The sequence below is a fragment of the Shewanella sp. BJSY2023SW007 genome, from assembly GCF_047314525.1.
Classification (GTDB): domain Bacteria; phylum Pseudomonadota; class Gammaproteobacteria; order Enterobacterales; family Shewanellaceae; genus Shewanella; species Shewanella chilikensis.
Window position 1 is genome coordinate 115221 of sequence record NZ_JBKORL010000074.1, and the last position, 56451, is coordinate 171671.

At 52.6% G+C, this 56451-nt stretch carries 40 protein-coding genes, 2 tRNA genes and 1 pseudogene; 19 read left to right on the forward strand and 24 right to left on the reverse strand.

Translation table 11 applies throughout. The features are described from left to right. Nucleotides 1–116 precede the first annotated feature (116 nt). A complete protein-coding gene (hemB, locus tag ACMHXE_RS12355; RefSeq protein ID WP_101056902.1) occupies nucleotides 117–1127 on the forward strand; it encodes a porphobilinogen synthase in 1011 nt (336 codons plus the stop codon). A gap of 118 nt (nucleotides 1128–1245) precedes the next feature. Here hemB and ACMHXE_RS12360 read toward each other — a convergent pair whose 3' ends face one another. Further along, nucleotides 1246–3186, reverse strand: coding sequence for an ATP-dependent DNA helicase (locus tag ACMHXE_RS12360; RefSeq protein WP_335921657.1), 1941 nt, complete (start codon nucleotides 3184–3186; stop codon nucleotides 1246–1248). A 528-nt stretch (nucleotides 3187–3714) separates the two neighbouring features. Between ACMHXE_RS12360 and hisG the strand changes: the two genes are divergently transcribed. The 8 genes from hisG (at nucleotide 3715) to hisIE (ending at nucleotide 11132) form a co-directional block, all read left to right on the forward strand. Beyond that, nucleotides 3715–4611, forward strand: coding sequence for an ATP phosphoribosyltransferase (gene hisG / locus ACMHXE_RS12365; protein ID WP_025011635.1), 897 nt, complete (start codon nucleotides 3715–3717; stop codon nucleotides 4609–4611). 3 nt (nucleotides 4612–4614) lie between these two features. Continuing rightward, nucleotides 4615–5973, forward strand: a complete 1359-nt coding sequence (gene hisD, locus ACMHXE_RS12370; RefSeq protein WP_224866307.1) for a histidinol dehydrogenase — start codon at nucleotides 4615–4617, stop codon at nucleotides 5971–5973. A gap of 5 nt (nucleotides 5974–5978) precedes the next feature. Further along, the gene (gene hisC, locus ACMHXE_RS12375; RefSeq protein ID WP_413732374.1) at nucleotides 5979–7082 is read left to right on the forward strand and encodes a histidinol-phosphate transaminase; all 1104 of its coding nucleotides are present in this window, start codon (nucleotides 5979–5981) and stop codon (nucleotides 7080–7082) included. A gap of 43 nt (nucleotides 7083–7125) precedes the next feature. Beyond that, a complete protein-coding gene (hisB, locus tag ACMHXE_RS12380; protein ID WP_413732376.1) occupies nucleotides 7126–8193 on the forward strand; it encodes a bifunctional histidinol-phosphatase/imidazoleglycerol-phosphate dehydratase HisB in 1068 nt (355 codons plus the stop codon). Continuing rightward, on the forward strand, nucleotides 8193–8855 hold the full coding sequence (gene hisH, locus ACMHXE_RS12385; protein WP_287590719.1) for an imidazole glycerol phosphate synthase subunit HisH: 663 nt from the start codon (nucleotides 8193–8195) through the stop codon (nucleotides 8853–8855). The genes hisB and hisH overlap by 1 nt, the downstream gene beginning before the upstream one ends. Further along, nucleotides 8852–9589: a 1-(5-phosphoribosyl)-5-[(5-phosphoribosylamino)methylideneamino]imidazole-4-carboxamide isomerase gene (gene hisA, locus ACMHXE_RS12390; protein ID WP_101056908.1), complete on the forward strand. Its 738-nt coding sequence runs from the start codon at nucleotides 8852–8854 to the stop codon at nucleotides 9587–9589. The genes hisH and hisA overlap by 4 nt, the downstream gene beginning before the upstream one ends. Continuing rightward, the gene (gene hisF / locus ACMHXE_RS12395; RefSeq protein ID WP_287590721.1) at nucleotides 9571–10344 is read left to right on the forward strand and encodes an imidazole glycerol phosphate synthase subunit HisF; all 774 of its coding nucleotides are present in this window, start codon (nucleotides 9571–9573) and stop codon (nucleotides 10342–10344) included. Before hisA ends, hisF begins: the two co-directional genes overlap by 19 nt. A 137-nt stretch (nucleotides 10345–10481) precedes the next feature. Next, a complete protein-coding gene (hisIE, locus tag ACMHXE_RS12400; protein ID WP_165565131.1) occupies nucleotides 10482–11132 on the forward strand; it encodes a bifunctional phosphoribosyl-AMP cyclohydrolase/phosphoribosyl-ATP diphosphatase HisIE in 651 nt (216 codons plus the stop codon). A 193-nt stretch (nucleotides 11133–11325) separates the two neighbouring features. On the opposite strand, the gene ACMHXE_RS12405 is transcribed toward hisIE, so the two are convergent. Then, complete coding sequence (locus ACMHXE_RS12405) at nucleotides 11326–12072, reverse strand: DsbA family protein (RefSeq protein WP_413732379.1); 747 nt, start codon at nucleotides 12070–12072, stop codon at nucleotides 11326–11328. Beyond that, nucleotides 12066–12929, reverse strand: a complete 864-nt coding sequence (locus ACMHXE_RS12410; RefSeq protein ID WP_413732381.1) for an MBL fold metallo-hydrolase — start codon at nucleotides 12927–12929, stop codon at nucleotides 12066–12068. Before ACMHXE_RS12410 ends, ACMHXE_RS12405 begins: the two co-directional genes overlap by 7 nt. Nucleotides 12930–13038: 109 nt before the next feature. Here ACMHXE_RS12410 and ACMHXE_RS12415 point away from each other — a divergent pair, with 109 nt between their 5' ends. Continuing rightward, nucleotides 13039–13917 carry a LysR family transcriptional regulator gene (locus tag ACMHXE_RS12415; protein WP_071237460.1) on the forward strand — a complete coding sequence of 293 codons (879 nt, stop codon included), beginning with the start codon at nucleotides 13039–13041 and terminating at the stop codon, nucleotides 13915–13917. 51 nt (nucleotides 13918–13968) lie between these two features. Here the strand turns inward: ACMHXE_RS12415 and ACMHXE_RS12420 are convergent, their stop codons facing one another. From ACMHXE_RS12420 to ACMHXE_RS12480, 13 genes are all read right to left on the reverse strand, one after another. Further along, complete coding sequence (locus tag ACMHXE_RS12420) at nucleotides 13969–14502, reverse strand: cell division protein ZapC (protein ID WP_039033231.1); 534 nt, start codon at nucleotides 14500–14502, stop codon at nucleotides 13969–13971. 186 nt (nucleotides 14503–14688) lie between these two features. Then, on the reverse strand, nucleotides 14689–15708 hold the full coding sequence (gene pyrD, locus ACMHXE_RS12425; protein ID WP_165565133.1) for a quinone-dependent dihydroorotate dehydrogenase: 1020 nt from the start codon (nucleotides 15706–15708) through the stop codon (nucleotides 14689–14691). Nucleotides 15709–15769: 61 nt separating this feature from the next. Next, complete coding sequence (locus ACMHXE_RS12430) at nucleotides 15770–20617, reverse strand: NAD-glutamate dehydrogenase (RefSeq protein WP_413732383.1); 4848 nt, start codon at nucleotides 20615–20617, stop codon at nucleotides 15770–15772. Nucleotides 20618–20882: 265 nt separating this feature from the next. After that, nucleotides 20883–23192, reverse strand: a complete 2310-nt coding sequence (locus tag ACMHXE_RS12435; RefSeq protein ID WP_101055757.1) for an efflux RND transporter permease subunit — start codon at nucleotides 23190–23192, stop codon at nucleotides 20883–20885. Between the two features lie 12 nt (nucleotides 23193–23204). Beyond that, complete coding sequence (locus ACMHXE_RS12440) at nucleotides 23205–24245, reverse strand: WD40/YVTN/BNR-like repeat-containing protein (RefSeq protein ID WP_226563861.1); 1041 nt, start codon at nucleotides 24243–24245, stop codon at nucleotides 23205–23207. An 89-nt stretch (nucleotides 24246–24334) separates the two neighbouring features. Continuing rightward, on the reverse strand, nucleotides 24335–25702 hold the full coding sequence (locus ACMHXE_RS12445; RefSeq protein WP_101055761.1) for a DUF1329 domain-containing protein: 1368 nt from the start codon (nucleotides 25700–25702) through the stop codon (nucleotides 24335–24337). Nucleotides 25703–25715: 13 nt separating this feature from the next. Next, nucleotides 25716–27770, reverse strand: coding sequence for a DUF1302 domain-containing protein (locus ACMHXE_RS12450; RefSeq protein WP_413732386.1), 2055 nt, complete (start codon nucleotides 27768–27770; stop codon nucleotides 25716–25718). A gap of 315 nt (nucleotides 27771–28085) precedes the next feature. After that, entirely contained in the window at nucleotides 28086–28301 is a 216-nt protein-coding gene (locus tag ACMHXE_RS12455; RefSeq protein ID WP_101055765.1) for a DUF2835 domain-containing protein, read from the reverse strand. A gap of 8 nt (nucleotides 28302–28309) precedes the next feature. Next, entirely contained in the window at nucleotides 28310–30895 is a 2586-nt protein-coding gene (gene pepN / locus ACMHXE_RS12460) for an aminopeptidase N (protein ID WP_226563858.1), read from the reverse strand. 125 nt (nucleotides 30896–31020) lie between these two features. Further along, the gene (gene prc / locus ACMHXE_RS12465; RefSeq protein WP_224866317.1) at nucleotides 31021–33084 is read right to left on the reverse strand and encodes a carboxy terminal-processing peptidase; all 2064 of its coding nucleotides are present in this window, start codon (nucleotides 33082–33084) and stop codon (nucleotides 31021–31023) included. Nucleotides 33085–33114: 30 nt separating this feature from the next. Beyond that, entirely contained in the window at nucleotides 33115–33774 is a 660-nt protein-coding gene (proQ, locus tag ACMHXE_RS12470) for an RNA chaperone ProQ (RefSeq protein WP_101055769.1), read from the reverse strand. A 263-nt stretch (nucleotides 33775–34037) separates the two neighbouring features. Then, complete coding sequence (locus tag ACMHXE_RS12475; protein ID WP_101055770.1) at nucleotides 34038–34496, reverse strand: GAF domain-containing protein; 459 nt, start codon at nucleotides 34494–34496, stop codon at nucleotides 34038–34040. Nucleotides 34497–34509: 13 nt separating this feature from the next. Further along, complete coding sequence (locus ACMHXE_RS12480; protein WP_165565139.1) at nucleotides 34510–34797, reverse strand: YebG family protein; 288 nt, start codon at nucleotides 34795–34797, stop codon at nucleotides 34510–34512. Nucleotides 34798–34993: 196 nt separating this feature from the next. On the opposite strand from ACMHXE_RS12480, the gene ACMHXE_RS12485 reads away from it, so the two are divergent. The 3 genes from ACMHXE_RS12485 to ACMHXE_RS12495 are packed head-to-tail and all read left to right on the forward strand — an operon-like array spanning nucleotide 34994 to nucleotide 38868. After that, nucleotides 34994–35641 carry a paraquat-inducible protein A gene (locus ACMHXE_RS12485; RefSeq protein ID WP_224866318.1) on the forward strand — a complete coding sequence of 216 codons (648 nt, stop codon included), beginning with the start codon at nucleotides 34994–34996 and terminating at the stop codon, nucleotides 35639–35641. Beyond that, nucleotides 35631–36269: a paraquat-inducible protein A gene (locus ACMHXE_RS12490; RefSeq protein WP_165565141.1), complete on the forward strand. Its 639-nt coding sequence runs from the start codon at nucleotides 35631–35633 to the stop codon at nucleotides 36267–36269. Before ACMHXE_RS12485 ends, ACMHXE_RS12490 begins: the two co-directional genes overlap by 11 nt. Then, nucleotides 36247–38868, forward strand: a complete 2622-nt coding sequence (locus ACMHXE_RS12495) for a PqiB family protein (protein WP_165565142.1) — start codon at nucleotides 36247–36249, stop codon at nucleotides 38866–38868. Before ACMHXE_RS12490 ends, ACMHXE_RS12495 begins: the two co-directional genes overlap by 23 nt. Nucleotides 38869–38930: 62 nt before the next feature. Here ACMHXE_RS12495 and ACMHXE_RS12500 read toward each other — a convergent pair whose 3' ends face one another. Continuing rightward, the gene (locus ACMHXE_RS12500) at nucleotides 38931–40157 is read right to left on the reverse strand and encodes a nucleoside recognition domain-containing protein (protein ID WP_413732390.1); all 1227 of its coding nucleotides are present in this window, start codon (nucleotides 40155–40157) and stop codon (nucleotides 38931–38933) included. Nucleotides 40158–40228: 71 nt separating this feature from the next. Here ACMHXE_RS12500 and rsmF point away from each other — a divergent pair, with 71 nt between their 5' ends. Together rsmF and ACMHXE_RS12510 are read left to right on the forward strand one after the other, a co-directional pair. Beyond that, nucleotides 40229–41632: a 16S rRNA (cytosine(1407)-C(5))-methyltransferase RsmF gene (gene rsmF / locus ACMHXE_RS12505; protein WP_413732392.1), complete on the forward strand. Its 1404-nt coding sequence runs from the start codon at nucleotides 40229–40231 to the stop codon at nucleotides 41630–41632. Nucleotides 41633–42128: 496 nt separating this feature from the next. Continuing rightward, on the forward strand, nucleotides 42129–42548 hold the full coding sequence (locus ACMHXE_RS12510) for a secondary thiamine-phosphate synthase enzyme YjbQ (RefSeq protein WP_101055778.1): 420 nt from the start codon (nucleotides 42129–42131) through the stop codon (nucleotides 42546–42548). A 116-nt stretch (nucleotides 42549–42664) separates the two neighbouring features. Here ACMHXE_RS12510 and ACMHXE_RS12515 read toward each other — a convergent pair whose 3' ends face one another. The 3 genes from ACMHXE_RS12515 to ACMHXE_RS12525 form a co-directional block, all read right to left on the reverse strand. Continuing rightward, nucleotides 42665–43879 carry an RsmB/NOP family class I SAM-dependent RNA methyltransferase gene (locus tag ACMHXE_RS12515; RefSeq protein WP_101055779.1) on the reverse strand — a complete coding sequence of 405 codons (1215 nt, stop codon included), beginning with the start codon at nucleotides 43877–43879 and terminating at the stop codon, nucleotides 42665–42667. Between the two features lie 218 nt (nucleotides 43880–44097). Continuing rightward, the gene (locus ACMHXE_RS12520; protein ID WP_101055780.1) at nucleotides 44098–45015 is read right to left on the reverse strand and encodes a pseudouridine-5'-phosphate glycosidase; all 918 of its coding nucleotides are present in this window, start codon (nucleotides 45013–45015) and stop codon (nucleotides 44098–44100) included. After that, nucleotides 45009–46100, reverse strand: a complete 1092-nt coding sequence (locus tag ACMHXE_RS12525; protein WP_101055781.1) for a PfkB family carbohydrate kinase — start codon at nucleotides 46098–46100, stop codon at nucleotides 45009–45011. Before ACMHXE_RS12525 ends, ACMHXE_RS12520 begins: the two co-directional genes overlap by 7 nt. Before the next feature lie 695 nt (nucleotides 46101–46795). Here ACMHXE_RS12525 and ACMHXE_RS12530 point away from each other — a divergent pair. Continuing rightward, on the forward strand, nucleotides 46796–49387 hold the full coding sequence (locus ACMHXE_RS12530) for a cache domain-containing protein (protein WP_224866323.1): 2592 nt from the start codon (nucleotides 46796–46798) through the stop codon (nucleotides 49385–49387). Nucleotides 49388–49568: 181 nt separating this feature from the next. After that, nucleotides 49569–49771, forward strand: a pseudogene (locus ACMHXE_RS12535) (hypothetical protein); the annotation flags it as partial. On the opposite strand, the gene ACMHXE_RS12540 reads toward ACMHXE_RS12535, so the two are convergent. Genes ACMHXE_RS12540 through rlmKL form a run of 4 tightly spaced genes read right to left on the reverse strand, consistent with a single transcriptional unit; the run spans nucleotide 49727 to nucleotide 55864 of the window. Then, on the reverse strand, nucleotides 49727–51568 hold the full coding sequence (locus ACMHXE_RS12540) for a DUF3466 family protein (RefSeq protein WP_101055783.1): 1842 nt from the start codon (nucleotides 51566–51568) through the stop codon (nucleotides 49727–49729). The pseudogene ACMHXE_RS12535 and the gene ACMHXE_RS12540 sit on opposite strands and share 45 nt — an antisense overlap. A gap of 28 nt (nucleotides 51569–51596) precedes the next feature. Then, nucleotides 51597–53510 carry an ABC transporter ATP-binding protein gene (locus ACMHXE_RS12545; RefSeq protein WP_101055784.1) on the reverse strand — a complete coding sequence of 638 codons (1914 nt, stop codon included), beginning with the start codon at nucleotides 53508–53510 and terminating at the stop codon, nucleotides 51597–51599. A 1-nt stretch (nucleotide 53511) separates the two neighbouring features. Next, entirely contained in the window at nucleotides 53512–53742 is a 231-nt protein-coding gene (locus tag ACMHXE_RS12550; RefSeq protein ID WP_045283761.1) for a glutaredoxin family protein, read from the reverse strand. Further along, nucleotides 53735–55864, reverse strand: a complete 2130-nt coding sequence (rlmKL, locus tag ACMHXE_RS12555; protein WP_413732396.1) for a bifunctional 23S rRNA (guanine(2069)-N(7))-methyltransferase RlmK/23S rRNA (guanine(2445)-N(2))-methyltransferase RlmL — start codon at nucleotides 55862–55864, stop codon at nucleotides 53735–53737. The genes ACMHXE_RS12550 and rlmKL overlap by 8 nt, the downstream gene beginning before the upstream one ends. Before the next feature lie 371 nt (nucleotides 55865–56235). Between rlmKL and ACMHXE_RS12560 the strand changes: the two genes are divergently transcribed. Together ACMHXE_RS12560 and ACMHXE_RS12565 are read left to right on the forward strand one after the other, a co-directional pair. Beyond that, nucleotides 56236–56312 (forward strand) — tRNA-Met (locus tag ACMHXE_RS12560). A gap of 48 nt (nucleotides 56313–56360) precedes the next feature. After that, nucleotides 56361–56437 (forward strand) — tRNA-Met (locus tag ACMHXE_RS12565). The last annotated feature ends 14 nt before the right edge of the window (nucleotides 56438–56451 follow it).

Here is a 56451-nt window from a genome sequence, read left to right on the forward strand (position 1 = left end):
TCCTAGGCGCACTTGGGCGCTTGCGCCCCTTTAACCTCAATAGCTTAGTGCTCTTTACCGAGTCTTGAGACAATATTCGGCAAACAGGCACCCGCCATAGCAGTAAAGGAACTCTCATGTCAGACAGTCATTGCCGTCACGGCAGCTTCACCAAACCTCTTCGTCGTCTTCGCCGTCTTCGCAGTTCAGAAGCCATGCGGGATCTGGTTCGCGAGCAGCAAGTTTCCCTGACAGATCTGGTACACCCACTGTTCATCGAAGAAGGCATTACTGAGCCTGTGGCCATCAGCACCCTTCCCGGGATCAGCAGATTGCCCGAGAGCATGCTGGCAGCTGAGATCCGTGAGCTGAAGGCCCTCGGAGTCCGCTATGTAATGCCCTTTGGTATTTCACACCATAAAGATGCCATCGGCAGCGATACCTGGAACGATGACGGCCTGCTGGCACGGATGATCCGCACCATCAAGCAGGAAGCGCCCGAGATGCTGGTGATCCCGGATATCTGTTTCTGCGAGTACACAGATCACGGCCACTGCGGTGTGGTCGAGCACAATGAAGTTTGTAATGACGCGACTGTGGAAAACCTGGTCAAGCAGTCTGTCTGCGCTGCCCGCGCCGGTGCCGACATGCTCGCCCCTTCGGCCATGATGGATGGCCAAATTCGGGCGATACGCGAAGGCCTGGATGCAGCCGGTTTTGAAAATGTCGCCATTTTGGCCCACTCGGCCAAGTTTGCCTCCTCTTTCTACGGCCCATTCCGGGCGGCGGTAGATTGTGAACTCAGCGGCAATCGTAAAGGTTATCAACTGGATAGCGCCAATGGCCGGCAAGCACTGTTGGAAGCTCTGCTCGATGAAGAGGAAGGCGCCGATATTCTGATGGTGAAACCAGGTACGCCTTATCTGGATGTGTTGTCACAATTGAGAGAGCGTACCGAGTTGCCTTTGGCGGCTTATCATGTGGGCGGTGAATATGCCGGGATCAAGTTCGCGGCTCTGGCCGGCGCTCTGGACGAAAGGGCCGTGGTTACCGAAAGCTTTGTCGGCTTCAAACGCGCCGGTGCCAGCTTGATTGTCAGTTACTACACCAAGCAATTTGCTTCCTGGCTGGCCGCAGATCGCGGCTAATAGCTAGTACAGAGACAGAGGGCAAAAGGCGCCTAGTTTTAGGCGCCTTTTTACTATCAATTTATTTGTTCCAAAAATTGAATTAATACTCTCAAATACAGTATCCAACTGTTTTTAATCAATCTATTCTTTCAAGAAAAGACAAGGCAGATTGCAAATTGCGGGTCCTGTACATGGGCGGCAAGGAGTTGAGAAATGCCTGACCATAACTGCGATTGACGATGCGATTATCACAGAGAATTAGCACACCGCGGTCGCTCTCGTCACGAATTAGCCGTCCAACACCCTGTTTGAGTGCTATCACAGCCTGGGGCAAGGCCAACTCCACAAAGGGGTCACCCTGTCGCTTACTGATCTCTGCGGCTCTGGCGCGATAGAGATTATCGTCCGGAGACACAAAGGGCAGTTTGTCGATTATCACGCAAGAGAGTAACTTGCCGCGCACATCCACGCCTTCCCAAAAACTGCCGGTGCCCAGCAGCACGGCATTACCCAGCTGACGAAACTTTTTCAGCAGAGTCTGCTTACCGGCGCTGCCTTGCACCAGGAGTGGATAGCGGCTGCGACCATGAAGCGCCTGCGCCACCCGTTGGAGCATCCTGTGACTGGTAAACAAAATAAAGGTTCGGCCCTTGGCCGCATTAATCGCCTGCTCACACACCTCAAGCAGGCGCCGAAACTGATAATCCCCTTCAGAGCGCACATCCCCAAGCTCCCTGGGGACACACAAAATTGCCTGGCGTCGGTAGTCAAAAGGGCTGTCCAGAATAAGCTCCCTGGCCCCCTTAAGCCCCAATGTCCGGCAAAAATGGTTCAGGCTGCGATTCACCTGTAGCGTTGCCGAGGTAAATAGCCAACGGGTTTGCACCTCAAACAGCGCCTGACACGCCTTGGCAACATCAATAGGCGCCATTCTCAGCGTCGGCAACCGACTGCCCTGCTCTATGCTGTAAGCCGCACTTTGGTCTTCACAGTTGAAAAACTGCTCCAGCTGCACACAGTAATCTAGCCATTTTTCCAGGCAATCATCCAGTTCATCACTGCGACCGATATTGGCCAGCATCACCCGCTCCAGCGCCCGAAACTCTTCGAGCAGCTGCCAGCATTGCCTCGCAAGTTCTTTATCGGCCAACAGGGGCCGCCAGTCGCTTTGCCCGGAAGCCTGGGTCATCTGCGCCCAATCCGCCAGGCGGGAGCCGCAGCGCCTGGCGAGATCGCTCAGTTGTGAAGTATCCCTGAGTTCCTGTTGATATACCGCTTCCACCCGCTCCAGCACTCGCTGCATGGCCGCGAGCGACAATTGGCGACCAAAGTAGGTTACGGCAATATCGGCAAGCAGGTGAGCCTCATCGAAAATCACCGCATCGGCATCGGGCAACAACTCGGCAAAGCCGGTATCCTTGAGGATCCTGTCGGCAAAAAACAGATGATGGTTAACCACGATAATCCTGGCTTCCAGGCTCTTCTGTCTGGCCTTGCGGGTAAAGCAGCTGTCATAGAAGGCGCAGCGCTTGCCGGTGCAGCGCTCTTTCGAAGAAGCCACCAGCGCCAGTGCCGGCGACTGTTCGGAAACCGTGGCCAGAGTACCGAGATCGCCATCTGTGCTGGCCGCGGCCCATTGATTTATCCTGAGCAGATCATCGAGCACTTCCGGGCTGCGGCTCTGGGCGCCATCCAACTGCTGCTCCAGCAACAACTGACACAGATAATTGTTGCGCCCTTTGAGCAGCGCCACCCGAACTTGCAGATCCAGCATCTGCAGCAAGGCCGGCAGATCTTTATAAAACAGCTGTTCTTGCAGGTTCTTTGAGCCGGTGGAGACAATCACCTGCTTGCCTGAAAGCAGCGCCGGGATCAGATAACCGAAGGTCTTGCCAACCCCGGTGCCGGCTTCGAGCACCAAAGGCACTGCAGCGCCGCTTGAGCCATGGAGTAACTGGGCCACTTCGCGGGCCATCTCCAGTTGCGGTTCTCTGGGCTTGAAGCCCCTGATATTGGAGGCCAAAGGGCCGCCCGGGGCGAAGGCCAGTGCCGTTTCGCTGACGAGTCGATTACGCATTGTGCTCCATTTTGCCCTGGGGTATGGCGTGCATTATCGCTATTTGAGTGACGGATACAAGGGACAAACCTTATCGCCAAGCCGCTCTACCCAACAGAGTTGGCATTGATATAGTTAACATAACCACTTAAACCAAACTCTTCAGGCTAACGATTCGCAAACTTATGCCCAAGCGGGCCGCTTGATGAATCCTTTTCAAGCAGCAGACATTTTTTGATTTTGGGTGTTGCAAATTCCAGCCAAAGGGATTAGCTTAAAAACACGCCAGCCGAATTGGCTCAGAATTGAATGCTTATGCGCTGCCAAATTACAGCGTGAAATCACAGGATTTATTACATGACACAGCTTCGCAACGCTATCCATCATCACCACCACGAGCGGTAGCCTTCGGAGCTGACTGCCGAAGGTTCATTCCTTCTGGCGGTTGATTCATAAGATCTGAAAACCCCTGGAAGGAATTCCGGGGGTTTTTCGTTTCCGGATTTGAGTTTTTAACCAAGATTGAATTGACCAACAGGAATGACCACTATGACTTCAAATCGACTGCGCATCGCCATCCAGAAATCGGGCCGGCTTTCGAAAGAATCACAACAACTGCTGAAAAACTGCGGCGTAAAATTCACCGTCAACGAACAACGTCTGATAGCCCACGCCGACAATATGCCGCTGGATCTGCTGCGGGTGCGTGATGACGACATTCCCGGCCTGGTCATGGATGGCGTGGTCGATTTGGGGATCATTGGCGAGAATGTGCTGGAAGAGGAGCAGATAGAACGGCAGACACTGGGCAAACCTTCGGCCTGCAACAAACTCAGACAACTGGACTTCGGCGCCTGCCGTTTATCGCTGGCGGTACCCAGTGAGTTCCCTTATCAGGACGCCGCCTCACTGGAAGGCTTGCGAATTGCCACCTCCTACCCCAACCTGTTGCGCCGTTTTATGCAAAATAAGGGCATAAGTTATCGCGATTGTATGCTCAAGGGCTCGGTAGAAGTGGCCCCCCGTGCCGGACTCGCCGACGGGATCTGCGATCTGGTTTCCACCGGCGCCACTTTGGAAGCCAATGGCTTGTACGAGACCGAAGTTATCTTCCGCTCTATGGCCTGTGTCATCCAATCACAGCAAACCCAAACCCCGGCCAAACAGGCCTTGATCGACAAGCTGATGAGCCGGGTCAACGGCGTCATCCGTGCCCGGGAAAGCAAATATATCCTGCTGCACGCTCCCACTGAAACCCTGGAGCAGATTGTTGCCCTGCTGCCCGGCGCCGAGAACCCCACAGTGTTGCCGCTCAACGATGACAGCAACCGGGTCGCCATCCACGCGGTCAGCACAGAAGATCTGTTTTGGGACACAATGGAAGAGCTGACCAAGCTCGGTGCCAGCTCGATTCTGGTAATGCCAATTGAAAAGATGATGGGGTGAAGCATGCAGTATCTGGTATGGGACAAACTGAGCGAAAGCGAGCAGGCCGCCGCGCTCCAGCGCTCCTCCCTGGTAAGCAGCAAAGCGCTCGAGCAGAGCGTCGGCGAGATCATCGAGGCCGTCGCCGCCAAGGGAGACCAAGCCCTCAGGGAGTACAGTGAGCGCTTTGATAATATCCCCCTTGAGAATATCGCCCTCAGTCAGGCGCAGATAAAGGCCGCTGCCCAGGACGTTAGCCCTGAGCTCAAAGACGCCATCAAGACCGCCATGGCCAACATAGATGTGTTCCACAGCGCGCAACAGCCTCAGGCTTTGGATATCAATACCCAGGCCGGAGTGCGCTGTGAGCTCAGAAGCGAAGCCATAGACAGCGTCGGCCTCTACATACCGGGCGGCAGCGCGCCGCTGATCTCCACTGTGTTGATGCTGGCGCTGCCGGCCCGAATCGCCGGTTGTCGCCGCCGGGTCTTGATAAGCCCGGCTCCGATAGACAGCGCCATCATCTACGCCGCCAGCGAATGCGGCATCGAAGAGATTTACCAATCCGGTGGCGCCCAGGCCATTGCCGCGCTGGCATTGGGCACGGAGACCATAGCCCCGGTGGACAAGATATTTGGCCCGGGCAACCGTTATGTCACCGAAGCCAAGCGCCAGTTGTCCCAGGATCCCAGGGCGCGAGTCAGTATCGACATGCCGGCAGGGCCATCCGAAGTGCTGGTCATCGCCGATGAGACTGCCAATCCAGCCTTTGTGGCGGCTGACCTCCTGTCACAGGCCGAGCACGGTCCCGACTCTCAGGTGATATTGCTCTCTAACTGTGAATCGCTGGCAAAAGCCGTCATCCAAGAGCTGGACAAGCAGCTTGCGGCTCTGCCCCGCGCCGATATTGCCCGCCAGGCATTGGCCGAAAGCCGTATTTTACTGCTCGATTCACTGGATAAGGCTGCAGCCGTTTCCAACCGCTATGGCCCCGAGCACCTGATCATCCAGACCCGCAGCCCAAGAGCAGTGCTGGCACAAATTCGCGCTGCCGGCTCTGTGTTTCTCGGCCCCTACACCCCGGAATCTGTGGGTGATTACGCCAGCGGCACCAACCATGTGCTGCCCACTTACGGCTACAGCCGCTCGGTATCCAGCCTGTCACTGGCAGATTTCTGCCGCCGCTTTACCGTGCAGGAGCTGAGTGCCGAAGGTCTGTGCGCCTTGGGGCCCTCGGTAATGACCCTGGCCCAGGCAGAGCAGCTTGACGCTCACAGCAATGCCGTTGCCCTGCGTCTGGCCTCTCTTGGGGTATCCGGCTCCGAAGGTTCAACCGAGAGTGTTTCATCATCGCGCGCGCCGTCCGCGAGAATGGAGGAATAAACACCATGCCTGCAGCCATTAATACCGCCACTGCGGATGCCAAGAAAGGAACAATAGCCGTTACCCACCAAAGCCGCGAGCTTGCCGCTACTCTGGCCCGCCCCGAGCTATTGGCACTCGAGCCCTATCAAAGCGCCAGGCGCCTTGGCGGCCAGGGGGAAGTCTGGATTAACGCCAACGAATCCCCCTTCAACCACACGGATATCGACCGGGTCAACCGCTACCCCGAGTGCCAGCCGCCAGAGGTGATAGCCGCCTATGCCGCCTATGCCGGAGTCTCAGATTTGCAGCTCATCTGCAGCCGCGGCGCCGATGAAGCAATAGAGTTGCTGATCCGCACCTTTTGCACCCCGGGGGCAGACAGCATCGCCCTCTTTGGCCCCACCTACGGCATGTACGCCATCAGTGCCGCGACCTTCAATGTCGAGGTCAAGGCGCTGTCGTTGGATGACAATTTTCAGTTGCCCAAAGCGTTAACCCAGGCCCAAGGCGCCAAACTGCTGTTTATCTGCAACCCCAACAACCCCACAGGCACCTGGGTAAGCCAGGGTGAAATTCTGCGGATACTCGAGGCCATGCCAAACACGCTAGTGGTAGTGGATGAAGCCTATATTGAATTCAGCCCCGAGCTGAGCGCCGCCTCTTTGCTCAAGGAGTATCCCAACCTGGTCGTGCTGCGCACTCTCTCCAAGGCGTTTGCCCTGGCCGGAGCCCGCTGCGGCTTTATGCTGGCCAATGAAGGCATTATCGAGATGGTAAAACAGGTGCTGGCTCCCTACCCGGTACCTGTCCCTGTGGCACGCTTGGCGGCTTTGGCGTTAAGCCCTGAGGGCATAGCCAGAATGCAGGCCGATGTGGCGCTGCTCAAGACCCAGGGGCAAAGAGTGGCCGCGGCGCTGGAAAGACTCGGTGCCCGGGTGCTGCCAAGTGGCGGCAACTATCTGCTGGCGTATTTCGCCGATGCGCCCAAGGTGCGTGAGCAGTTGCAGCGCTTTGGCATAGTCGCCCGCAGCTACCGGGATCCGCGTCTTGTTGACGCCATACGTTTCAGTTTCAGCGATGACTCAGATACCGAGCGGCTGCTCGCCGCCCTGAGCCAGGTGCAATAACGATAATAATCAGCCCGGCAGCGGCCGGCACAAGGAAACATCAATGAGCCAGAAAATACTCTTTATCGACCGCGACGGCACCCTTATTGAAGAGCCGCAAACCGACAAACAGGTGGACAGACTGGATAAGCTGGTGTTTGAACCCGGCGTTATTCCGGCGCTGCTCAAACTGCAAAGCGCCGGTTACCGCTTGGTGATGGTCTCCAATCAGGATGGCCTGGGCACCCCCTCCTTCCCGAAAGAAGACTTCGATGCGCCCCACAATCTGATGATGCAGATTTTTTCAAGCCAGGGGGTCAACTTCAGCGAGGTGTTGATTTGCCCTCACTTCAACGATGAAAACTGCAGTTGCCGCAAACCCAAACTCGGGTTGGTAAAAGAGTTTCTGACCCAGGGCCTGGTGGATTTCACCCGCTCGGCAGTTATTGGTGATCGGAAAACCGATATTGCCCTGGCCGAGGCCATGGGCTTGACCGGCTATCGCTATGACAGGGAAAAGCTCAACTGGGGCGATATCTGTGATGCCCTCTTGAGCCGGGGTCGCCAGGCAACTGTGGTGCGCACCACCAAAGAGACCGACATTCGGGTCGAGGTGGATCTCGACCGCGCCGGCAACAGCGACATCAATACCGGCATAGGCTTTTTCGATCACATGCTGGATCAGATTGCCACCCACGGCAATTTCAAACTGGCAGTCAAGGTTGACGGCGATCTTGAGATAGACGATCACCACAGTGTGGAAGATACCGCGCTGGCGCTGGGCGATGCTTTGCGTCAGGCGCTGGGCGATAAACGCGGCATTGCCCGTTTCGGCTTTTCCCTGCCAATGGATGAAGCCCGCGGCGACTGCCTGCTGGATCTCTCCGGCCGTCCCTTCCTCAAGTTCAGCGCCGTATTTGAGCGGGAAAAGGTCGGTGAGCTGGCCACAGAGATGGTAGCGCACTTCTTTCGCTCCTTTGCCGACGGCCTGCGCTGCACCCTGCACCTTGGCTGCGAGGGCGACAACGACCACCACAAGGTAGAGGCGCTGTTCAAGGTGCTGGGGCGCACTCTGCGCCAGGCCATCAAGGTTGAAGGTGATGCCTTGCCTTCCAGTAAGGGAGTGTTGTAATGACCCAAGCCATTGCCAAGACAGTGATTATAGATACCGGCTGCGCCAACTTGAGCTCGGTGAAATACGCCTTTGAGCGCCTCGGCGCCGAAGTCTGTATCAGTGATGATGCCGAGGTTATCCGCAGCGCCGAAAGAGTGGTGCTTCCCGGTGTGGGCACAGCCAGAGCCGCCATGGCGGCGCTCACCGAAAAGCAGTTAATTCCTGTTATCAAGGCGCTGAAACAGCCGGTGCTGGGAGTGTGTCTCGGTATGCAGCTCATGTGTGACAGCTCGCAGGAAAGTGGCGAGAATGCCGATGAATGCCAGTGTCTTGGGCTGATCCCGGGCACTATACGCCAGCTCGACTGCAAGGGGTTGCCCAGTCCACATATGGGCTGGGATCAACTGAGCCCCGTACTTGATGCCAACGGCCAGGCACACCCGCTGTTTGCCGGTATCGATGAAGGCAGCTACTGCTATTTCGTCCATTCCTTTTGCGCCGCGCCTTCCGCGGCCACCATAGCCGAATGCTGTTACGGCGAGCGTTTCAGCGCCGCCATTGCCAAAGACAACTTTATGGGAGTGCAGTTTCACCCGGAAAAGAGCGCCGTTATCGGTAGCCTTATCCTGGCTAACTTTCTCACTCTGACCCAGGATGATTTTAACGGAGCTGCAGCATGATTATACCGGCAATCGATCTTATAGAAGGTCAGGTAGTGCGCCTGTTTCAGGGCGATTACCAACAGGAGACCCGCTTCAATCTGCAACCTGAGGCTCAACTGCTCGCTTATCAGGCCCAGGGGGCTTCACTCTTGCATCTGGTGGACTTGACCGGCGCCAAGGACCCTGAGCGCTGCCAGAGCAGCCTGATAGCGTCGCTCGCAGCCGCCCTGGATACACCACTGCAAGTGGGCGGCGGCGTGCGCAGTCAGTGTCAGCTCGATGAACTGTTCAAGGCCGGGGTTTCCCGGGTAGTGATAGGTTCATTGGCGGTGCGTGAGCCCAAACTGGTTGGCGCCTGGCTCGAACAATACGGCCCGGACGCCATCTGTCTGGCGCTGGATGTCAATATCAATGCCGCGGGCGAGAAAATAGTGGCGGTTCACGGCTGGCAGAGTGGCGGTGGCAAAACCCTGGAATCTCTGGTGGCCCAGTTTGCCCCTTTGGGCCTTAAACATGCCCTGGTCACCGACATCAGTCGTGATGGCACCATGACGGGCGCCAACACAGCCCTGTACCGCGAGTTGGCGCAGACCTTTCCCGATATCGCCTGGCAGGCCTCCGGCGGTATCGCCAGTCTGGATGATGTCGCTGCAGTCAGGGATTCCGGTGCCAGCGGCCTGATTATCGGCAAGGCCTTGCTCACCGGCGAATTCAGCGTAGAGGAGGCGATCGCATGCTGGCAAAACGTATAGTCCCTTGTCTCGATGTACGCGACGGTAAGGTGGTCAAAGGCGTGCAGTTTCGTAACCACGAAACCATAGGCGATATCGTGCCGCTGGCGGCCAGATATGCCGCCGAAGGCGCCGATGAACTGGTGTTCTATGATATCACCGCCAGCGCCCACTCGCGGGTGGTGGATAAGTCCTGGGTCAGCCGGGTGGCGCAACAGATAGACATACCCTTCTGCGTGGCCGGTGGCATCAAGACCCTGGCCCAGGCACGCGAGCTGCTGGCATTCGGTGCCGACAAGATCTCCATCAATTCACCGGCACTGTCAGATCCCAGCCTTATTCGCAGGCTGCAGGACGAATTCGGCCGCCAGTGCATAGTGGTGGGTATCGACTCTTTCTTCGATGCCAATGACAACAGCTATAAGGTGAAACAGTTTACCGGCGATGAAGCTGCGACCCGCGACACCCAATGGCACACCTTGGATTGGGTCGAAGAGGTGCAGCGCCAGGGCTGCGGCGAAATCGTCCTCAATGTGATGAACCAAGATGGGGTGCGCCAGGGTTATGATATCGAGCAACTTGCCAAAGTGAGAGCCGTCTGCGATGTGCCGCTTATCGCCTCCGGCGGCGCCGGCACCATGGCGCACTTTCTCGAGGTCTTCGACAAGGCCAAAGTCGATGCCGCTTTGGCCGCCAGCGTATTTCACAAGGGGATCATAGAGATCCAGGCGCTGAAAGCCTTTCTCAAGCAAAGCGGCGTCACCATTCGCAGCTAAGGAAGGCTTCTTGCAAAGGACTAGGGCCATTGGCTGCGAACCACGCCTTGCATCCAGGCCCGTAAGCCGGCGCAGAGCACACATGGGACTTGTTCGCACCTTCCTTAATGCCCCACAACCCAATACAGGTATTTGATATGACAACCGAGACAAACAATGCCGACTGGCTCAAACAGTTGGACTGGGATAAACAACAGGGATTACTGCCGGCCGTAGTACAGGACTTTCACAGTGGCAAGGTGTTGATGCTGGGTTATATGAACCGCGAAGCCCTGGATGTCACCCTAAGCAAAGGCCTGGTGACCTTTTACAGCCGCAGCAAACAGCGGCTCTGGACCAAGGGTGAAAGCTCAGGCAATCTGCTGCAATTGGTCAGCATAGGAGTGGACTGTGACAACGACAGCCTGTTGCTGCAGGCCGCCCCCTTAGGCCCCACCTGCCACAAGGGGACTGACAGCTGCTGGGATAATCCGGCCTGCGGCGAAGTGCACCCCTTTATCAATCGCCTGCAAAGCCTTATCGCCTCACGAAAGGAGGAAGACCCCAACGAGAGCTATACAGCTTCGCTGTTTCAGCGCGGTACCAAGCGCATTGCCCAGAAGGTGGGCGAAGAGGGATTGGAAACCGCGCTGGCGGCGGCCACTCATGATCGCGAAGAGTTGGTGAATGAAGCCTCGGATCTCCTCTACCACCTCTTGGTACTGCTGGAAGATCAGCAACTGTCCCTCGATGATATCCATGCCAACCTGGCCAAACGTCACACCCAGGCCAAAGCGGCACAGGATTAAAGCAAAGCCTACATAAGGCAGTGGCACAGCACCAACGAACAAAGGCAAAAAGAGAAAGGGATGAATGCAACCAATAGGTATTCATCCCCTTCTGCTGTCAGCGCAAGCTTAGGATGCTCATTTTACTCAAGCCAAGAGTAAGATTGCAGCCTCTTTCAACGCCTTTAAGCCCGCTCTAATCCTTGCGGAAAGCTTAATCGCAGCCGCCTCCCAGGATACAAGCCGCCGGAGCGCTTGGCGCGGCTTTCGGATTATCTCTCTTGGCGTCAATCCCAGAGAGCTGTCTGGCAAAACTTGAGTCAAACCAACCCAGCATTGCCTCTGTCTGGCCGTAGAAGCGGTTCAAAGGCACAGGGTGCCACTCACCGATTTCGCTTTCCAGAACCAGCGACGGAAAGCCTGCCAATCCAAGCTTTGCCATCATGGCTCGGCTTTGGGCGATATGGCTCGCCAGCGGCGAAATCTGTCCGGCTGAGTTTGCTTCCATAACCGCCGTCAGATCGCTAGCCAATTTCTCGCGCCCCAGTGCCTGGAGACTCGGCAGCTCCTTCAGCAGTTGCAGTAACACTTCAGGCTCGGCAAGCCTTAAACCCTGAACATAATGACCACGCTGCAATATCTCCAGCAGCGCCAATCCCTGCCCCACCGCCTTTTCGGCGAGCAGGATGGCGGCAATGGCCGGTCCCGAGTCCAACACGGCGTCAGGACATTGAAGCAAACCCTGAGTGTAATCGTCGCCAAAGGGTTGCCCGGTCAGCTTGGCAATTTTGCTGTCGTGGCTGAGGATATGTTGCCTGAGCCCGGGCGTTATTCTTGTTGCCGCCATCAGACCGCCGGCGTGCAAAACTATCGGGAGTCTGGCACTCAGGGCATGAATGAGGGGCGCCGCACCATGGCACCAGCCGCACAAGGGGTCAAAAAAGTAGTGCAGCCTCACCATTTCATCTCACCCTTACTGACCTTGGCAGCTATCTCCAATGCCATAGCAAGCCCGGCATTCGGGTACAGACGCTGCATGGTGTCAATAAGCTCAGCGCTGGTTTGCGTGTCGGCTTCGGCTTGTTCGAAATCCTGCAGGTACTTGAGTGTCGCGGCAATATTGTCCTGCTCGAGAAAAGATTCAGACAACATGTGCCCGGGGATCACCTTGGCAGGGTTAAGCGCCGCCATTTCCGCAAGCTGCGCCTTCCAGGCCGCTCGCTCACTCTGGCTCTGGCTATCAGCCATCCACAGGTGCAAGCCTCCGGAGACGGCCACATTGCCGAGAATGGTTTTACTCGAAGGTACCCAGAGGTATGGCCTGTCAGCCAGCCGTCCCAGGTCACCTTTTATCTCAATCGCCTTGCCTTCAAGCATTAATTGACTGCCTTTAAATATCTCTGGCAGCTGCGCCTTGAGGGGGGCATTGCTACCCATTCTGGGGATCCAAAAGCTCAGCTTGTCTTCCAGCTTGGCCGCAATTTGTGCATGCACTGCCGGGGTCGTCAGGTATTTTGCTTTAGGGAAAAACTGCTTGAGTGTGGCAACCCCGAAGTAATAGTCAGGATCCGCCTGGCTGACGAATACAGTGGTCAAGTGCTTGCCACTGTCCAGAACCTCGGCGGCCAGTCGCAAGGCATCGGCGCGGGTGAAGCCTGTGTCGACCAAAATGGCTTCCTTGTCACCGCTTATCAGGGTGGCGTTGACATGAAAGCTGTTACCGTCAGCGTTATAGACTTTGAAGTCGAGGGCGTCCGATTCGGCGTGTAAAGAAAATGGCAACACTAAACTGGCAGCCAATACGAGTGATTTAAGCATGGTTTTACTCCGGTGAATTTCAACGTTGGCCAGTTTATGATTTCAATTAATGCAGATATACGGCTAAAATTGCGCAATATTGTTGCATAATCCGGACAAGTAATCGCAGATGGACAGATTAACCGCCGCCGAAGTTTTTGTGGATCTGGCCGCCAGTGGCAGCTTTACCGCTACCGCCGAGCGGCTTGAGATGTCGCGCGCCATGGTAACCCGCCATATCAAGACGCTTGAGGATTGGTTGGGCGCCAGATTACTCAATCGCACCACCCGCAGTGTAACCCTTACAGATGCCGGGAATCAGTGCCTGACATATTGTCGCCAGTTACTCTCGACCCGTGAGGCATTGGAAATCAGCCTAAGCGAGAGACGCAGACAATTGACCGGCAAACTGAGAATAAGCAGTAGCATGTCATTCGCACACGCACGACTGGCAGCGAGCCTCGCGCAATTCATCAGGCTTAATCCCGGGGTGGAAATCGAGTTGGATGTGAGCGATCGCGCTGTGGATCTGGTGGTGGAAAGGGTCGATTTGGTGATCCGTATTGCTTCAAGCCCGGATCCCTTGTTGATTGGCAAGCCGCTTATCAAGGTGAATTCGCAGCTGGTGGCTTCTCCTGAATACCTCAAACAGTATTCGGCGCCGCAGCACCCCAGGGATCTTCGCCAACACCTGTGCCTTGGCTACCGCCATTTCAATCGCAATCTTTGGCATCTTTCCAAGGGAGGGCAGAACGAATCTGTGGCGGTCAACTGCCAACTGGTGGCCAATGAAGCGACAGTGTTACTCAAGGCGGCTCAGGCAGGCAGCGGTATCGCCCAACTGCCCGATTATCTGCTGGCTGAGGCACTCAAAGATGGCAGCTTGCAACGCTTGCTACCGGATTGGACACCGAGAGTCATGACGGCCTACGCTCTCTATAGCTCAAGAGAGCATATGCCGGTGGCGCTAAGGGCCTTGATTGACCACTTGAGTCAGTCATTCAGCTGAAAAACCCAAAACGGGGCCATAAGCCCCGTTGATACTCGCTGACAAGCTTTGTCAGGCGGCAACTATCTGTTGCTGCGCCCTGAGCGGATGCAGACGATCGTGCATTACCTTGATGGTTTCAAAGCGGGTCAGGGTTTTGACATCGCTGAGTCGACATTCGTTGGCCAACATCATTACCAAAGAAGCCTGCAGCCCGGTCTCAACCACCATCACCAGCACACGCTCTCCGCGACATTTGAGGTCAAATACCTTCCCTGGCTCACTGTAAACACAGACAGCACTGGTGTCGAAGAACCATGACTTGGGCATCTGCGGTTTTTGCATAAAGTGAGCGGCTGTGGCATTCAATGCCAACTGAACCACTTGTGCATCCGTCAATGACAGTGACTTGGTTAGACGATCAAGCAGGTCAATATAGAACTTGGCGTGCTCGACGCTAAATTCAGCTTCTTTCATTGCATCCGGTATCAAAGTCTTGGCTTTATAAGGAGTCAGAAATTCCATTTCCGAACCTAACGATACGCTAAGGACACCGTACGAATCGTTATATCTCCATTGCCAATCTCTGTTTGGCATTAATAACATAACGCAATCCAATAAGACCTGTGATTTATTACAAACCGAATAATAGATGATATTTTACCCAATATCAAAAAAAGTTTTAAATATTAGACTGAGATAACAATATCTTAGATAGATCCTTTAGATCAAAAAACGATCGATTTAAATAAAAAAGGATCGCAATCGCGATCCCTTTGAGTATTTTTTAACTTATTTGGATCTATAGGCGTCAACAATATCTTTAATTAATTTCGGCCCTTGATAGATAAAGCCGGAATAGATCTGCACCATGCTTGCTCCTGCATCCAATTTATCCAGAGCATCCTCGGCGCTATTAATACCACCCACTCCCAGGATCGGGATCTCACCTTTCAAACACTGCGCCAAATACTTGATCACCTTGGTCGACAACTGGTTCAGCGGCTTGCCACTCAGGCCACCTGTCTCGTTGGAGTTGGCCAAGCCACTGACCCCATCACGGGTCAAAGTGGTATTAGTCGCTATAGCACCATCAAACTTATGTTTCAATAATGACTCGGCTATCTTTTCGATCTCTTCTTCGGTTAGATCCGGCGCTATTTTTAATGCTATGGGTACATACTTGCCATGCTTTTCTGCCAGTTCTGTTTGTTTATTTTTTAAACTTGACAGCAAGTCGTCCAGTAATTCGCCATATTGCATGGTACGCAGGCCGGGGGTATTGGGAGAAGAAATATTAACCGCGATGTAATCGGCATAGGCATAAACCTTATCCATACAGATCAGATAATCATCTTTCCCTTGCTCTACCGGGGTATCTTTATTTTTACCTATATTGACACCGACCATGGCGTTGGATTTTTTAGCCTTGAGATTGGCCACCAGATTATCCACGCCGAGATTATTAAAGCCCATGCGATTAATAATCGCCTTGGCCGGCTTAATCCGGAAAAGCCGAGGTTTGTCATTACCAGGTTGCGGCCTTGGGGTTACAGTTCCCACTTCAATATGGCCAAATCCCATGGCATGAAAGGCGTCGATACATTCACCGTCCTTATCCATACCGGCAGCCAAACCGACAGGATTAGGGAATGTCAGCCCCATGAATTCGACCGGGGCCGGGGCAAGATGCTGCGCATAAAAACAGTTCAGCGGTGAATTACCTGTGGTTCTGAGACTACTGATGGCAAGATTATGGGCGCGCTCAGGATCCATCTGAAACATGACTTTTTGTGCGAGTTTGTAAAACATGGCTTCTCCTAGACCTAAAAAAAGCCCCGGCGTTTGCCAGGGCTCTTATTGTTATAATAGCTTACTTCTGCCCTTCGCAGTGCAGGATCAGCAGATTCAGTTCACGTAGCGCTACTGAGAACTTCGCAAATTCATGGGTTTGCGATGTCTTGAAGTCAGCCAGCATGTGGAACCAGCGCTCCAGCAAGCCCTGATTAAGTTCGACCCACTCTTCGATAATGGCATCGGACTCGCAGCTGTCGGTACAGCTGCGCAGTACCGCCGATGTCAGCGCTCTTTGCTGCCAATCCAGCTCCTCGCGGAACGCCGCCCTGGCCAGTGCCTGCCAGTGGTTGGCCACCGGCTGGCCACCGATCTGTTCCAGGAACCAGTGCAGATCGATTCTGGCACCCAACTTAAAGTAAGTTTCTGCCACCAGTGAAACCGGCTTGGACTCCAACTGAGCTATCTGAGCGATATCCAGTGCCGAGAACAGCGTACTCATGTTGGCAACCAGATTGGCGACCTCATGAGGAACAGCTTCTTTTTCCAGCGCAGCGATATCCTCTTCAATACCCGCCAACTCGTCGGCTACCAGATAAGAGCGAATATTGGCTTTCAGCTCGTCGAACACCGGCTTATAGAAGGCAACAACCTGCTCTATGCTCATGGCGCGGCTACGGTTACGCAGGAACCAGCGACAGGCACGGCGCATGTTACGGCGCAGCTGGTGCAGCATCTCGCCCTGAACAACCGCAGGTACTATACCGTTCAAATCAGTAATGGCTTTGGTTAAATCTGCCAAACCAAACACTTCGCGAGCCATAGTGTAACAAATGGCGGCATCGGCAACTGAGGCGCCTGTCTCATCCTGCATACGCTGGACAAAATTGAGCCCCATATCGTTAACCAGTTCATTGGCCAGCGAGGTAGCAATGATCTCACCGCGCAGCGGATGCTGAGTCATCTTGTCGGCATACTTCTGCTGCAGCTTGCCAGGGAAGTAATCCACCAGCAGTTGGCTCAACCAGGCATCATCTGTAATAACAGGTGTCAGCAGTTGCTCCTTGAGCACCATCTTGGCATAGGCCACCAATACCGACAGCTCAGGACGGGTCAAACCTCGGCCGTTGGCCAAGCGCTCGGACAGCTCCTCTTCTGTAGGCAAGAACTCCAGTGCTCGGTCCAACTTACCCTCTTTTTCCAGATAGTTGATAAAGCGGATCTGCTCTTTAAGCTGTTCGGCGCCGCGCACCTGAGTCACAGAGATGGTGCGGGTCTGATCTTTACAGTCCTGCAGTACTATCTGAGCAACTTCATCTGTCATCTCTTCCAGCAGGCGGTTACGCTGCTTGAGGGTCATCTCACCTTCGGCCACCAGGGCGTTGAGCAAAATTTTGATGTTAACTTCGTTGTCCGAACAGTCCACGCCACCCACGTTATCGACAAAGTCGGTGTTGATACGACCGCCATTGGCGGCGTATTCGATACGACCAAGCTGAGTACAGCCCAGGTTACCGCCTTCACCTATGATCTTAGCCTTAAGCTCGCCACCGTTGACCCGCAAACCGTCGTTGGCGCGATCGCCGACTTCGGCATGGGTTTCACTGCTCGCTTTGACATAAGTACCGATACCGCCGTTCCAGATCAGGTCAACCGGCATTTTCAGCAGGCATTTGATCAGCTCAGTCGGCGTCATAGCATCCTTGTCGGTCGCCAGCATCTTCTTGATTTCCGGCGTCAAACTGATGGACTTGGCGCTACGGGCAAACACGCCACCGCCTTTTGAGATAAGCTCCTTGTTATAGTCTTCCCAGCTGGAGCGAGGCAGATTAAACAGACGCTTACGCTCAACAAAGCTGGTCGCTGAATCCGGCGTTGGGTCGATGAAGATATGCATGTGGTTGAAAGCAGCCACCAGCTGGGTGTGCTCAGACAAGAGCATGCCGTTGCCGAATACATCACCGGCCATGTCACCTATACCCACACAGGTGAAATCTGTAGTCTGGCAATCGATACCCACTTCGCGGAAGTGACGTTTCACCGACTCCCAGGCGCCGCGGGCGGTGATGCCCATCTTCTTGTGGTCATAACCGTTGGAACCACCGGACGCGAAGGCATCACCCAGCCAGAAGCCATATTCGATGGCAATGGCGTTGGCTGTGTCAGAGAAGGTCGCCGTGCCCTTATCGGCGGCGACCACCAGGTAAGGGTCGTCTTCATCGTGACGAACCACATCCACAGGAGGAACCAGGTCACCGTTGACAATATTGTCTGTGATATCCAGCAAACCACGGATAAAGATCCGGTAGCATTCCTGACCTTCGGTGAAGAAGGCTTCACGGCCGCCCTCGGTCGGCAGTTGTTTACAAACAAAGCCCCCCTTGGCACCTACGGGCACAATCACAGTGTTCTTAACCTGTTGCGCCTTCACCAGACCCAGCACTTCGGTACGGAAGTCCTCACGGCGATCAGACCAGCGCAGACCACCACGGGCAACTTTACCACCACGCAGATGCACACCTTCAACCCTTGGGCTGTAAACGAAGATTTCAAACTTCGGCAGCGGCTTGGGCATTTCAGGGATATGGTTGGGGGCAAACTTGAAGGAGATATAATCCTTCGGCTGGCCGGCGGCATCTTGCTGATAGAAGTTGGTTCTCAACGTGGCGTTGATAAGATCCAGATAGCGACGAATGATACGGTCATCATCCAGACTGGATACATCATCAAGACGCAGATTGATCTGCTCGATAAACTTGTCCAGTGTGCGGGTCTTCAGCTTGGGATTGAACTTACGAATAAACATCTTCACCAGCGAATCGGCAATCTGCGGATAACGGCTGAAGGTTTCTTCGATGTAAGCCTGGCTGAAAGTCGCATCTATTTGACGCATATACTTGGCATAGGCGCGCAGCACTGACACTTCGCGGCCGGAAAGTCCGGTAGCCAGCACCATACGGTTGAAGCCGTCGTCTTCCAGTTTTTTCTGCCAAACCTGAGCCAGCGCGGTCTGGAATCTGTCCTGGCTGTCTGCCAGGTTCTCAGTGGCGCCGCCCTGTACTGTCATCAGGAAGTCGAGGATCCAGAAGGTTGCGCCATCTGTGCTCTTCACTTCATAGGGACGCTCATTGATCACCCTGAGACCGAAGTTTTCCAGCATAGGCAGCACATCCGACAGATGGATAGGCTCATCCTTGTGGAACAGCTTCAAACGTACCTTGTTACTGCCGGGCGCCGCTTCCTGTGGCTGATAGAACAACATGCCCAGCTTATGGTCGTCGTCCAGCGCTTCCAGTTGTTGCAGATCCACCACGGCCGACGTAGGCAACACATCGTCTTTGTAACTCTGCGGGAATGCGGTCAGATAGCGCTTGAACAGGCGAGTGCCCTGCTCTTCACCCAGTGAATTGTTGAGCGCGCTCTGAAGTTTATCTTCCCATGAGCGAGCGGCTTCAATCAGATTGTTTTCTATGGCAGCCACATCGAGTTCCAAATTATTGTTGTTGTCGACTTTAACTATGTAGTGGGTACGGGCCAAGCTCGACTCGGAGAAGTAAGTGGTAAACTCCACCTCTTCATTACTGTTAAAGGTTTGGGCGAAGATCCTTTGGGTATCTTCACGCAGACGGGTGTTATATCTGTCTTTGGAGACATACACCAAACAGGACAGGAAGCGGCCGAAACCGTCTTTACGGACAAACAGCTTAAGTTTATCTCTATCCTGCATCTCCAACACACCATGCGCCATGTGCGACAACTCTTCGACGCTTGCCTGAATAATCTCGTCCCTTGGCAGATTTTCCAGAATATTCATCAACGCTTTATAGTCGTGGGAGCGCGGTGCCAGTCCTGACTTGTCCATCACCCGCTGGACTTTCTCGGCCAGCAGGGGGATCTCTTTCGGGCTGCGGTTGTACAGGTTGGAGGCATACAGGCCGATGAATCTGTCTTCGCCGACGACATTACCGGCCTCATCGAAACGTTTGACGCCGATATAGTCGACATAGGCGGGTCTGTGAACCCGGCTCTTGGCACTGCTCTTGGTCAGGATAAGCAGGCTGTTGTCCAGCGCTTCACGGCGAGCCGATTCAGAGAAAGAAGACAGCATCAAACCGTGCTCTGGCTGCGCCTTACCGGGTTTGTTCATCAAGCCCAGACTGCTTGCCATATCCGGCACCAGCTCAACATCACCCTCTACTTTACGCAGGTCGTAGCGACGATAACCCATCAGAGTAAAATGATGGTTGTTCAAATAACCAAGGAAGCGAATCGCTTCTTCAAGTTCAGCCTTATCGCCGGGGAACGGGCGCTTTGGCAACTCTTCAACCACTTCAGCCAGCTTATCGGACATGGCGCGCCAATCATTGACGGCGGCGGCCACATCACCGAGCACGGACTCTATCTCTTTTTCGAGTTGTTTTATGTCCTTGTCGCTGCTTTGGCGGTCGATTTCAATCAGGAATACCGCAACCTTGTCGCTGTCTTCCTTGCTGTCGTTAACAAAGCTGACCCGCTTGATGTCTGTGCCCTGGCGCTCAATGGCCAGCGGCGTATGCAACATCATATGAGCTGTGATCCCCAAACGGTTGAGAGCCATACCCACAGAATCCACCAGGAAGGGCATATCGGGCTGCACAACTTCTATGATGGAGTGGGTTGATTGCCAGCCGTGCTTGGCTTGGCTTGGGTTGAATACCCTTAAGTGAGTTTCCCCACAAGGCGTGCTGTTCAGAGCATTCCAAAGACTCAGGACGGCACCGTAGAGATCGCTATCGTTACGGGCCAGGAGATCGTCCTTAGACATGTGAGCGTAGAGGCAGGTGGCGAACTGTTCCACCTGATTTGCTTGTGTTTTAGGGACTTTGGAGTGGATTAAACTGACTACCTTTTCAAGTAGTACTGAAGGCATTGCATCTTTCAAGGCCATTTTGCTGTTTCCTTAAGCGTCTATGGCAGCGCTTTTTTCATTATATGGATGCTTCGTCGAATGACCCGGGCCTGAATTTTTTGTGACCGAGGTCATGCCGCGCAGTGTATTACTAAACAAACCATAATTCGAGCAAAATTTTAGTGGTACATCCTGTACAAATCCAGCAATGACGGGATATTGAAGGGAGCGATGAAGAAGTAATCGGAATAACAGACTAACTATTCAGCAGGGGCAGGAGAAACTTCTTCCCCTGCCCCTTTCACTAGCTATGTTTGCGCCAGAAAAGTGCCGTCAGTGCAGGCAGGATAATTATGGCCCCCAGCATGTTGACCACAAACATGAAGGTAAGCAAAATTCCCATATCCATCTGGAACTTAAGTGCGGAGAAGAACCAAGTGCTCACCCCGATAGCCAGGGTCAGGCCGGTGAAGATGACCGCACTGCCCCGCTCCACCAAGGCTTCGAAATAGGCCTGCTGTACTGCCATACCATCACGCAGTTTCACGGCCATGGTCGACAGGATATAGATGCCATAGTCCACCCCGATACCCACCCCGAGGGCAATAACCGGCAAGGTGCTCACCGTCAGGCCTATATCCAACCAGGTCATCAGTGCCTGTGCCAGTGTCGATACCACATACAGAGGCAGAATCACTGCAACCGTGGCTTTCAGTGAGCGGAAGCTTATCAGGCAGAGGATAAACACCGCGCCATAGACATACAGCATCATAGGCAATTGCGCTTCGGCCACCGCCTCGTTGGTTGCCGCCATCACCCCCACCGGACCGGAGGCGAGTTTAAAACTCAGCTTGTCGTCGTCCATTTCAGCGGCCAGCAGCTGCACCTTGCTCACCACCTGCTCTATGGTTTCCGCCTTGTGATCTTTCAGGAACAGATAAACAGGCATCACAGAGCAATCGCCGTTCAGCAGACCTGTGCTGGTAGGAATTTGTGACACCAACTGTGCCAGGCTGGCCGGGCTCCTGGGCAATACCTGCCACTTGGGGCTACCCTCGTTGAAACCGGCATTCACCTGGCGTGCCACCGAGGCGATACTGGCGGTAAACTCAACCCCAGGGGTGTTGCGCGCCAACCATTCGAACCTGTCAATCTTCTCCAGCGCCGAGTGATAGGTACAGGCCTCGGGATAGGCTTCCACTATCACACTCATCACGTCTGTGGTGATAGAGAAATGATCGGTAATAAAGAAGGTGTCCTGGTTATAGCGGGAGTCCTGATGCAGCGCCGGTGCTCCGCCCTGAAGATCGCCGATTTGCATCTTGCCGGCTTGCTGCAACCCGCCCAGATAAAGCAGTGCAGTGGCAGCTACCACCACCACAGCATATTTTGGGGTGGCAAAACAGGTGAGCTTGTGCCAAAAGGCCGCTGTCTTGGCCTCGGTGCCAGCATCCGCTTTCGCGGCCTTTATCTGGAAGAAGGAGATCACCAGAGGCAAGAGCACCAGGTTGGTCAGGATGATCACCGCCACACCAAGCGATGCCGAAATCGCCAGCTCGCGAATGATGCCGATATCGATTGCCAGCAAGGTCATAAACCCTATGGTATCCGACAGCAAGGCGACCCCGCCCGGCACCAAGAGACTACGAAACGCCGAAGCCGCCGCCACCTTGGTACTCAGGCCATCGGCAACCCGTTTGCGGATGGCGTTGATCATCTGTACCCCGTGGCTGACACCTATAGCAAACACCAAGAATGGCACCAGAATCGACATGGGATCCAAGCCAAAGCCCACCACGGTCAAGAGGCCAAGCTGCCAGACCACAGCAATCAAGCTGCACATCAAGGGCAGCAAGGTTAACACCATGGAGCGGGAGAAGAGATACACCATCAGGGCGGTGACCAAAATGGCTATCAGGAAAAACAGCAGTACCCCTTTGGCTCCGTCTGCCACATCGCCGGCCATCTTGGCAAAGCCTATGATATGAATCTTGATGCCATCTTTTTCAAACTGGCCTCTGAGCTGTTCTTCCAGTTGGGCGGCAAACGCCAAAGTGTCCAGAGGCTCGCCGGTTTGCGGATCAAAGTCCATCAGCTGCGCCGTCACCATGGCGGCGCTGTAGTCCTCTGCCACCAGACGGCCGACTATGCCGGCCTTTTCGATATTGCCTCTGACCCGCTCAAGCCCGGCTTCTGTCGTGCTGAAATCCGCCGGGATCACCGGCCCACCGGCAAACCCGTCTTCCACCACTTCGGTAAAACGTGTCGACGGAGAAAACAGGGATTTCACCTGAGAGCGCTCTACCCCGGGAATAAAGAACAGTTGATCATGCACATTCTTCAGGGTGTCGAAAAACGCCGGATTGAAAATATTACCGCTGCTGTCTTCTACCGCCACCATGATGGAGTTGGCGCCGCCAAACTGCTTCTGGTGTTTGAGGTAGGTCTGCATATAGGGGTGATGCAGTGGAATGTTTTTGACAAATGCCGCATCCATTTTCAGCTGACTGGCCTGAAAGCCCAGAAATACCGTGGTCAGCGCAAACAGCAGTATCACTCCGATACGATTGCGAAAGAGAAAACTCTCAATCCCATTGACCAGTCTGTCTAACATAATAATGGCCCTTTATTGTTGTTTTAGTTCGAAAAGCCCTTTGGTCCCGGCTATCCATAACCGGCCCTTGGGGTCAACGGCAACTGCCGATAAATTTTCCCCTCTGCGCTGGGTCACCAGCTCAGCGTGTAAATTGTTATCCAAACGAATTACGGCGCCGCCATTGCCGACCAGCAGCAGGCCCCCTTTGACCGGCGCTGCCGCATTGAGGGTCGACTCAAGCGGCATCTTTATCTCCTGCCACTGACTCATATCTTCCGGTGCGCTGAAGGCATGCCCTCGCAGACCAAACACATAGAGCTGTTTATCCCTTTCTATGGCATTGAACAAAGAGCCGTCATAAATAAACTCCAGACGCTGCCATAAACGGCCGCCATCTTCGGAAATGGCTACCATCCCCAGCTCCCCGACCATAAGCAAGCGCTTGTCTTCAAGGGCAATGACCCGATTGAAATGGGGCAAAATTGAGTCGGATTCGGCCTGATAGGCCTCTTCATCCTGCTGTTTGAGATCCGCCAGATAGTCGGCATCATCTTGGCTCAAGAGCTCGGGATGAAATTCTTTCTGCCAGCTTTGGCCACCATCTGTGGTGCGCAGAAATAGACCATAGGCGCCAACGGCTATGCCGTTTTGCGAGTCGGCAAACCAGACATCCAGTAAGGGCCGGGCAAGCTCTGGCGAACTGAACTGTTGCTGCCAGGAGAGTCCGCCATCTTGGGTAGCAAGAATGGTGGCATCATGGCCCACGGCCCAGCCATGGTTGGCATCGAGAAAAAATACCTTGGTCAACTGCGCCTGACTCGGTGTCGCCACCTGTTGCCATTGATTGCCATCGGCGCTGAGCCTTAAGATATGACCCCGCTCACCGACCGCGACCATAGTGCTGCCGGCCTGAGCAATATCCAACATCAAAGAGTGAACCGCCAAAGGCTGCAGTTGGCCGGTCAGAGCCCAGGTTGCAGATTGCGTTTCGGCGTGAAGGGGCGAAATTGCGCCCTGGAATGTGAGTATGCCAAGGCCCAGAGCCGCTGCTTGAAGCATGCGATACGACATTACAGACTTCCTTAGGGTTGAAAGGGGCGCACGCGCCCCTGGAATTGCCTACTGGGTGACCTCAGCCACCCATTACTGATGACGAGCGCTTAACGTATTCCTTCGCGGCGCAGCGCGGCCGGGGTAAAGTTGGCCTCGGACAACTTGGCATCAAAGTCATACATGCGGCCTTCATTATCCAAACCTATGGCGATATAACGACGGGACTGCAGATCGTAATACACCTCAAGAGTACTCCAATGAGTCGGCACCTCGTAATAGTTCAAACCATGCGCCATGGCAACCCGATACAGTTCGTCACGATTGTCGTACAGATCGGCGATTGAGACCTGCCAGGAGTCCTCATCCAAATAGAAGACCCGGGTCTTGTAGATATGGCGCATGCCCTCTTTCAAGCTGGCCTTGACCACCCAGACTCTATGCTTTTCATAGCGGATATAATCAGGGTTCAAGTGACCCGCCTTGAGCAGATCACTGTACTTGACCTTATCCGAGTGCAAACGGTAGTCGTTGTAAGGAATGAATATCTCTTTCTTGCCCAGCAACTCCCAGTTGTAACGGGAAGGCGAGCCGTTGAACATATCGAAATCATCTGTGGTACGCAGACCATCAGAAACCGTACCTGGCGTATCGAAGGCCACGTTGGGTGCCTTTCTCACCCGGCGCTGCCCTGTGTTGTAGGTCCAGGCCTGGCGGGGTTCCTTCTCCTGATCCATGGTTTCTTTCACCAACAGCGCAGTACCGGCCAAACGCGCTGGCTGAGTAACTACCTGTTTGAACTCAAACAGAATGTTATTCTTTTTCAGTTCTTCCAAGTTCGCTTCAGGGCGAGAGTATTCGAAACGTATCTCTTCGGCCATTTCCACCAATGTGTAGTCACCACTGGCAGTAGGCGCCGCCTGATTACGTTCGGTTTCAATATCGACACCGCGGAATCTGAGAATATGGTTCCAGATTGCTTCCAATCCATTGGCAGGGATGGGGAAAGGAATACCTATAGACGCGCCATCGACACCATTGCCCTCAGAGACAAGAGTTGCTCTCGGTGCATTGGCCTTGGTGGCATCATAAATAAACTGCGGCACAGAAGCGGTACGCCGGGTCTGATAGATGTTCATTTTAAAACTATCTGGATAGGTTTCGAACATCTTTAGTTGCCCAGGCGTCAGAAACTCCTTGTATTGCTCCTTGTTGGCCGCGGTGACAGTCACCAGCGGCTTGTCATCCGGGAAAGGATCTGGGTGATGCATGCCTTTTTTATAACTGGCAGGAGGCGTGGTAATACCGCCGTCCCAAGCAGGAATACTGCCATCGGCATTAGGGCCCTTTTCAGCACCGAGTGGTGTCAGGCTGGTCCCCAGTTTGGCCACATCGGCCTCGGAAACCTTGGCTTCTACAGCTGTGGTGGCCCCCAAAGCCAAGATTACAGCGGCAGACAATATAGCTATCGTTCTCATTTTATTGTCCTTATCAGATCGAAAACTTAACGTTGAAAGACACATAATCGCGATCGGCCATCGCATTAGTTGTGCCTACCCCACCAAAGAAACTGTTATAGGAAAGATCCGCGCCCCAGCGGCTCTGGTAGTCAAAGCTGAGTCCCAGTGCCACAGACTTGCGACCTTCGGTAAACAGGAACATAGGATCTGGGGTGATACCGTCAACGTCATGGGAGAAAATCACTCGAGGTGACATATTGATGCCGGAGAACACATTGTTGAAGTCAGCCTTGGCGACAATCCGGTAACCCCAAGCGAAATCTGTCGGGAACGGATTGGTTTCAGGGCCATTGTGCAACGCCTCTATGATACCTGGCATATTCGGATTGCCGCCGCTGCGCCCTGTGCCTGGACCATTGAGTCTGAGTTCATCGAAACCCGGCATATCATGGATCCATACCCCGCCGACTTCGGCAAGCATCACCAGATTATCGGTACCCAGTGTCGGGCCAAACAAGTGAGTAAAGGTCATCTGCGCCTGAGTGGTATCGAGACGAATATAACCCTCGGCGTACTCGCCCGGACCAACATCCTTGACATGGGAAGTGTACTGAGACAAACCATCAAGATCCGGCCTTAGCCCTGCGTTGGCCAGCTGTTGTGGCATAGCGGCAAACAAGAGTTCCACATCATCAATCTGCAGTGGCTCATCCTGGCGGTGCGCTATTTCACCGGCCACTGAGGTATCACCTATCAAGGTATTGAAACTAAAACCGTAAAGCTTAATATCTTCCGGATAAACCACCTGAGCCTTGGAGAAGCTATCCAGACTCAACAGTACGTCGCGATTGATATTGCCGGCGTTTTGCCCAAGAACCGCCATATCAGACAGCAGTGCGCCAGTACTGAAATCCGCCGTGGTACCACTGATGAGCGGACGGCGGCTATGGTAATTCATGTAATAAAAACCAAACTCGGTTTCACCCAGCTCCGGGGCGTAGTACCCGATTTTAATACCGTACTGACCGGAATCGCTGGGAGCAGCTTCATCTTCCACCAATGTCACCTTGGTGGGGTAAGCCAGCGCCATCTGCACTAACTGCTCGGTCGGAATACTCTGCCCTGAAGCTATCATGTTGGACAAGCGGTTGTATTCCAGGGTCAAGAAATCGAGGTTAATATCCGGATTGGCGTTAAAACCAAGCTGAGCGTTTTGATTGTAGCCACCGTAACCGACAAAGTCGTTGGTGCCGAAAATCGACCCGGGAGTCGGAACCCAGATAGGCTCCCAGTCGTACTGATAGAAAGCTTCCAACGACAGGTTTTCGGTCACACCAAAAGAAGCCCACACCATACCCTGCGGCCTAAAGGCTTCCTTCAGTTCGGCGCCCGGAGCGTTGAGTATATTCAAATCCACCGGGTTAATCACCGCAATACCATGGGAAATCAGCGTACTTTCCCCCCATGACACCACCTGATTACCCACACGGATAGTCAGCGGATTGGCGCCATCGTTGAAATCAAAGTTGGCATAGGCAAAGGCATCCAGCAGACGGATATCCTCACACTGCACTTCTTTAGCGCGCTTGTCGGCGCAAGGGTCGTAGCGGTTGCCGGTAAGAGGGTCATTAAAATCGTAAATTCTGTCGTTCAATTTACGATCGTAAAAATACATGCCACGGGCGAAAATACCGAAATTTTCATACTTGAGCGACAGCTCGTGCAGTCCCTTGAAGATTTCCGAGGTGGTATCACCCTTAGAATACAGCAGGTTACTCAAGTCATTGTTACTGGAATAGGAACCGGGCTGCGCCCAGATCTCGGCTGCCGTGTACTTGGTATCGGTGAAAGCCGAATAGCCACTCCAATCGAATCTTGGATGGTTGACTTTACCTATCTGACCATCCCAGTCGCGTCCTTCCACGCGCCAACTGGCGCCCAAGGTCCAGGTCGAATCAAAGGAGCCATCCACTTCGCCCCACTTGAAAGACACCGCTTCGACACTGGGGATCATCCCTAAACTCAGTGCCGACGCCACCCCCAAAGCGAGCGCCGACTTGTTAAAACGGTTTATCACTGTTTTCATTTATCGCTTCTCCGTAACCTGCTGGATTATTTGTTATAGGAGTCTCAACCAACATCTTGTTAGCTCACAGGCAACACCATTGTTACAGCAATTAATGCTGATGAGCAAGGCAGAGACCGAGAAATTTATTGTGCAGATTTGGGGACTTAAGACGGATCCGTCGTTCAGGAAAGGCGTGGAAATTTAAATTTTTATCGAGTGTGGAGAGGATAGATGGAGTTAACAAATATAACCCAATTGATTTCAAGGGATTAACCTTTGTTACCTGGATACAAAACAGCCGACTGATTAAGTCGGCCGTTTTAAGTAATTACTCTAAATTTGTTTCAGAGAAATGAACTTTCCATCCCGGTCCAATCTAAGATGGAATTCACCGTAAATGCCATCGGCGGTCAGAAAAGGACGTAGACGGCGGCCGTTGATCCAGAGGAGCTTGCCACCCTTCTCCCTGACCTCAACATTTTCGGCAATACCTTGATAGTAAGGCAAAAAGTCCTGATAACTCAGGTTGAGGCGAAAGTAAAATTCCATCTTTAGGCTCAGTCTTCCAGTGCTCGGCTGACCTTCTCATAAAGATCCCGTGACAGCTCAGGCATAGCCAACAACTCCTGCAGACAAGCCTTCATTTTGGCCTGGCGTCCGGCATCAAACTTGGCAAACTGGATCAGCGGAGTGATGATCCGTGCTGCCACTTGCGGGTTGAGGCTATTGAGCTGTTTGAGCATGGCGGTAAGGAAAACATATCCCTTGCCGTCCTGGCGGTGGAATTGACGCACATTGGCCGCGGCAAAACTGCCCACCAGGGAACGAACCCGGTTGGGATTATTCAGACTGAAGGCCGGATGTTGCAACAGGGTCTCGAGTCTGGCGATCACCTCATCATCTGTCGCCATCGCCTGCAGGCTGAACCACTTATCCATCACCAGAGGGGTCTGGTTCCAGCGCTGCTCGAATGCTTGCATCAGGGCATCGCGGCAATCACAATTGGCATCGTTGGCTGCAAGCAGCGCGCCCAGCGCATCTGTCATACCAGAGGCCGAGACAAACTGCTGTTCAATCAAGGACTCATATTCATCAGAGACTTTGGCCAGCAGCCAAAGCAGGGTGTTTTTCAAGCTGCGAGCGGCGGCATCATCCAGCGACAGCAGTTGACGATAACGGGCCAACAGCTCATCTTCACAGCCACTGGCGATGGATTCAATCACAAAGTCGCGGGCCAGCAACAGGGCATCCAATTCCACCTTATCAACCTGCTCAATCAAGGAAGACACTGAAAGCAGCTTGAGGATTTCGGCCGCAAGCCCCTTATCCAAGGATTCGTCCAGTATCACGCCTCTGAAGCCGTCGACAACACGAGGATCCAGATGCATCCCCTGCCCTTGTTCAAGTAAAGTCACATTGGCCCAAACGGCGCGGCTGAAGAGACTCATAGCCGCCTCCCAGCGGGCCACTTCACTGCCGGCATGGCGCAGTAAGCAGAGCAGCTGCACTGTACTGTAGTCATACTTGAGCTTCACCGGCGCCGAAAAGTCCTGCAACAGCGAAGGGATCGGACAGGCACTGATATCCTTGAACTCCAGAGTCTGCTCGGCCAGGGTAAAATCAATCACTTGGTTGACCAAGGCGTTGCCATCATTGCCCAGCAGTTCCAGGCTGAACGGAATATGCAATGGTGCCTTGACCGCTTCACCGGCGCGCACTGGGGTGAACTGTTTGAGGTGCAGGCGGTAAGTCTGTGTGTTTGCATCATACTCATCGGTCACAGTCACCTGAGGGGTGCCCGCCTGGCTATACCAGAGGCGGAATTGAGTCAGGTCTTTACCTGAGGCATCTTCCATAGCAGCGACAAAGTCGTCACAGGTAACTGCCTGGCCGTCGTGGCGCTCAAAATAAAGCTTCATCCCCGCCTGGAAGGCCTGCTCACCCAACAGGGTGTGCATCATGCGGATCACTTCGGCGCCCTTGTTGTACACAGTGACTGTGTAGAAATTATTCATCTCTATCACGCTTTCGGGGCGAATGGGATGCGACATCGGGCCCGAATCCTCGGCAAACTGCTGATTCTTAATGACCTTGATGGCATGAATACGGTTGACAGCCCGGGAGCCGAGATCTGAGCTGAATTCCTGATCGCGAAATACGGTCAAGCCCTCTTTCAGGCTCAGTTGGAACCAATCGCGGCAAGTTACCCGGTTGCCGGTCCAGTTGTGGAAATATTCGTGACCAATCACAGATTCTATACCGTGAAAGTCATCATCAGTTGCAGTGTCATTATCCGCCAACACATACTTGGTGTTGAAAACATTCAGGCCCTTGTTTTCCATGGCTCCCATGTTGAAGAAGTCCACGGCCACCACCATGTAGATATCGAGATCGTACTCGAGATCAAAGCGTGACTCGTCCCAGGCCATCGCCTTTTTCAGTGAAGCCATGGCGTGTCCGGCCTTGTGCAGGTTGCCCTTGTCGACAAACACCTGCAGTTTGACTTCTCTGCCGGAGCGGGTGGTAAAACTGTCTTCCAACAGGTCAAAGTCACCGGCAACCAGGGCAAACAGGTAAGCGGGTTTAGGGAAAGGGTCTTGCCAGACAGCGAAATGACGACCATCGGCCATCTCCCCTTTCTCCAGCAAGTTGCCGTTGGAAAGCAGGAAAGGAAACGCCTTGTCGGCTTCGATACGTACCTGGTATTTGGCCAGCACATCGGGACGGTCGAGAAAATAGGTGATACGCCTGAAACCTTCCGCCTCACACTGGGTGCAGTACGCCCCATCGGACATATACAGGCCTTCCAGTGCCGAGTTATCGACCGGGCTGATCCGAGTCACCAGAGTCAATTCAAATTCGTTGAGTTCGGTTTCAAGCAGCAGTTTACCCGGCTCAAGGCGATAGTCTGCCGGTTCACCGTTAACCAACAGCTGCTCCAGTTCCAGCTCGTCACCGTCGAGCAGCAGAGGTTCATTGTGATTGCCGTTGCGCTTAACCTGGCTGACCGCAGTCACCCGGGTTTGTTTGGGTTCTAGCTGAAATGAGAGGGACAGTTCGGGGATCAAAAACGCAGGTGGACGATAATCGGCCAGGCGCTTGGCCTGCAGTTGGTCCGGGGAAAGGGTTTGTGCTTCAGACATAGGTCATCCTTAATTCGTTGGGCACTGGCAGTCACCGAGTTCGTTGACTGATCTTGCCTCTGTTCTCGCTGGGAGCAAACAAAAAACGCGCAATCAGCGCGTTTTTATGTTTCCTGGAGCCAGCATCAATTTGCGCTGTTTTTTGCCAATCTCTGATAGTCCACCATATCCAGAGTGATATAGACGGCTTCATCGAGGAAGGCATCCGGAGTCTCGATTTTTTTCTCATCTTCGGAGACATTTTCATCGTCATCCAGAGACTTCAAGGGCTCGAGACCATGGTCAACCCGACGTTCGTTGAGGCGGGCCAACTGTTTTTGATCGTCCTTATCCCGTTCGGCCAGGCGCTCGCTTTCCACCAGAGAAACACTCTTCTCTTTGTGGTGTTTCTTGAACTCGCCTATGTCCTGCAGTATATAACCGAACTCGACGTCCTGCTTAATCCGGCTCTGGTGGCGTTTCGCAAGATTGCTGACCATCTCTGCGCCGATTTCACCCAAAGGCTGGTACTTGGCTACAGGCACCTTATCCCATGGCAGTGCATTGTCTTCTTCTGCCTCACCATATTCCCCCGGCTCCAACGCACTGGGGAACGGGATATCCGGAGTCACACCTTTCAACTGAGTGCTGCCACCATTGATACGGTAGAACTTGGCTATGGTGTACTGCACATGGCCAACCGGCTTTTCATACAAGTCGTAGATACGGCCAAGACTCTTGTGCTGCTGCACTGTGCCTTTACCGAAGGTAGACTCACCGATAATCAAGGCACGGCCATAATCCTGCAGTGCAGCAGCAAAAATTTCCGAGGCCGAGGCAGAGTAACGGTCAACCATCACTGTGAGTGGGCCGTCGTAATAGCTCTTGCCGTCGTTGTCACGATTTTCGCTGATGCGACCATTGGCGTCACGAATTTGCACCACAGGTCCCTGATCGATAAACAGCCCTGTGAGCAAGGTCGCTTCAGTCAAGGCGCCACCACCGTTACCACGCAGGTCGACAATCACACCTTCAACCTTGGCTTCGTTGAGAGTTTGCAACTCCTTGGCCACATCGCGGGATAAGTCCATATAGAAGCCGGGGATCTGAATAACACCGATTTTACGCTGGGCGTAAGGACCGGTATCCGGCTCAACTATCTTGGAAGTCGCCGCTCTGTCTTCGAGACGGATTTTGTCCCGCACCACAGTCACATTGATGGGTTTGGCATTGGAGCCGCCTTTCTTGGGCAGCACCTGCAAGGTCACTTTACTGCCTTTAGGGCCCTTGATCAGCTCAACCACATCATCAAGACGCCAGCCGATAACATCGACCATCTCCTTGCCTTCCTGACCTACGCCAACAATTTTGTCTTCCGGCGCCAATTTCTCACTCAGCGCCGCCGGACCACCGGCCACCAGACTCTTGATAACCGTGTAGTCATCTTCCATCTGCAGCACGGCACCTATCCCTTCCAGGCTCAGGTTCATCTCCATCTGGAAACGTTCGGCATTACGGGGAGACAGATAACTGGTGTGCGGCTCAACACTGCGAGCAAAGGCATTCATCAGCCCCTGGAACACATCTTCGCTGTTGGTTTGCTTCAGGCGTTTGATGGCGTTGTTGTAGCGTTTACCCAACACATCAACAATCTCCGGCCACTCTTTACCGGTAAGCTTAAGGTTAAGGGCATCGTACTTGACCCGTTGACGCCACAACTCATTGAGCTCGGCCTCGTCTTTGGGCCAGGCGGCATCTTTACGATCAAAGACATAAGCATCGCCAGCCTGATTAAAGTCCATCTCTTTATCGAGCAGACTCAAGGCATAAACAAAACGTTCGTAACGGCGCTGCTGCACCAGATCGTACATCTTGTAAGCAGGTTCCAGATCGCCGCTACGCACCATATCATCAAACTGATTGGCATAGACCTTAAAGCTGTCGATATCGCTCTGCAATAATACATTGCGGCGATAGTCGAGCTGTTCGAGATAACGCTTGAAGATCTGCTGCGAGAAGGCATCATCCAGATCGAATCTGTGATAATGGGAGCGACTGAACAGGCCGGTAATCCGTTTGCTGGCAACCTTGTGTTGTGGCTCCTGTTGTAGATGGGGTAACTCGCTGACCGGGACTGCCGGTGAGATAGCCAGCGCCTGGGAACCCATAAAGACACTGGCGATCGATGCAGCAAGAATAAATTTTCGCATCAGCAAGTTACTCCTTTCTATTTGATGATTTTACAGCAGAATATGTTCCACACGAACCTTGACTGACAGGCCGGAATCCAGTTGCACGTGAACATCTTCTTTATTGATGTCGAGGATCACACCGGCTACCGGTGTCATACCCAATTTGACATTCACTCGCTGTGAAGGTTTCAGCTCTTCCAATACGGCTGGTACCAACTCCACGGCTGGAGCGGCAGGCTTGCTAGGCTTACGGGCCGCTTTCTTATCGCTACGAGGACGATCGTTGCGGGGCTTGTCCCCTTGAGGACGTGGCTTACGCGCAGGCTTAGCTTTCTTGGCTTCACCTTCTTTGGCCGGTTCAGCCGCACGGCGGGCCTTGGCTTTTTCCTGACTCTCTTTCAGCGTCGCCTTGGCATGTTCAATATGTTCGGGATCCAGTTCGCCGCAAGGGTTACCATCGAGGTCTACCCGCTGAGCGCCTTCCTTGATGCACTTAAGATAGCGCCAACTGTTGGTATAGCGTCTCAGGGCGACCCTCAGTTGGGTCTTACTGACTTTGGAATCATCAGCCAACCTTTCAGCCAAATCCTGAAACAGTCCTATCTTCAGCGGTTTGGTTTCTCCTTCGGCGATAAAGCACAAAGGAAATGTTTCATACAAATACGCCAGAATAGCGTTGGTGTCGGTCAACTTTTCTGTTGATTCCATCATTACTTCCACAGTTAACAGGGGACGTCAGTGGTCAGTTAGGTCTGCTGTACTCACGGCGTCGTTCATCTTCGTTAACCCCTTGGGGGATAACGTACAAATTAGCATGCATTCAGCCATAGCCAAAGGCATGACACAAAACTTAACATTTCAGCCTGATAGGGCCAAGCACCACAAACAGTCATTTGGCCCTCAGAGCAGCCGCCTATTATAAGCTGCGTGCGCCTTATTGCGACCACCAATTGTGGCAGATTGTACGGGAATTAACCAAATAAGCACTTTTCCAGACTCTGCACCAGACTCTCCAGCCCGGTTTGATCCTCTTTATCGAAACGCGACAGACTGGGACTGTCGATATCCAGCACGGCAATCAGCTCACCATGACGATAGAGTGGGATCACAATTTCCGAGTTACTGGCGGCATCACAGGCGATATGTCCGACAAACTGATGTACATCCTCAACCAACTGAGTCTCGGCCTTGGCTGCCGCCGTGCCACAGACACCTTTACCCATTGGGATCCGGGTGCATGCCAGTTTGCCTTGAAACGGGCCAAGCACCAGTTGCTCGTCTTTGAGCAGATAAAAGCCCACCCAATTAATGTCCTCAAGGTGTTCATTCAACAAAGCAGAGAAGTTGGCCATGGCGCAAATCACATCGTCTTCGCCGGCAAACAGTGCCTGTACCTGACGGTTGAGCGTATCGTAAAACTGAGCTTTCATCTGGGGTTCCGGGTTATACCTTTTCTGGTTCTGTCTTCTTCTTACTGCTCTTGGCTGGGGTCGGTGCTTTTACCGGGGCGCCTTTGAGCAGATTTGCCAATGTATCTTTATGAGAAGCTAAATAAAAAGCAAGTTTTTCCGTTGTATTATCATCCAATTCCAATTCACTACCTTGGATAAAGGGGATTAAGTTATCCGCGATGTCGAGCATCTTATCGTAGGCATCAGCCTCCTTCTTAGATGTAAATGTCATCTTCTCAACCCCTTCTCTGACCACAACGTACTGAGTTATAACGGCCATGACCTTCCTCACACTGTTTAAATATACAGTAAATAGATTGACATAAAATGCGCTATAGATGCAAGAGACGCGCTCTTTCTGATAGTATTTGCGAGTTTGTTTTGTCGACTCACTCCAATGGACCCACAAGCAACGCAGTTAGCGGATTGATGACTAAGCTTGGGTCACCACGGCCAGAACAGGACATATCCAGCATTTGAAAGCTTATAATCCAAGCGACAACAAACCGGACTGCAGCATAGTGCTTTGCCGCGCCTGTGATTTGGCGGTGAGCAAACGCGCCCTGCCCTCCGGCGTCAGAGCGCTTTGCCCAAGATGCCATACGGCGCTTTATGATGCCCCCTACTGCTCGATCAATGGCATGCTGGCGTTATGTATCAGTGCCCTGCTGTTTTATCTGCCCGCCATGCTGCTACCCGTGCTGGAGATGCACTTTCTCGGCAGTGTCAGAACCACGACCGCATACCAAGGTGCCCTGGCAGTGATGGACCAAGGTTATTGGATAGTGGGGATTGCTGTGTTGGTGGCGGCTGTCATCGCCCCCGGAGTACTCAATCTGTCGATTTTTATTCAAGTGCTGATCATCAAGGCGGGTTTGGCCCAGCATCACTTCTGGCGCCGTGTTCTTACTTGGTTACTCAAGAAGCAAGGCCTGCTGTCACAAATGACCATGCTGGAAATTTATGTGATCAGTTTCCTGGTTTCCGCCTTTCAGTTGTCCGACTTCTCCGACGTTTACTTTGGCATGGGAACCTTTTGTTTTACCATGCTGTTTTTAGTGACTCTCTTTCTGCAGCGCGAATATAACCTGGAGCATATGTGGAGTTTTCTCGATGAAAGCTAGAAAGCTGCTCCAGGGCAAAGACATGGGGCTATGCAGTTGCCCCGCCTGTAAAAAACTCAATCAGATAGAGAATGAGTATTGCAGTCGCTGCCAAAACCCACTCAGGCTAAGGGATGAAACCAGTCTGCAAAAAAGCTGGGCCTTGTTGATCACCGCAGCCATCTTGTTGATCCCGGCCAACATCTACCCCATTACTATGCTCACCAAACAGGGCAAGGTCACCTACGACACCATTTTTTCCGGCATCACCCATCTGGTACAGTCGGACATGTTACCCATCGCCATCATAGTCTTTACCGCCAGTATTCTGGTGCCCTGGCTGAAAATTATCGGCCTGGCTTTCTATCTGACGGCGATCAGTTTCAACCTGCCCATCCCCAAACGGCCACTGATGGCCGGATTTCATATCATAGAATGGATTGGACGCTGGTCTATGCTGGATCTGTTTGTCATATCCATTACCGTTGCCCTGGTTAATATGGGGCAATTGCTGGACGCCAAACCGGCGCCGGCGGCAACCGCGTTTGCCTTGGTCATCCTCTTTACCCAACTTGCGGCCAAGGTGTTGGACACACGTTTACTTTGGGATCAACTGGACACAGAAGATGACGCAAATCGAAAAGCCTAAAATAGTCAAAAAGAAGCTTTTTTCCCCCATCTGGCTGTTACCTATAGTGGCGTTGGCCTTGGGCGCTTGGCTGGGGCTGAAGAGCATCAAGGAATCCGGCATTGAGGTGCGGATCCACTTCCCCAGCGCCAGCGGTATGGATGTGGGCAAGACACTGGTGCGCTATCAGGGATTGACCGTCGGCAAGGTGGTGGATATCTCCATCGATGAAGAGCTGCAGGGCGTGAACGTCGATGTCCTGATGGACTACCGCGCCGAGCCTTTCCTCAGGGATGAAACCAAGTTCTGGCTGGTGACCCCCAAGGCATCCATCACAGGTGTCGAAGGTTTAGATGCCTTGTTCTCGGGGAACTATATAGGTATTCAACCCGGGGATGGCGATTCACGTTACCGCTACGAAGCCGAGCGCTCTGCCCCGGCCGTGCTGCCCAGTAATGATGGCTTAGTGATTGAACTGAGCGCCGATCGCCTCGGCTCACTGGATGTGGGCTCTCCGGTATTCTACCGCCAGGTGCCGGTCGGCAGTGTGGTCAGCTATCGACTCGACAACAGTGACAAGCTGCTGCTAAGCGCTTTTATTCAGGAGCAATATGCCTATCTGGTCAAGAAAGACTCCCGCTTCTGGAATGTCTCCGGCATAGAGATCAACGCCTCGCTTTCCGGCGTCAAAGTCAGCGCCGAGAGTCTGGCGGCGATACTCGCCGGCGGCATCAACTTTGATTCCCCCGAAAGCTCAAAGCATGCAAAGAACGGCGATAGTTTCACCCTGTATGACAATGAAACAGAAGCCAGTGGCGGCGCCAGCTTTATTCTGTCGGCAAAAAACGCCGATGGCCTCGACAAGGGCAGCCCTATTCTCTATCGCGGTTTGCCCATAGGGGAAATCGAAGAGATAGCGCTGGCCAATGACGGCGTAGCGCTGCATGCCCGCCTGGACGCCCCCTACTCGAGTCTTTTGACCGGCACGGCGCAGTTTTGGCGTGAAGGCGCCGAGCTGTCACTGTCCGGCATAAAACACCCGGGCCGATTGCTGAGTGGCGATGCCATCGCCTTTCTCCCGGGTACGGGCGAGGCCCAAACCCGATACGCCTTGGCCGAGCAGGCGCCGGATCTCAGCAAGGCCAAGGCGCTAAAGATAACGCTTAGGGCCGATGAAAACCCCGGCATCAGCCCAGAGGCCGAGCTTAGGTACAAGAAGATCGCCATAGGCAAGGTCACTTCAGTTGCCCTGAGCCGGGACTTTAACTCGGTAGAGTACCAGGCCGAGGTGTTGCCCGAGTTTGCCCCGCTGCTGACTCAAGGCAGTGACTTCATCGCCGAAGCCGCGCTGGACTTCAACGCCTCACTGGACGGCGTCAGCCTCAAGAGTGGCGATTTTACGACCCTCACCAAGGGCAGTGTCAGCTTAAGACGCGGCCAAAGCCGCAAGGGCGCCGATCTTTCCAAGCCGCTGCCGCTGTTTGCCTCAAGTGCCGAGGCCGGCCACTATTACCAAGGCATGGAGCAGCTCAAATGGCAGCTCTACAGCGATGATGGCGCCAACTTGAGCCCAGGCGCACCTGTCTACTACAAGAAGATGCAAATAGGACAGGTGAAACAGGTCAGCTGGCAGAGCCAGGATGACAGATTTGCCATTGCGCTCGCCATAGACCATACTTTTGCGCCCCTGCTCAAACCCAATGCCGTGTTTTGGCGCAACCAGGCGGTGTCAATCGATGCCGGGCTTTCGGGAGTCAAACTGGATGTCGCGCCGCTGGCCGGTGCCATCAAGGGCAGCATCAGCCTGGGCTTTTTGGAGCAAGGCGAGCCCAACAATAAGCAGCTTTATGCTTCCGAGTCACTGGCGCGCAATCAGGCCGTTGCCATTGGGCTGAATTTCCCGGCCAGTGCCACTATCAAACCAGGTGCCGCTATCCGCTATCAGGGCCATCAGATAGGTGAAGTCACCCGGGTAACCTTGAGTGACGATCTCAACAGCCAGCAACTCAGTGCCTTTCTCTATGGCCGCTATGCCGAGCCGTTTCTCAAAAGCGACAGTCGCTTCAGCCTGGTCAATGCCGAAATATCCCTTAAGGGCATAAAGGCACCGGAAACCCTGCTGACCGGCGCCTATATCAGTGCCCTGCCGGGCCAAGCCGCCAAAGTAAGCCAACAGTTCAATGGCCAAATACACACGGCGGTTGCCCCAGAGGCCGATGCGCTGCAACTGGTGCTGAGCAAGGCCAGCCTGGGCTCGGTCAACGTAGGCACAGGGATCTTCTTTCGCGGCATTCAAATTGGCGATGTAACCAGTTACCGGCTGGCACCCAATGGCGATGAAGTCTGGATCCAGACCCAAATTGCCGCGCCTTATCGGCATCTTATCAACCAGAGCAGCAGGTTCTACGACTTGTCCGGTATTCGGGTCGATTTGGGGCTGTTTTCCGGAGCCCAAATCGAAACCGGCTCATTGGAAACCATACTCGCCGGCGGCATAGGAGTGGTCACTGAGCTCGACAATCAAAGCAGCAAACCGCTTGAAAACCAGAGCCTGAAGCCACTTCATGACAAACCCGAGCGCGACTGGCTCAACTGGCGCCCAAGACTCAGCCAGCCATAAAACCCAAACGGGGCTCAGATGAGCCCCGTTTTTTAACTCTGTAATCCTATCTATGTATCGCCTCAGCCATAAAACCAATAGCACACGGCAATAGCAGTGCAGATACCCGCCAGATCGGCAAACAAGCCACAGGCCAGTGCGTGGCGGCCATTGCGGATACCCACGGCGCCGAAATATACAGCGAGCACATAAAAAGTGGTTTCAGTGCTGCCCTGAAAAATGGCCGCCAGCCTGCCGGCAAAAGAATCGACGCCGTAATGAGCCATGGTTTCCAGCATCATGGCTCTGGCGCCTGAGCCGCTCAAAGGCTTCATCAGCGCGGTTGGCAAGGCATCGATAAAGCGGCCGTCCATCCCCATATGGCTCACCAAAGCGGCAATAACCCCCAGTAGATAATCCAGCGCGCCGGAGGCGCGCAGTAAGGCTATCGCCAGCAACATGGCCAGCAGATAAGGAATCAGCCGCACCGACTGTTCAAACCCCGACTTGGCGCCTTCGATAAACTCATCGTAAACCGCCACCCGCCTAAGCAGCGCCACCAGCACAAAGGCAAAGATGATCCCCAGCAGCAAACCGTTCCCCAACACGGCGGAGACTTCGCCGATCCGCTCGGCTCCCAGGGTCAACAGGTACATCACACCGGCGCTGAGACCGCCGAGCAGTATTGCGCCATAACCCAGCACCACCCAATCCAGCAAACGTATCCTTTGCACCAGCGCCACCACACTCAAACCCGCCAGGGTCGAGCCCAGGGTAGAGAGTAAAATCGGCAGGAAAATGTCGGCAGGATCAGCCGCCCCTTGCTGCGCCCGATACAGAAAAACCGTCACGGGTACCAAAGTCACGGAAGAGGTATTGAGCACCAAAAACAGGATCTGGGCATTGGTGGCGGTCTTCTTGTCGGGGTTCAGGCTTTGCAGATCCGCCATCGCCTTAAGTCCCAATGGTGTGGCGGCATTGTCCAACCCCAGCATATTGGCGGTCAGGTTCATGGTGACGCTGCCATAGGCGGGGTGACCTCTTGGCACTTCCGGCATCAACTTGCTGAGCAGCGGCTCAAATACCCAGGCGATGGCGGCAACCACTCCGGCTTTTTCCCCGAGACGCATTAGCCCCATCCACAGGGTCAACACCCCAATCAATCCCAGGGCTATTTCCGCGGCCAATTTGGCGCTGTCAAACATCGCCGTGACAGACTCATTGAGAGCGGTCGCATCGCCACTCATCAAACGCAGCAAAATCGCTCCCAGCGCGATAATAAAGAACAGACTCCAAACCCGGTTCAACACCTAAAACACCCCACAGTCGCCGCGCCCGAGTGTGCTATACTGCCGCCATCCCGGGGTCACCCTTTTTGTTTATGGTTCAATTAAATCAGAATTTTATCAACAGTATCGCCAAGGATCTGCCAGAACATCTCAAGCTCGAGGATTTTATTCACTTTTGCAGCTTACCACTGAGAGCCGCCTTGCGGGTCAACACCCTCAAAATCAGCGTCGATGAATTCCTCTCGAGAATGCGGGCCAAAGGCTGGCAGTTCGAAACCATTCCCTGGTGCCCAGAGGGTTTTTGGTACCAGGCGGGCGATAGCCAACCCGGAAACTGTATCGAACATCAGCAAGGGCTGTTTTACATTCAGGAGGCCAGCTCCATGCTGCCGCCCATGGCGCTGCTGGAGCCTGGAATGGAGCGGGTGCTGGATATGGCCTCGGCGCCGGGATCCAAGACCACACAAATGGCAGCCATGATGGCCAATGGAGGCATGCTGATCGCCAACGAATACTCCTCCAGCCGCGTCAAAGTGCTACATGCCAATCTACAGAGAATGGGGGTCAGCAATACCGCCCTGACCCACTTCGATGCCAGGGTATTCGGCCAATACCAGTATGAATCCATGGATGCCGTGTTGCTCGACGCCCCCTGTAGCGGTGAAGGCACGGTACGTAAGGATCCGGATGCCCTCAAACACTGGGATCCACAGGAGATAGCCGATATTGCCGCCACCCAGAGGGATCTGATAGATTCCGCCTTTCTGGCGCTTAAGCCTGGCGGGGTAATGGTGTACTCCACCTGTACCCTCAACAGCCAGGAAAATCAGGCCGTACTGCAACACCTCAAGCAAAAATATGGCGCTGCCGTGGCCTTTGAGTCACTTGAATCACTGTTTGCCGGGGCGGAAAAAGCCTGCACTGCCGAGGGCTTCTTGCATATTTGGCCGCAAATCTATGACAGCGAAGGTTTCTTTGTTGCCAAGGTGCGTAAGCTGAGTTCAGTGGCGCGCGAAAGTGATGAACCCAAACAACAAAAGCAGTTTCCTTTCAGTCCCGCCAGTGCCAAACAGCAACAGGCCATCGCCGCCGAGCTGCAGCGGTTGCTCGGCAAAACACTTCCCGAAGGCAGCCTCTGGATAAGGGATCAGGAGTACTGGCTGTTTCCCCGCGGCTTTGAGCCCTTTATCGGCAAGATGCGTTATCAGCGTATCGGTCTTAAGCTCGCCGATGACAGTAAGCATGGGTTGAAACTGCGCCATGAAGCCTTAATGGCCTTGGGAGTAACCGCCGACAAGGGTTATGAAGTTACAGAGCCTGAGGCTCAGGCTTATCTGATGGGCCGGGATATCGCGCTTGATGGCAGTGAAAAGGCCCGTGGTGAGCTGGTATTGACCTGGGGCGGGCAAGTGCTGGGGCTGGGTAAACATCTGGGCAACCGGCTGAAGAACAATCTGCCGCGGGATCTGGTCAAAGATAAAATTTGTCTGTCCTGAACCCAAACACTAAGCTGCTTTAGTTAGTATTCCATTAAAAAGAGTGATTTACCCAGTCAATCATTTTGAACACCCTAATTTTGGTTATATCTTATAACAATTAGTGCTAACTAATCCGCTGTCTAAATGCATCTTTCAGCGGTTATCGGCTAATATTTATTCAGAGATAGCCAATCCTGTCGGATCTCAACATTAGCGCACGGCTCAACCATGAGCCATTCCCCTAGGCCCAAAACAATTGGAATAGTTTTGGGCCTTTTTTTGCCCAGTTTCAAGCTCAATAACAGCTCATCACTCTTATTTACTGTCACTAAGGTTACAACAAACCAGGTCAACACCTTATCACCCAGGCAATTAATATTCTGCTCTGCGGTTAAAGCAGACACCTCAGCTTCTTGGAGTGACAACATTGAAAGAGATACAATGCGTCGTCGAGTGCCCGCCTACATCTAAGGAAGGTTGTTTCTTTTGATGTTAACCGTTTTAAGGAGTGCCTATGTGGCATCAGCAACAATTGACCTTGAGCGCCAAACAACGTGGTTTTCATTTAATAAGCGATGATATTGCCAAGGCTCTCGATGATATGCCTTACATCAGTTGCGGCCTATTGCACCTGCAACTGCTGCACACCTCGGCCTCGCTGACGCTCAACGAAAACGCCGATCCCACAGTGCGGCAGGATTTTGAGGCTTGGTTTAATCGCGCCGTAGCCGAAGATACCCCTTACTTTCGCCACACCTATGAGGGCGCCGATGATATGCCGGCCCATATTAAATCCAGCCTGCTGGGTACCAGTTTGCTGCTGCCTGTCAGCGCCGGACAACTGGCATTGGGCACCTGGCAAGGGATCTATCTTGGCGAGCACAGAGACAATGGCGGTCGGCGCCGCCTGCTGTTAACCCTGCAGGGGGAATAAAGTGGCAAGACTTGGCAAACCGGTAAGAGTGAGCGGCACCGTTTTTGTTGAGATGCTTTTTGAGGCGGGTGTGAAACCGCCTGTTTAAGTCAATATGACTCAAACAGGCTTGATTGTTACTCGGCTATCCGCTCAATTCTTGCCAGATAGAAGCCATCGAAACCGGTTTTGGCCGGGCTGATGGTTTCCTCATCGAGTAAGCGGAAATGGCCTTGCTGCTTCAGAAAACGCGCCACCTGCTGCTCGTTTTCCTGCGGCATAATCGAACAAGTGGCATAAACCAGGATCCCGCCCACCTTCACCATGCGGCTGTAACTGCCGAGAATATGCTCCTGTAGCTCCATCAGCACCGGCAAGCGCTCCGGGGTATCACGCCATTTGGTGTCCGGGTTGCGTTTCAGCACCCCAAGCCCTGAGCAAGGCACATCCAAAAGTACCCTGTCGGCGCTGAGTTTCAAACGCTTAATGGTCTTACTGGATGCAATAAGCCGGGTTTCCACATTGTGGGCGCCGGCGCGGCGGGCCCGCTGCTTGAGATTATCCAGCTTCCACTGCTCGACATCCATCGCCAGCAGTCGTCCCTTACCCTGCATTTTGGCAGCCAGGTGCAGCGTCTTGCCGCCGGCACCGGCGCAAGCATCAATGACCCGCATCCCGGGTTCAACCCCTAGAGCTTCGGCGACATGTTGCGAGCCGGCATCCTGCTGCTCGAACCAGCCCGACTTGAAGCATTCAGTGCGAAACAGCGCTGAATCAGAAATCACTTCAAGAGCGCTGCCAACCTCGGGGACTTCACAAGTCTCCACCCCTTCCTTGGCAAGACGAGCCTTGAGTTCTTCCCGGCTGCACTTAAGTAAATTGGTGCGCAGATAACGTTTGGGGGCCTGAGTCAAGGCGTGGCGCTCAGCCGGCCAGTTGTCTCCCAGCTGTTCACTCCCAAGCGCTTCGAGCCACTGCGGGCAACCATCGAGCAGCGCGGGCATAGCCTGGGCCTCAGCCATCCGCTGCTCAAGCAGTTCACTGTCCATCTGCAGCGCGTAACGCATTTTCGGCAGCTCAAGGCCATTGGCCATATGCCAGGCGTTGATGAGCCGGGTGCCTTCACGCTCAATTTGCTCCGCTGAAACATCGGCCAGAAAGCTGTAATAACTTAAACGGCGCAAAATATCACCGGTGACCAGAGCGATTCTGGCTTGCTCCCAAGGCTTGAGGCGCTCAGGTGCAAACTGCTTTGAGTAGGCGCGGTCCAACGGCGCACCTTGAGTCAGTACCTGATGGAGAATCGCAATGACCAGCTCACTGGCATGTTCGCTAAGCGGGGAGTTAAGCATATTTGGGCCTCGGGATGGAAAACCGCTGGATCATAGGAGTTCGCCCCCTGCTCTGCAAGGGGCTTGAGTGGCTTTGACGGGATTAATCCCTTTTTTAAGACACTATTTACCCGATTTGAGCCTGGGCATGCTTTGGCTCAGAGGCGATACGTCATCCAAAAAGAAACCCGACAATCGCCGGGTTTCTTGAAATAGCTTAATGGTTCAAAGACAGCTTATTAGCGGGCCACGTACTCGCGGGCAATCTCAGCCGCCAACTTGGCATTGTTGTATACCAGTTCAATGTTGGCAGTCAGGCTGTGACCTTCGGTAATTTCGGCCACTTTGGCCAACAGGAACGGCGTTGAAGCCTTGCCGCCTATGCCTTTTTCATCCATTTCAGCTACTGCGCGGGCGATTGCGCCATCGATCAGTGCTTTATCCAACGCATGCTCGTGAGGAATTGGGTTGGCAATCACCATCCCCCCCTTGAGCCCCATGTCCCACTTGGCTTTCATGGCGGCAGCCACTTCTACCGGTTGTTCCAAGCGATAGTCGACACTGAAGTCACTCTCGCGAGTGTAGAAAGCCGGCAGTTTATCGGTTTGGAAACCAACGACAGGCACGCCTTGCGTTTCCAGATATTCACGGGTCAGGCCCAGATCCAAAATAGACTTGGCACCGGCGCAAACCACGGCCACATCTGTGTTGGCCAGTTCCTGCAAATCGGCAGAGATATCGAAAGTTTGCTGAGCGCCGCGGTGTACACCACCGATACCACCGGTAGCAAACACCTTAATACCGGCCATTGCCGCCAGGATCATGGTAGAAGCTACTGTGGTGGCACCGTCTGCACCTTTGGCGACAATAAAGGGAATGTCACGGCGACTGGTTTTGATAACGGCCTCACCGGCCTTGCCCAGATAATTAATCTCTTCCTGGCTCATGCCTACTTTGAGGCGGCCCTTGAGAATGGCGATGGTTGCGGGTACAGCGCCGTTATCACGGATGATCTGCTCCACCTTGAGCGCTGTCTCAACGTTCTGCGGATACGGCATACCATGGGAAATAATGGTCGATTCCAGCGCGACCACCGGCTTGCCTTGTTCCAGGGCGGCTTGAACTTCAGGATGAATATCCAGATACTGCTTCAGCATAACGACTCCTTGATAATACGGTTTACAGAGATTTCAGACATATTAGGGTTGATAGTTGCGATATGAGACAGCGCCAACCGGGCCGCTGCCATCGCAAATTCTGTGGTTTCCAGCAATGGCCACTGCTTAAGCCAACCGTGAGCCAATCCGGCCAGGAAGGCATCTCCGGCGCCATTGGCGTTGACCATTTCCACCTGCTTGGTGGGTACCATCTGCGACTCGCCACCATCACTGACAAATACCCCTTCACTGCCCATACTGAGGAAGATCCGCTTGACGCCCTGTTCATGGAACCAGTTAGCGATAGCGTTTAAGTCTTCTTTGCTGCGCATTTCGATGCCGGAGAGATGCTCGGCTTCTTTGAGGTTGGGTTTGAGGGTGTGGATGGCGTTGAGGTAAGGCTTGATTTTCATCGCCTTGACACAGGAAACCGTGTCAATAAATACCGGAACTTGAGGGAAGTTGCTCAAAAGATAAGATAAGGCGGCTTCGGAAAGGTTGGTGTCCAACACCAGAAGTTCGGCGCGGCGCAGCATATCTTCAAGCCCCTTGAGCACTTCAGGGCCCAATCTTTCCAAAATGGCCATGTCGTTAATGGCTACATGCATATCAGCGTCGCCATCCAGTACCGAAAGATAGGTGGAAGTCACCGCATCTTCGAACTGCAAGCTGTTACCCATATCGACTCCGGCCTGACGACACTGAGCGGTGATCATTTCACCATAAGCATCTTTGCCTATCGCCGTCACCAACCGGGTATCTGAACCCAGGCGCGCCAGGTTTTCGGCAATGTTGCGCCCAACACCACCGGGTGAGCAACTGACGCTGCCGGGATTGGAATCCCCTACCCTTAGCTTGGAAGCCGGTCGGCCAAGAATATCCATATTGGCGCCGCCTATCACCACCGCATAGGGGTTCTCTGCCAGGATATAACCCTTACCGCGGATCACGCCTTTATGGGTCAGATTCATAATATGACCGGCAACGGCAGAGCGGGTGATACCCAATTGATCAGCTAGTTTTTGCTGTGGGATCAATGGGTCAGCTTTAATCAGGGCCAGAATTTCGAGTTCACGTTCTGTCATTGGCGCGCTCCTGCACAAACATTTGTTTACGTGACAAACTTTTGTTAGCACAATAAACACTATGCCTGAGGCTGGCAAGCGGAATTTAACCCATAATTACAACTTCGTGATCTGCACAGCAATTTTTAACAAGTCGAAGTTTTTATAAAAAAACTATAAATTCATAGAGATAGCCCACATTTACCAAGATACGTCTTGTGAGGAAAACAATTAAAATGGCTGAAGTTAACTGTGGTAAGTTTAAGCGCAACATCTGTTGTATTGTCGTAAATAGCAGGACTCAGTGTTGCTGAATAGCAACCCTGCTAGTGGCCACGTCTGTACCAATGATTGCAACGTCACCAACAAAGACACAGATACCTTGATAGCCATTTGGAGACAACCAAGCCTGCGACCCTTTTTCGCATCAAAGTAACAGAGCTCTGATGAGACATAGAAAAATGGCGGGTTTTCTCAATAGGTTATATTATACCTTTCCATATCAGGGCTTATTCAGTCACGAAAATGAAGAATATATACACCTTTCGCAGTTCGTGTCGGCAACACGTCAGTCGTCTGATTACACGCCCATAGTCTTGTTATAACCCTCAGACACTAAGCGATATAATTTAACTGGGGACAAGTTTCCGGGAAGGCTAAACTTCCATCAGGAATAATATTAAGTAACTGCTTTAAAAGCTTATTACTGAGGATATATGCAAGGGAACCAGGCGAAGCAACAATCCAACCCATTACCTTGGCTTCCCGGCTGGTTGAAACGCCTGCCGGTTAAATTTGCCCTCAGCCAGTTAATTATCAGCGCTCTTATCGTTATCAGTACTGTACTTGTACTGCTCAGCATCCAACGTAACCAGTTGCTTAGCCAACAAAGAGCATTGAACCAAAGTTATGGGCAAGTCGTTACCGCAAGACTGCAGGAAGTTACCTCTCAAATAGAAAGCCTGGTCAGTACTATGGCGAACCTAGGGGCTCTGTATCGTGGCAACGAATTTGCACTTCAGGCCAGTATCAAATCCGTGTTGGAATTAGATACCCAAAAGGAAATGATTACCGGCGGCGGTATTTGGCCCGAACCAAGAGCTTTTGAACCGGGAAAAATTCTTGACAGCCTCTTCTGGTATCGAAACGGCTATGGCGAATTGCAGCAACTCAACAGTTATAATGAACAACCCCAACAAGGTTACCATAACGAAGATTGGTATAAACCGACACGCTTTTTCCCGGCAGACAGAACCTTCTGGTCGAGTGCCTATCGTGACCCTTACACTGCAGAAGCCATGGTCACGGCGTCTGTTCCTATTTGGCAAGATCACGAATTTATCGGTGCCGCCACTGTAGACATTAGCCTGGGTGGCCTTAACCGCTTCTTTAGAGGCGCCCTGAAAGATCTGAGTGGTTATGTGTTTGCCCTTGATTATCGCAACCATTTACTCGCGTCACCCTGGGAAGATGAGTTTCAAGACAACACTCAAGAAAAGCCACTGAGTTTAGATGGTTTTCACCGTTTGGAACGCCTTTTCCCAGAGTTCCAATTTGTTGGTGAAGCGCTTCGCAATGCAGATCAAGTACTTATCCAACAGGCAAACCAACACAAAGCCTTTAGCAATCAACAATTGAAATCCTTGTTGGGGAAACGTGATGAAACAGATGCTGCATTACTCAACACGATAATCAATAACTCAGCCAGAGAATGGCCCGCAAATGCCAAACTTTTATTAACTCAAGAACTTAATCAAGACCCTTTGCTCAAGGAACCCGCACTGGTTTCGGTATTTTTGATGCCAAAGACCTATTGGAAAATAGTGATAGTTACGCCACTGTCCTCGCTCAAGGAAGATGCAACCTTAATAGCCGGTAAAGTGGGTATCTATCTTGTTGCAATTCAACTGTTGGCACTATTACTGCTGTTTCTGGTTCAGCATAGGTTATTTATTAAACCTATTAGCCGTATGGCCGAAGCGCTAAGAGAAAACAACCCTGCCCGTTTGGAGTTGGATGCCAGAGATAGAGAAGATGAACTGGGGATATTAGCCGACAGCTTTATCTCCCGTACCCGGCAGTTGGAAACAACTATGGCTAGCCTGGACGCCAGTAACCTGGCATTGGAGCAACAGCTGGAAGTGCAATATAAAGCCCAACAAATCCTAAAAATACGTACTGAGCAGCTAAACGCCTTAATGAATCACTCACAAAATATAATATATATCAAAGATTTGACTGGAAAATACACACTAGTTAATGATAAGTACTGCGAAATAACCGCCCATGAACGCGATCAATTTATCGGCGCCAATGATAATCAGGTATTTCCGCTTGGCTTGGCGCAAATATACCAGGCCAATGATAAAAGAGTGATAAACAATCACAGTCCGTTCTGCTCTGAAGAACCCATAGCAACCCCTCTGGGAGATGTGACATTTCAAGTAACCCGCTTCCCAATTCGAGATGAATTTGCAGAGATTTGCGGCATAGGCGCCATAGCATTTGACCTTTCCAGCCACAAGCGACAAGAGCAACAACTGGAACAGGCCCTGGAATTGCAGGTTGATCTCAATAAACGTAACAAACGTACCATCCAACAACAGCTGCAACAGCTTGAGCAATTGGAAACCCTGTTGCAACAAGCTCAAAGCAAGTCCCAGTTACTCAGCCTCAGCACAACATTGATGCAGGAACAGGAATTGCAACTCCCCAATTTATTTGGTCAGCTCATCTGTGAGCTGTCTAGCACTTTTGATCACTTGGGATCCCAACTGTTCGAGCCTGACATCGGCGAAATACAAAAAGAGTCCAAAGAGCTTATCTTGACTGAATCAGCCAGATTACGACATCTTTTGGCCTTGGTTAACCATCCTCAAACAGAAGTCAAAGCGCTCTACTTCGACGAGTTTTTCTTCCATATGCAAGCTCTGTTAGCACCTGCATTTACTGAAACCAATGTTGAAATTAGAGCAATTATTGAGCAAAAACTTCTGCCTGGTGCCAAGCCATGGCAATTATTATTGCTCTTCTACCCTTTGCTGAGACAAATATTACATGATACTCCTCAAGGTTCATGCATCACACTCAACGCCACCAAAATGGACGAACATCATTTCGAGACGACGCTAACCAACAGAAGGGAAACCGATCCTGAGTCTGCAGCGAAAGAGCACAGTGCAACAGATTCCCTTATCAGCTTACAAGATTACGTTAGATTAAAGTTACGTGGGGAGATGACCCTAAGTGTCGATAATGACAAACACTGCTATATCAGGCTAGTTTTACCTTTAGAGTCAATAAGTTAAAAAGAAACAGTATATTAAGGAGTTTATATTAACCCAGAGTATTTAACCAAGCACCCTGAGTTAATAAATAGTTCATCGCAGATTATCGTGTGGACTGGAAATAAAAACGGTTGGAAAGTTATTGTTTAGTCGCCTATGGTGGTCAAGTTAATTTGACCAGTGTCTTAAAAACTCTCTGCATGGCATAGTTGCTTCAGCAGTTCATCCGTTGCACACCTGCCGAATGGAAGGGATGAACAACAAAATCAAACTGCTGAAGCAATGGGCTAAAGCTAACGGGATACCGAATACTTCTTTGTGAAAGTCAGAGCGGCATTCCCCGGAGTTCCGCTATTAATCTTAAATTTTACGTCTACGCCACCAGATCAGCGGCAGCAATGCTAACCAACCAAAACTGGCGGCACCAGAACGCTCAAATGGCTTATTGATATCATCGTCGTCCACCTGAGTACAGGCTTCACCATTGCTATTAGGCTTAAGTACCACCATACGCGGTAGATAAGAAGTCACTGGCTGACCGTTACCATTAAGCTCAAACAGCGGCTTGCCATTGTCACCTACTACCAAATTACCTTTATCATCGAACTGGTAAGAAGGCTTACGGATAAAGGCGGTACCTACTATGGTACCGTCCTCATTGATACTGTTGGCTTCCACCACGACTATGTCAGTATTGTAGGTCAAAGTTTTGCCTGAACCGTCCTCAACACTCACTTCATGACGTTTCCAGTTACCTTCGGCATCTTTCTCATAGCCTTTGGATTCACAGGTCAACAGCTTATTGAGATTACTGAACTCACCGGACTCTTTATCAAACAGGAAGCCTACTTTCGGCCTTGGTTTATCTTTGTCATGGGTTGACTCAATATAACCTACTACCTGTCCCTTGTTGTTGATATCTCTAGGCTTGCTGGAGAGATCAGACATAGTGTTGTAGAAATCGTTGGGCGTAACCGGCTTGGTCTCAGGGTTATTGGTATCGTAGATGAAGAACTTATCGCGGATATAACCTTGGATATACTTGTTGTAGCTACCGACCAAGAGCCCAGCGTCATTGATATCATAGGCAATGGAATTGCGCACATCATCATCAACAACCGGGATCCAGTGGTACTTGTATTCACCATTGGCATCTTGACTCCAATAGGCCGCATCCATTCTCAGGTTATCTGTATCACCATTACGGTAAACATGAGAGCGTCCGGCGACAACTCCAGCGTTGTTCAGCCCCAATCCCTGAGCAGTAAAGGTATACTCTGAATCACCGGGAGTCAGACCAAGTGGCAGCTCAGTCCCGGTAACCGCGCCATTTTCGTATTGCCAGACATAGGCACGCATCTGGTACTGGATATTGCGGGTGTTGTTGGCATTTGGATATTTTTCCCGCTGCAAACACACATCCAGCGGCAGCGTGTTATCACTACCCAGACAGGCAGCAACTCGCTCTGCCCCATATTTACTGATGGCAGTGCTGGCATAACCGGCAATCTGGTTTTTACTGTTGATCGCAGAAGCCATAGACCAACCACCGAGTTCCGCTGTCTTGTCGTCTTTGATATAAGTGGTATAAGGCGGCAGCAGCGGCACTTCAGTACTGCCATCTTTAACAAAACCGCGCTGTTCAAAGTCACGGTAATACCAGTAGTCCTGCCCTTCGGTTTCCCCGGTATAGTCAACCTTCTTCTCTTTACCCGTCATGGCGCCGACTCGAATACCGGCATCATTGATGTCATAGAGGAAACTATCAACCGAGTTGACGCTTGTAGGATCGGCAGGGTCGGTATCCGCAGGCGGTGTGCTACCGTTGATACTCTCAAAATTAGGCGTCCACGGACTCACAGGATCGTTTTCCTGGGAGTTGAAGGTGAAATTATTGGCAATGATGGGTTTATTAATGGAATAAGTGATCTTTTCCTCGGGAGCGATACCATCTTCAATGTCGATAATGCCGTCATCATTATCCACATCCGAGGTGCTGAGCTTTTTCTTGCCCTTGGCCACAGCTATGGCTTCATTATTGGCATTAACGCCCATACCATAACCGGTGCGAGTATCGGCCAGATTACCTTTGAGGTCATATTCATCTAGGTTAACGACTTCATAGACAGGAGCCGCCTGCGATACCTGTAATACACTGATAACCCCCATGGCCACCAATGACAGCGCACTATTCAACTTCATTAATTTGATTCCCATTATAATTTTGTGCTCACTTCATTGACTCGAGTTCTTCCCAACGCTCGAAGTAAGCCTCCAGTTGCTGTTCTTTCTCTGCCAACTGTTGCAATTCGCTGCTCACAATCGCTTGATCCTGCGAATAAAAGTCCGGCTGATTGACACGCTCCTGCAGCTGTTCCAGCTCCTGCTCCAGTGTTTCCATCAAGGCAGGTAAAGCATCCAACTCACGCTGAAGCTTATAGGAAAGCTTTTTGGCTGTCTTGGGTTCTGCAGTTTTTTGCGGCGCAACCTCCTGTTTGACAGGCTTAACCGCCTCAGGTTCCTCAGCATCGCGATAGAAATGTGCCCCTTGGGCAACCGCATCCTGATAGCCGCCGACATATTCACTCCAACGACCATTGCCGCTGAACCACCAGGAACTGGTGACTGTATTATCAATAAAGGCCCGGTCATGACTGACAAGCAGCAAAGTGCCTTCATATTCAGTGAGCAGAGACTCTAGCAATTCCAGTGTCTCTATATCAAGATCATTTGTCGGTTCATCGAGAATGATAAGGTTGGCCGGCCTAAGCAACAACCTGGCCAGCAGCAAACGGTTCTTCTCTCCACCACTGAGCGCCTTGACCGGTGTGCGTGCACGCATAGGCGAAAACAAAAAGTCCTGCAGATAACTGAGGATATGCCTGTCTTTACCGTTGACAGTAACAGTGCTCTTACCCTCACCGACATTTTCTTCCACCGTCTTTTCCGGATCCAAGGCTTCACGGTATTGGTCAAAGTAGGCGACTTCCAGCTTGGTGCCTGTCTTGATTTCACCACTTTGCGGCGCCAACTGACCGATCAACAACTTGATAAGCGTGGATTTACCGCAACCGTTGGGGCCAATCAGCGCGATGCGATCGCCACGCATCACATTGGTGGAAAAGTCCCGCACCAGGTCCTTATCTGCCAGGTTGTAATTGAGATCCTGCACCTCAAACACCAACTTGCCGCTGCGATCGGCTTCAGACACCTGCATTCTGGCATTGCCCTGGCGCTCCAGGCGGGCCCGGCGCTCCATTCTCAAGGCCTTGAGAGCCCTGACCCGGCCTTCATTACGGGTACGGCGAGCCTTAATCCCCTGACGGATCCACACCTCTTCCTCGGCGAGTTTCTTGTCAAAGTGCGCATTTTGCTCGGCCTCAACCCTGAGCCACTCCTGCTTACCATCGAGATAACTCTGGTAATCACCTGGCCAGGAGGTAACCACTCCGCGGTCCAGATCGACTATGCGGGTAGCTATCTTCTGAATAAAGCCACGGTCGTGACTGATAAAGGCGATGGCGCCCTTATATCCCAACAGAAACTGTTCCAACCATTCTATGGTGTCGATATCCAGGTGGTTGGTTGGCTCATCGAGCAGTAACAAATCCGGCTCACTCACCAAGGCTCTGGCCAGGGCAACTTTACGTTGCCAGCCGCCGGAGAGTTCAGACAGAGGTTTATCCGGGTCCAACCCCAGCAGCCGACAGTTTTGCTGAATACGGTTGTCGAGCTGCCAACCATCGAAGTGATCCAACTTGGATTGCAACCGCTCGAGGTTTTTCAGCATTTTCTCGAGCGCTTCACCCTGGGCCTTGGCCATAGACTGCGACAGTTGATGGTATTCTTCGAGCAGTTGGCCCACATCGGCCAAACCGGCGGCAATATAAGAATAGACAGTGCCCTGTTCCGCTTTGGGAGGGTCCTGTTGCAGGCGACTGACTTTCACATCGGTGGCGATATTGAACTCACCATCATCGAGCAGGACTTCTCCTGCCAAGACCTTCAATAGGCTGGACTTGCCGGCGCCATTACGGCCGACAATACAGACCCGCTCGCCAGCTTCAATACTGAAATCTGCCTGCTGCAGCAGAGGGGTATAACCATAGGCAAGCGAGCCATTATTGATACGAACCAGACTCACATTATGCTCCTGTAAAGCGTTTTACTTGCTGTTCATCGAAGGGCCAACAGAGTTCCTCACCCAAGCTGTTGGCCAGCACAGGAATAAGCACGCCATAGCGCTCGGCAAGCGTTTCTTGCTCGCAAATATCCTGAGTGCGATAACGAATATTAAGGCCATCAAGCAAGGTCATGGCCAACTCACACAGATGGCAACCATCTGTGTGGTATAGGGTCAATGGCGTCTCAGGCATGGGTGATCAACCAAGTATTATGAATATGCGGATTGCGCTTGTAATCCATTGGCAGCATCTGGGCATCCATATTGGTGACTGACATGCCCTGATCCGCCATGGCCTCGCTATCCATTTTGAACTTACGTTTGTTGTTGGAAAAGATTATCTCTCCGCCCGGATTGAGCAGTTTGAATAGATCAGACAACAACTTGACGTGATCGCGCTGCACATCGAACGAGTCTTCCATCCGTTTGGAGTTGGAGAAGGTTGGTGGATCGATAAAGATAAGATCGAACTTGCGGTCACAATCGCGGATCCATTGCAGGCAGTCGCCCTGCTCGAAACGATACTGTTTGCCAATCAAACCATTGAGCACAAAGTTATCCTTGGCCCAGTTAAGATAGGTATTGGACATATCCACAGTCGTGACCGACTTGGCACCGCCAAGCCCGGCGTGCACCGATGCGGTTCCCGTATAAGCGAATAGGTTGAGTACGTCACGGCCATTGGCTTTACTGCCTACCAGTTTGCGAATAAGCCTGTGATCGAGAAATAAGCCGGTATCCAGATAGTCGGTTAGGTTAAGTTTGAAACGGGCACCATACTCCTGAGTCACCAGCTCCAGCTTTTCTTTGTCGAGCCGTTGATACTGATTTGTGCCTTTCTGCCGCTCGCGGGTCTTGAGGATGATCTTGTCCGGCTCAACACCTATGGCGCCGGGCAAAGACAGGAGCACATCAGTCAAACGTCGCTTGCTGACGGCTTCAGGTATGCTGGCAGGCGCTGCATACTCTTGGATCACCACATATTCCAGATACTTGTCGATAGCGACATTATATTCAGGAATATCTGCATCATAGAGGCGATAACTGTCGATCCCCTCTTTACGGGCCCACTTATCGAGCTGTTTCAGATTCTTTTTCACCCGGTTGGCAAAGGCACTGGCGATGTCACTGACCTCAGCCCCTGACTGCTCGGCTGCTACAGCTGCCCTGCGGGTGGAATTGGCATGCAGGGTATAGAGGTTAAAGGCGCACTCCAGTGCCCCGTTGAACATCTTCATCTGCTTGTCGGCCTTGAGCTTAAGCAATGAGATCAATTCGATATCACTGCATAGCAAGGCCACTTGCCAGCCACCGAACTCACGCTTGAGCTTGTCGCCAAACTGATAGTAAAGCTGCAACAAGGAGGAGACATTGCCCAAACGCTCGCCATAAGGCGGGTTGGAGATCAATAAGCCTTTGTCCAGCGGTGGCGTGATATTGAGAGCATTGGCAACACTGAACTCAATCAGTTCACTGACACCGGCGCTCTTGGCATTACGTTTGGCCAGCGCCACCATGCGCGAGTCTATGTCCGAGCCGAAGAACTTCACTTCACAACGGTTCTTGCCTATGGTGGCGCGCGCCTTGGCTTCCTCTACTATGTTTTGCCAAAGTTTGGCGTCATGGCGATGCCAGTGCTCAAAACCAAAGCGACTGCGTTGCAGCCCCGGGGCCATATCGGCAGCAATCATAGCCGCCTCAATCAACACTGTGCCGCTGCCACAAAATGGATCCAGCAAAGGCGTTTGTTTATCCCATTGGGCCCGGGCCAACATGTTGGCGGCAAGGTTCTCTTTTAATGGCGCCTCACCTGTACCGCTGCGATAGCCACGTTGATGCAGCGCCGGGCCGGAGAAGTTCAGCGCTATGGTTACCTGACCGTTACGATAATGGGCATCGATTTTGAAGTCGGCATCGACACGTTGCACATTGGGGCGGTTGAGATCATCTTCGCGGAAGCGATCCACTACAGCATCTTTAATCTTGAGGGCGCCGAACTGGGTGTTCTTGATAAACCCGCCCATACCGTGAAAGTCGATACTAAAGGTACAACGGTTATCAAAGTGGCTCGGCCAATCGATACAGAAGGCCGCATTATAGAGCTGTTCGGCGGAATCACAGGGACCGCGATGCAATATAAGTAGAATACGGCTTGCCAGTCTGGTCCAAAGGGTAATGCGGTATGCCTGCTCCAGTGGACAGGAGAAATAGACTCCGGCCAAACTTTCCTTAACCTCAAGCGCACCGAACTCGCGCAGTTCCTGCGCCAAAGCATATTCAAACCCCTTGGGGGCCGCCGCAAAAAAATTCAACATGAACTAACCAGATAGCAAAGCAAAAATGAATGGCGCATTATAACCACTGTTCCCGGTAAAAGATAAAAACTTCCGTTTTCAGTACCGCTTTTCTATCTACTATAGCGAAATTGTTTGAGTTGTAATCAATGGGGTTAATCTTCACGCACAGATGAATCAAATTTGAACACTCAATGGCATTTTGATGATTTGTCCTTGCATTGCCGCGTCTTGGTCGCTATAGTCCACCCCGCTTTGACGGACACCGGATGGAGCAGCATGATAGCTAGTCGGGTTCAGTTACTTAAGAGAGCCTCGAAGGTTGTCGGTTTGTATCCAGTGCCGCAAGCAATTCCTTAATTATGAATTCAAACTGATTAGTACAATTCGGACGCGGGATGGAGCAGCATGGTAGCTCGTCGGGCTCATAACCCGAAGGTCGTCGGTTCAAATCCGGCTCCCGCAACCAATTTCTAATTCCTTAATTATGAATTCAAACTGATTAGCACAATTCGGACGCGGGATGGAGCAGCATGGTAGCTCGTCGGGCTCATAACCCGAAGGTCGTCGGTTCAAATCCGGCTCCCGCAACCAATTTCTAATTCCTT

Excerpts from the sequence above, each read along its gene's own strand:
- hemB (WP_101056902.1), top strand. The coding sequence starts at position 117 with ATGTCAGACAGTCATTGCCGTCACGGCAGCTTCACCAAACCTCTTCGT.
- ACMHXE_RS12360 (WP_335921657.1), bottom strand. The coding sequence starts at position 3,186 with ATGCGTAATCGACTCGTCAGCGAAACGGCACTGGCCTTCGCCCCGGGC.
- hisG (WP_025011635.1), top strand. The coding sequence starts at position 3,715 with ATGACTTCAAATCGACTGCGCATCGCCATCCAGAAATCGGGCCGGCTT.
- hisD (WP_224866307.1), top strand. The coding sequence starts at position 4,615 with ATGCAGTATCTGGTATGGGACAAACTGAGCGAAAGCGAGCAGGCCGCC.
- hisC (WP_413732374.1), top strand. The coding sequence starts at position 5,979 with ATGCCTGCAGCCATTAATACCGCCACTGCGGATGCCAAGAAAGGAACA.
- hisB (WP_413732376.1), top strand. The coding sequence starts at position 7,126 with ATGAGCCAGAAAATACTCTTTATCGACCGCGACGGCACCCTTATTGAA.
- hisH (WP_287590719.1), top strand. The coding sequence starts at position 8,193 with ATGACCCAAGCCATTGCCAAGACAGTGATTATAGATACCGGCTGCGCC.
- hisA (WP_101056908.1), top strand. The coding sequence starts at position 8,852 with ATGATTATACCGGCAATCGATCTTATAGAAGGTCAGGTAGTGCGCCTG.
- hisF (WP_287590721.1), top strand. The coding sequence starts at position 9,571 with ATGCTGGCAAAACGTATAGTCCCTTGTCTCGATGTACGCGACGGTAAG.
- hisIE (WP_165565131.1), top strand. The coding sequence starts at position 10,482 with ATGACAACCGAGACAAACAATGCCGACTGGCTCAAACAGTTGGACTGG.
- ACMHXE_RS12405 (WP_413732379.1), bottom strand. The coding sequence starts at position 12,072 with ATGGTGAGGCTGCACTACTTTTTTGACCCCTTGTGCGGCTGGTGCCAT.
- ACMHXE_RS12410 (WP_413732381.1), bottom strand. The coding sequence starts at position 12,929 with ATGCTTAAATCACTCGTATTGGCTGCCAGTTTAGTGTTGCCATTTTCT.
- ACMHXE_RS12415 (WP_071237460.1), top strand. The coding sequence starts at position 13,039 with ATGGACAGATTAACCGCCGCCGAAGTTTTTGTGGATCTGGCCGCCAGT.
- ACMHXE_RS12420 (WP_039033231.1), bottom strand. The coding sequence starts at position 14,502 with ATGTTATTAATGCCAAACAGAGATTGGCAATGGAGATATAACGATTCG.
- pyrD (WP_165565133.1), bottom strand. The coding sequence starts at position 15,708 with ATGTTTTACAAACTCGCACAAAAAGTCATGTTTCAGATGGATCCTGAG.
- ACMHXE_RS12430 (WP_413732383.1), bottom strand. The coding sequence starts at position 20,617 with ATGGCCTTGAAAGATGCAATGCCTTCAGTACTACTTGAAAAGGTAGTC.
- ACMHXE_RS12435 (WP_101055757.1), bottom strand. The coding sequence starts at position 23,192 with ATGTTAGACAGACTGGTCAATGGGATTGAGAGTTTTCTCTTTCGCAAT.
- ACMHXE_RS12440 (WP_226563861.1), bottom strand. The coding sequence starts at position 24,245 with ATGTCGTATCGCATGCTTCAAGCAGCGGCTCTGGGCCTTGGCATACTC.
- ACMHXE_RS12445 (WP_101055761.1), bottom strand. The coding sequence starts at position 25,702 with ATGAGAACGATAGCTATATTGTCTGCCGCTGTAATCTTGGCTTTGGGG.
- ACMHXE_RS12450 (WP_413732386.1), bottom strand. The coding sequence starts at position 27,770 with ATGAAAACAGTGATAAACCGTTTTAACAAGTCGGCGCTCGCTTTGGGG.
- ACMHXE_RS12455 (WP_101055765.1), bottom strand. The coding sequence starts at position 28,301 with ATGGAATTTTACTTTCGCCTCAACCTGAGTTATCAGGACTTTTTGCCT.
- pepN (WP_226563858.1), bottom strand. The coding sequence starts at position 30,895 with ATGTCTGAAGCACAAACCCTTTCCCCGGACCAACTGCAGGCCAAGCGC.
- prc (WP_224866317.1), bottom strand. The coding sequence starts at position 33,084 with ATGCGAAAATTTATTCTTGCTGCATCGATCGCCAGTGTCTTTATGGGT.
- proQ (WP_101055769.1), bottom strand. The coding sequence starts at position 33,774 with ATGGAATCAACAGAAAAGTTGACCGACACCAACGCTATTCTGGCGTAT.
- ACMHXE_RS12475 (WP_101055770.1), bottom strand. The coding sequence starts at position 34,496 with ATGAAAGCTCAGTTTTACGATACGCTCAACCGTCAGGTACAGGCACTG.
- ACMHXE_RS12480 (WP_165565139.1), bottom strand. The coding sequence starts at position 34,797 with ATGGCCGTTATAACTCAGTACGTTGTGGTCAGAGAAGGGGTTGAGAAG.
- ACMHXE_RS12490 (WP_165565141.1), top strand. The coding sequence starts at position 35,631 with ATGAAAGCTAGAAAGCTGCTCCAGGGCAAAGACATGGGGCTATGCAGT.
- ACMHXE_RS12495 (WP_165565142.1), top strand. The coding sequence starts at position 36,247 with ATGACGCAAATCGAAAAGCCTAAAATAGTCAAAAAGAAGCTTTTTTCC.
- rsmF (WP_413732392.1), top strand. The coding sequence starts at position 40,229 with ATGGTTCAATTAAATCAGAATTTTATCAACAGTATCGCCAAGGATCTG.
- ACMHXE_RS12510 (WP_101055778.1), top strand. The coding sequence starts at position 42,129 with ATGTGGCATCAGCAACAATTGACCTTGAGCGCCAAACAACGTGGTTTT.
- ACMHXE_RS12515 (WP_101055779.1), bottom strand. The coding sequence starts at position 43,879 with ATGCTTAACTCCCCGCTTAGCGAACATGCCAGTGAGCTGGTCATTGCG.
- ACMHXE_RS12520 (WP_101055780.1), bottom strand. The coding sequence starts at position 45,015 with ATGCTGAAGCAGTATCTGGATATTCATCCTGAAGTTCAAGCCGCCCTG.
- ACMHXE_RS12525 (WP_101055781.1), bottom strand. The coding sequence starts at position 46,100 with ATGACAGAACGTGAACTCGAAATTCTGGCCCTGATTAAAGCTGACCCA.
- ACMHXE_RS12530 (WP_224866323.1), top strand. The coding sequence starts at position 46,796 with ATGCAAGGGAACCAGGCGAAGCAACAATCCAACCCATTACCTTGGCTT.
- ACMHXE_RS12540 (WP_101055783.1), bottom strand. The coding sequence starts at position 51,568 with ATGAAGTTGAATAGTGCGCTGTCATTGGTGGCCATGGGGGTTATCAGT.
- ACMHXE_RS12550 (WP_045283761.1), bottom strand. The coding sequence starts at position 53,742 with ATGCCTGAGACGCCATTGACCCTATACCACACAGATGGTTGCCATCTG.
- rlmKL (WP_413732396.1), bottom strand. The coding sequence starts at position 55,864 with ATGTTGAATTTTTTTGCGGCGGCCCCCAAGGGGTTTGAATATGCTTTG.